The organism is Pseudoxanthomonas sp. Root630 (assembly GCF_001427585.1).
Lineage (GTDB): Bacteria > Pseudomonadota > Gammaproteobacteria > Xanthomonadales > Xanthomonadaceae > Pseudoxanthomonas_A.
This window is the reverse complement of the sequence record NZ_LMGY01000015.1, coordinates 1-57,671: the sequence shown is the minus strand read 5'-3', so window position 1 is coordinate 57,671 and position 57,671 is coordinate 1. Positions and strand designations below refer to the sequence as shown.

Annotated in this window: 37 protein-coding genes (1 of these 37 running past the window's edge); 17 read left to right on the top strand and 20 right to left on the bottom strand. The window is 66.4% G+C overall.

Annotation, left to right across the window (positions count from 1 at the left end):
- The 9 genes from ASD72_RS10500 to ASD72_RS10460 all read right to left on the bottom strand — a co-directional run.
- A protein-coding gene (locus ASD72_RS10500; protein ID WP_056879902.1) for a hypothetical protein crosses the window boundary here: on the bottom strand, nt 1–1,567 show its 5' portion. 260 nt of this gene lie to the left of the window's left edge; only the first 1,567 of its 1,827 coding nucleotides appear in the window; it begins with the start codon at nt 1,565–1,567; its stop codon lies beyond the left edge, outside the window.
- On the bottom strand, nt 1,564–3,732 hold the full coding sequence (locus tag ASD72_RS10495) for a hypothetical protein (RefSeq protein WP_056879901.1): 2,169 nt from the start codon (nt 3,730–3,732) through the stop codon (nt 1,564–1,566). Before ASD72_RS10495 ends, ASD72_RS10500 begins: the two co-directional genes overlap by 4 nt.
- On the bottom strand, nt 3,729–4,883 hold the full coding sequence (locus ASD72_RS10490; protein WP_056879900.1) for a BatA domain-containing protein: 1,155 nt from the start codon (nt 4,881–4,883) through the stop codon (nt 3,729–3,731). The genes ASD72_RS10495 and ASD72_RS10490 overlap by 4 nt, the downstream gene beginning before the upstream one ends.
- Entirely contained in the window at nt 4,880–5,770 is an 891-nt protein-coding gene (locus ASD72_RS10485; protein WP_056879899.1) for a DUF58 domain-containing protein, read from the bottom strand. The genes ASD72_RS10490 and ASD72_RS10485 overlap by 4 nt, the downstream gene beginning before the upstream one ends.
- A 10-nt stretch (nt 5,771–5,780) precedes the next feature.
- A complete protein-coding gene (locus ASD72_RS10480; RefSeq protein WP_056879898.1) occupies nt 5,781–6,776 on the bottom strand; it encodes a MoxR family ATPase in 996 nt (331 codons plus the stop codon).
- A 21-nt stretch (nt 6,777–6,797) separates the two neighbouring features.
- Nucleotides 6,798–7,508, bottom strand: a complete 711-nt coding sequence (locus ASD72_RS10475; RefSeq protein WP_056879897.1) for a DUF4159 domain-containing protein — start codon at nt 7,506–7,508, stop codon at nt 6,798–6,800.
- A gap of 46 nt (nt 7,509–7,554) precedes the next feature.
- Nucleotides 7,555–8,889, bottom strand: coding sequence for a TldD/PmbA family protein (locus tag ASD72_RS10470; protein WP_056879896.1), 1,335 nt, complete (start codon nt 8,887–8,889; stop codon nt 7,555–7,557).
- A 23-nt stretch (nt 8,890–8,912) separates the two neighbouring features.
- Entirely contained in the window at nt 8,913–10,547 is a 1,635-nt protein-coding gene (locus ASD72_RS10465) for a TldD/PmbA family protein (RefSeq protein ID WP_056879895.1), read from the bottom strand.
- Nucleotides 10,548–10,822: 275 nt separating this feature from the next.
- Nucleotides 10,823–12,451 carry a TldD/PmbA family protein gene (locus tag ASD72_RS10460; protein ID WP_056879894.1) on the bottom strand — a complete coding sequence of 543 codons (1,629 nt, stop codon included), beginning with the start codon at nt 12,449–12,451 and terminating at the stop codon, nt 10,823–10,825.
- Nucleotides 12,452–12,576: 125 nt separating this feature from the next.
- Between ASD72_RS10460 and ASD72_RS10455 the strand changes: the two genes are divergently transcribed.
- Both ASD72_RS10455 and ASD72_RS10450 read left to right on the top strand, forming a co-directional pair.
- A complete protein-coding gene (locus tag ASD72_RS10455) occupies nt 12,577–13,410 on the top strand; it encodes an NYN domain-containing protein (RefSeq protein WP_056880221.1) in 834 nt (277 codons plus the stop codon).
- Nucleotides 13,410–14,027, top strand: a complete 618-nt coding sequence (locus ASD72_RS10450; RefSeq protein ID WP_056879893.1) for a DUF938 domain-containing protein — start codon at nt 13,410–13,412, stop codon at nt 14,025–14,027. The genes ASD72_RS10455 and ASD72_RS10450 overlap by 1 nt, the downstream gene beginning before the upstream one ends.
- Before the next feature lie 19 nt (nt 14,028–14,046).
- On the opposite strand, the gene ASD72_RS10445 is transcribed toward ASD72_RS10450, so the two are convergent.
- From ASD72_RS10445 to ASD72_RS10435, 3 genes are all read right to left on the bottom strand, one after another.
- The gene (locus ASD72_RS10445; RefSeq protein WP_056879892.1) at nt 14,047–15,360 is read right to left on the bottom strand and encodes a type II toxin-antitoxin system HipA family toxin; all 1,314 of its coding nucleotides are present in this window, start codon (nt 15,358–15,360) and stop codon (nt 14,047–14,049) included.
- A 3-nt stretch (nt 15,361–15,363) separates the two neighbouring features.
- On the bottom strand, nt 15,364–15,624 hold the full coding sequence (locus tag ASD72_RS10440) for a helix-turn-helix domain-containing protein (RefSeq protein WP_056879891.1): 261 nt from the start codon (nt 15,622–15,624) through the stop codon (nt 15,364–15,366).
- Between the two features lie 146 nt (nt 15,625–15,770).
- Complete coding sequence (locus ASD72_RS10435; RefSeq protein WP_056879890.1) at nt 15,771–19,478, bottom strand: indolepyruvate ferredoxin oxidoreductase family protein; 3,708 nt, start codon at nt 19,476–19,478, stop codon at nt 15,771–15,773.
- A gap of 158 nt (nt 19,479–19,636) precedes the next feature.
- On the opposite strand from ASD72_RS10435, the gene ASD72_RS10430 reads away from it, so the two are divergent.
- The 7 genes from ASD72_RS10430 (at nt 19,637) to ASD72_RS10405 (ending at nt 24,303) form a co-directional block, all read left to right on the top strand.
- Nucleotides 19,637–20,269: a tetratricopeptide repeat protein gene (locus tag ASD72_RS10430; RefSeq protein ID WP_343123684.1), complete on the top strand. Its 633-nt coding sequence runs from the start codon at nt 19,637–19,639 to the stop codon at nt 20,267–20,269.
- Nucleotides 20,270–20,323: 54 nt separating this feature from the next.
- A complete protein-coding gene (ggt, locus tag ASD72_RS10425; RefSeq protein ID WP_056880220.1) occupies nt 20,324–22,054 on the top strand; it encodes a gamma-glutamyltransferase in 1,731 nt (576 codons plus the stop codon).
- 11 nt (nt 22,055–22,065) lie between these two features.
- Nucleotides 22,066–22,395: a hypothetical protein gene (locus ASD72_RS20960; RefSeq protein WP_155944604.1), complete on the top strand. Its 330-nt coding sequence runs from the start codon at nt 22,066–22,068 to the stop codon at nt 22,393–22,395.
- 103 nt (nt 22,396–22,498) lie between these two features.
- Nucleotides 22,499–22,882, top strand: a complete 384-nt coding sequence (locus ASD72_RS10420; RefSeq protein WP_056879888.1) for a hypothetical protein — start codon at nt 22,499–22,501, stop codon at nt 22,880–22,882.
- A gap of 134 nt (nt 22,883–23,016) precedes the next feature.
- Nucleotides 23,017–23,253 carry a DUF1653 domain-containing protein gene (locus ASD72_RS10415; protein WP_056879887.1) on the top strand — a complete coding sequence of 79 codons (237 nt, stop codon included), beginning with the start codon at nt 23,017–23,019 and terminating at the stop codon, nt 23,251–23,253.
- Nucleotides 23,250–23,750 carry a hypothetical protein gene (locus ASD72_RS21210; RefSeq protein ID WP_056879886.1) on the top strand — a complete coding sequence of 167 codons (501 nt, stop codon included), beginning with the start codon at nt 23,250–23,252 and terminating at the stop codon, nt 23,748–23,750. The genes ASD72_RS10415 and ASD72_RS21210 overlap by 4 nt, the downstream gene beginning before the upstream one ends.
- Nucleotides 23,751–23,757: 7 nt before the next feature.
- Entirely contained in the window at nt 23,758–24,303 is a 546-nt protein-coding gene (locus tag ASD72_RS10405; RefSeq protein WP_056879885.1) for a DUF1697 domain-containing protein, read from the top strand.
- 90 nt (nt 24,304–24,393) lie between these two features.
- On the opposite strand, the gene ASD72_RS10400 is transcribed toward ASD72_RS10405, so the two are convergent.
- The 4 genes from ASD72_RS10400 to zwf all read right to left on the bottom strand — a co-directional run bounded on the left by ASD72_RS10400 (nt 24,394) and on the right by zwf (nt 29,445).
- On the bottom strand, nt 24,394–26,115 hold the full coding sequence (locus ASD72_RS10400; RefSeq protein WP_056879884.1) for an ExeM/NucH family extracellular endonuclease: 1,722 nt from the start codon (nt 26,113–26,115) through the stop codon (nt 24,394–24,396).
- A gap of 364 nt (nt 26,116–26,479) precedes the next feature.
- Nucleotides 26,480–26,998 carry a c-type cytochrome gene (locus ASD72_RS10395; RefSeq protein ID WP_056879883.1) on the bottom strand — a complete coding sequence of 173 codons (519 nt, stop codon included), beginning with the start codon at nt 26,996–26,998 and terminating at the stop codon, nt 26,480–26,482.
- A gap of 166 nt (nt 26,999–27,164) precedes the next feature.
- The gene (pgl, locus tag ASD72_RS10390) at nt 27,165–27,878 is read right to left on the bottom strand and encodes a 6-phosphogluconolactonase (protein ID WP_056879882.1); all 714 of its coding nucleotides are present in this window, start codon (nt 27,876–27,878) and stop codon (nt 27,165–27,167) included.
- An 88-nt stretch (nt 27,879–27,966) separates the two neighbouring features.
- A complete protein-coding gene (gene zwf, locus ASD72_RS10385; RefSeq protein WP_056879881.1) occupies nt 27,967–29,445 on the bottom strand; it encodes a glucose-6-phosphate dehydrogenase in 1,479 nt (492 codons plus the stop codon).
- Between the two features lie 124 nt (nt 29,446–29,569).
- On the opposite strand from zwf, the gene ASD72_RS10380 reads away from it, so the two are divergent.
- The 4 genes from ASD72_RS10380 to ASD72_RS10360 all read left to right on the top strand — a co-directional run bounded on the left by ASD72_RS10380 (nt 29,570) and on the right by ASD72_RS10360 (nt 40,003).
- On the top strand, nt 29,570–30,319 hold the full coding sequence (locus ASD72_RS10380) for a GntR family transcriptional regulator (RefSeq protein WP_056879880.1): 750 nt from the start codon (nt 29,570–29,572) through the stop codon (nt 30,317–30,319).
- 2,180 nt (nt 30,320–32,499) lie between these two features.
- A partial coding sequence (locus tag ASD72_RS20955; RefSeq protein ID WP_235577995.1) for a hypothetical protein occupies nt 32,500–33,057 on the top strand: 558 nt, incomplete at its 5' end.
- Entirely contained in the window at nt 33,050–36,274 is a 3,225-nt protein-coding gene (locus tag ASD72_RS10365; RefSeq protein ID WP_056879877.1) for an OmpA family protein, read from the top strand. The genes ASD72_RS20955 and ASD72_RS10365, both read left to right, overlap by 8 nt.
- A gap of 12 nt (nt 36,275–36,286) precedes the next feature.
- On the top strand, nt 36,287–40,003 hold the full coding sequence (locus tag ASD72_RS10360; protein ID WP_200948871.1) for a hypothetical protein: 3,717 nt from the start codon (nt 36,287–36,289) through the stop codon (nt 40,001–40,003).
- On the opposite strand, the gene ASD72_RS21205 is transcribed toward ASD72_RS10360, so the two are convergent.
- Nucleotides 40,000–40,443, bottom strand: coding sequence for a hypothetical protein (locus tag ASD72_RS21205; protein WP_162250376.1), 444 nt, complete (start codon nt 40,441–40,443; stop codon nt 40,000–40,002). The two genes, ASD72_RS10360 and ASD72_RS21205, sit on opposite strands and share 4 nt — an antisense overlap.
- Between ASD72_RS21205 and ASD72_RS10350 the strand changes: the two genes are divergently transcribed.
- A complete protein-coding gene (locus ASD72_RS10350) occupies nt 40,414–43,767 on the top strand; it encodes a DUF11 domain-containing protein (RefSeq protein WP_162250375.1) in 3,354 nt (1,117 codons plus the stop codon). The two genes, ASD72_RS21205 and ASD72_RS10350, sit on opposite strands and share 30 nt — an antisense overlap.
- 272 nt (nt 43,768–44,039) lie before the next feature.
- The gene (locus tag ASD72_RS10345; protein ID WP_235577994.1) at nt 44,040–46,994 is read left to right on the top strand and encodes a DUF11 domain-containing protein; all 2,955 of its coding nucleotides are present in this window, start codon (nt 44,040–44,042) and stop codon (nt 46,992–46,994) included.
- A gap of 3 nt (nt 46,995–46,997) precedes the next feature.
- Here ASD72_RS10345 and ASD72_RS10340 read toward each other — a convergent pair whose 3' ends face one another.
- Nucleotides 46,998–49,691 (bottom strand): serine/threonine-protein kinase, encoded by a 2,694-nt coding sequence (locus ASD72_RS10340; protein WP_056879873.1) that lies wholly within the window; start codon nt 49,689–49,691, stop codon nt 46,998–47,000.
- Nucleotides 49,692–50,231: 540 nt separating this feature from the next.
- On the opposite strand from ASD72_RS10340, the gene ASD72_RS20950 reads away from it, so the two are divergent.
- A complete protein-coding gene (locus ASD72_RS20950; protein WP_155944601.1) occupies nt 50,232–55,241 on the top strand; it encodes a hypothetical protein in 5,010 nt (1,669 codons plus the stop codon).
- A 143-nt stretch (nt 55,242–55,384) separates the two neighbouring features.
- A complete protein-coding gene (locus ASD72_RS10325) occupies nt 55,385–56,116 on the top strand; it encodes a hypothetical protein (RefSeq protein WP_056879870.1) in 732 nt (243 codons plus the stop codon).
- Between the two features lie 263 nt (nt 56,117–56,379).
- Here ASD72_RS10325 and dcd read toward each other — a convergent pair whose 3' ends face one another.
- A complete protein-coding gene (dcd, locus tag ASD72_RS20625; RefSeq protein ID WP_081420280.1) occupies nt 56,380–56,967 on the bottom strand; it encodes a dCTP deaminase in 588 nt (195 codons plus the stop codon).
- Nucleotides 56,964–57,551 (bottom strand): hypothetical protein, encoded by a 588-nt coding sequence (locus tag ASD72_RS10320; RefSeq protein WP_056879869.1) that lies wholly within the window; start codon nt 57,549–57,551, stop codon nt 56,964–56,966. The genes dcd and ASD72_RS10320 overlap by 4 nt, the downstream gene beginning before the upstream one ends.
- Nucleotides 57,552–57,671 lie beyond the last annotated feature (120 nt).

The window sequence follows — 57,671 nt, the reverse complement described above, 5'->3', positions numbered from 1 at the left end:
GCGGCCAGAAGCCCGCGCAGCGCGCGCTGCCTGTCGCGGGATCGCGCAGTACCCGTGTCGTGGTGCTGTCGGGCGCGACGATCTGGGCCGCGCCGGCGATGCCGCACAGCGTCGCGCGTTCGCCCACGCGCGCGCCGTCGGGCGTCGCGGCGATGGCCTGCGTGCCCGCGCGTGCCAGCGTGGCGAACGCCTGCGACCACAGCGCGGCATGCAGGTCGGCGTGGCCCGCCAGCACCAGCGCGTAGGTATCGCCCGGCGTCCACAGCCCCACGCGGCCCCGGCCCACCGCATGCCACCACGCGACCGGCGCGCCGCCAGCGTCCCGCAGCAGCGGAATGTCGTCACCCGCCGGCATCCGCGCCATCCGGTGGGTGAGAACGGGCAGGCCGCCAGGCACCGCATCGGTATCCACCGGCAGGTCCGCCGTGCCCGCGCCGCGTCGTGCGCGCCAGGCGTCGTCGTCCGGCGCGGGGCGGGGCAGGCGGAACTCGACCTCGTCCGTGCCCACCGCCGGGATGCCCAACAACCGTTGCAGCGGCGGGGGAATCGGTCCGTCCGCGCGGACCAGTACGCCCAGCCCGTCGCGCACGGCCGCGCCGAGCGCCGCACGTTGTCCTTCGCCGAGTCCCGCGGCACTGCGCGCGTCGAGCACCAGCAGGTCGAAGCGGCGCAACGTGTCGGCGTTCATCGGCAACGGCGCGTCGCCGACCTGCATGCCGCCACCCAGGTTGACCTGCAGGTGGAGCGGGATGCCCACATCCATCGCCCAGCGGCGCAGGTACTTCCCTTCGGCATTGGGCGCACCGGCGAGCACCCACACGCGGGGCGGAGGCGTCGGCTGCGTCCAGACCGGCAACGACGCGGCATCGGCCACCCCGCCGCCGGCTTCCCGCACCTCCACCCGGAACAGCGCCGGGCCCGGCAGGCGGGCGACGCCGGTGAGGCGGAAACGGCCCAGCGTATCCACCGGCCCGGCATCGATGCGCTGGCCCGCGGGATCGAACAGCACCACCGTCGCGTTCGGCACGCCGTTCACGCGTCCGCTGGCGACGAAGGTGTCGCCCGGCGCCACGACGCCCACCGGCGCCAGTTCGACGACACCGCGCGGCAAGGCGGCGGGTGAGAACACGATGCGCCGGTCGCCGAGCGCATCGCGGTCGCGGGCTTCCAGTCCGTCGCCGACGACATGCAGCGTGCCCACGTCCGGATGCCGGCGCAGCGCAGTGTCCAGGTCCGGCACGCGCTCGCTGCCGTCGGAGGCCGCGGCCTCCGGCAGGGCGACGCGGGGCTGGCCCTGCAGTGCCGCGGGCAGGGCGACCTGTCCGGCGTTCGCGGTCATCACCACGAGCGTGCCGGGCATCGAAGCCTGGCGCGGGGGCAGCAGGGTGACGTACAGCAGCAGGGCGCAGACCGGCTGCAGCGCACACAGCAGCAGGAAGCGCGCGCGGGATCCGCGCGCTTCCGCGGAAGCACCGCGACGTCGCGCGATCAGGCGCGCCCACGCGAGCAGCACGCCGAGGGTAAGCAGGCCGGCCAGCAGCCAGGGCAGGAGTGCGGACAGGGTCATCGCGCGGGCTCCTGCTGCAGGGCATCGAGATAGCGGCGGCCGGCATCATCCGGCGCGGTCCGACGCGGGACCTGCGCCGGCGGTTGCGGCGAGGCCGACCACAGCAGCGCGCGCAGGCGCGCGCGGCATGCCGCGCAGGTCGGATCGCCACGCACTTCGTCGATGGCGGCGAACAGGTCCAGCGCATCCGGCACGCGCGCCTCGTTCGCACGCAGCCAGGCGTGCAGTGCGTCCAGGTCCGCGCCATCCGCCGGCGCGCGATCGTTGGCCAGGGCGCGCCATGCGCGTGCAGGGGCCACGTCGACCTCATCGGGCATCCGTTCGAGCGGGCCGAGCGCGCGCGCTGCGATGCCCTTGCGGTCGCCGCCCATCCGGCGCGTCTCGTCGATCGGCGGCAGCTCCGGTCCCACGCGCGCCAGGTAGATGCGCGTCGCCTGCTGTACCTGCTTGATGTACTCCAGCGCCTTGTACGCGAACGGCAGTGCGCGGTCCGGCTGGCCCTGGCGCAGGTGCAGTTCCGACTGCCACATCTGGTCCAGCGCCTTCTTCAACGTGGCGCGCGTGTCGGGGTCGAGCAGCGTCGCGGCTTCGGCGTGGTCGTGGGTGTGGCCGTAGGCTTCCAGCACGTCGGCTTCGCGGCCGAAGTCCTTGCCGGTGGCCGACGTGGCGTGGTCGTGGCCGTCCTGCGCGGCGGTCGGAGTTTCGGCGTGATCGTGTCCGTCGTCGTCCGCATGGTCGTCGTCGGCATCGCTGGTTGGCGGCGGTTGCGGCTCGCCCTCGGCTTCCTCGCCGAGGAACTGGCCGTAGCGCAGCCGCAGGATGCGCTGGTCCACGCCGATCGCGTCGGAGCGCGTGACGAACGTGTCCGCCGCCAGCCCGCGCTTCTGCTTCTGCAGCGCTTCCGCGTCGATGATGATCTGGCGCTGGCTGCGGAAGTAGGCCGGCATCACCTTCTTCACCAGTCCTTCCAGCCCCGTGCTTTCCTGGCCCAGGTCCGCCGGCCAGCGCAGGATCAGGCCGGGGCTCTGCGCGGTCTGCGGCGTCGGCGCGCGCGTGTCGCGCACGGTGAGCTGCGCGATCAGGTCGTCGCCGACGGCCATGCCGAGTGCCTTCAGGTCCAGCGAGGCGGCGAACCGGCGCGCCGTCGCGGGGCCGGTGCCGTGCAGCGTCATCGCCTGTTCCTTGAACGCGATGTTCTCGCCGCTGCCCTGGGCCAGCGTCAGCTTCAGCGTGGCGGCCGCGGCGACGCCGTAGTCGTCGCGCGCTTCGAAGGCGAGCGCCCAGCGCGTCTGTCCGACCGCCACCAGGCTGAGCCCACGGTCGGGCGCCAGCACCTTCACCTGCGGTGCGCGATCGGGAATGGCATCCAGCCGCCGGAGTTTCGACGGCGGTTGCGCCTCGGTGCCGGCGGCCACCACGCGGTACAGGGTGGACTTCGCCAGCACCTGCGTCGCCTGCCAGGTGTCGCCGTCGCGTTGCAGTGCGATCCGCTGGCCGTCGTGGAAAACGAGATCCGCCCGGGTCGGCTGCGGTTCGAAACGCAGTGTCCAGGCGAGTCGCGAGCCCACGGGGGCTTTCGCATCGAGCGTGGCTTCGTCGCGCGGCGGCTGGCCCGTGTAGGACGGTGGCGCGACGTGCAAGCGCTGGCCGACCAGGCGCGGGACGCCGGGAATGATCGGTGCCTCTTCGTCCGCAGGTGCGAGCGTGCCCGCCACCGGTGTGCGCGCAGGCCACAGCGCCGCCACGGCGATCACGATGCCGGCCACCAGCCACATCGCCACGATGCGCGGCCACGGCCAGGGCGTGCGCAGGTCGGGTGCGGGCTGGTTGCGCAACCGTTCGCGGACGCGCGCCTGCTGCAGGTGCTGCAACGGGGTCAGCGAGGCGGGCGGCGACAGCAGCAGATCGCTGCTGTCGTCGAGGTCCTTGCGGCGCGCGTCCAGCTGGCGCACCAGCCAGGCGGTGTCGAACGCGCGTGTCCGTCGCCAGGCCAGTGCGGCGAGCAGCGCGATCGCGGCCAGCGCGACGGTCACGGCGACTGCGGGCGATGCGAAGCGCCCCAGCACGCCGGTGAGCGCGATGGGGATCGGTGCACCCAATACCAGTTGGCCGAGCGCTGCGTGGCGGCGGACCTGGGCAAGGCGGTCGAACGCGGACAACGTCATGGCGCCACGCTCCGCGTGCGCCGCGTGGCCATCCAGCGTTCCACCAGCACCAGCAACGCGATCAGCAGCGCGAGCCAGGGCTGCAGATCGCGCGGTGCGACGGGATAGGTCGCGCCACCGCGGGCCGGCGCGTAGTCCGTCGCCAGCACGCGCATGGGCACAGCGGTGGGACCGTCGAACAAGGCGCGCAAACGGTGCGGGAAATCGGCATCGACCAGCGCCGGCATCGCTCCGGGCCGCAATGACCGGGTGAAGCGCATCACCCGGCCCTGGCCGTGCGTGGCGCTCTCGACCAGCGGCGCACCCTCGGCATCGCGCCACGGCACCGACGACATCGCGATCCCGTCCAGCGTGCTTTCACGGGCCAGCAGCGCGGTGCCGCCGGTCGATATCCATTCCGTGACCGAAGCAGGCGCCGGTCCGGGCACCAGCCACACCAGTGGCTGCGTCGGCGGAGGCAGCGGCGCATCGCTCGTCGCGATCTGCACGGTCGCGGTGCCGCTCGGCTGCCACGCGCGTGCGGCGGCACGCAGATAGCGCAGCGCGCTGTCGTCGCCCACCGGATGGCGGACCGTCAGTGAAGGGGGCGGCAGGATCTTCGCCGACGATGCCGGCATCGCGCCCTCGACGATCTTCCATGTCACCGCGCGCGACAGCGCAGGCCGTTCGGCATCGGCGCCCTGCAGCGTCGCGGGCACGATCACGGTCAGTGCGACGCCGGGCGGCAGTTCGGCGTCCAGCTGCCGCAACAGGCTGCCGATGGCGGGCGTGCCGATGGGCATCGGCTCATCCAGCGGCGGGAAGCCCGGCGCCAGCCAGTGCAGCTGCGTGCGCGCATCGGGGGTCGCGCGTGCGGCGTCGGCCTCCACGCCGGGCACGGCGACCGTCCACGGCCGCGTGTCGTCCAGGCCCGACAACACCGGCCGGGCCAGCCAGAGCGCAAGCAACGCAAGCAGCAGCAGGCGCAGCAGCAGCAGCGGCCATTCGTCGAAGCGGATGCGGTGGCGCGGTTTCGGGTTCTGCCGCAGCCAGCGCAGCGCGGCGAAGTCGGTCGGCGTCTGCTCGTGCCGGCGCGCGAGATGCAGCAGCAGCGGCAGCAGCAACGCCGCGAACGCGGCCAGGCCGGCCGGCAGCAGGAACGCCAGGCTCATGCGTACTCCGCCGCGTCGCGCGCGCCGAACAGCCGGCGCAGCGGCAGGTCCAGCGGCTGGTCGGTGTAATGGCGCGCATGGCGGATACCGGCGGCATCCAGGCGTGCATCGAGTACATCCTGGGCATCCGCGAAGCGGCGCAGGTAGTCCGCGCGCAGGGCCGCCGCATCGCCCAGCAGCTCCTCGCCGGTTTCCGGGTCACGGAAGCGGTGGCCACCGGCGTAGGGGAAGTCGCGCTCCTCGGCGGTCAGCAGCTGGATCGCCAGCACCTCGCGCCGCGCGGCGGCGAGTCGCTCCACCAGCGCCGGCATGGCGTCATCGAACCAGTCGCTGAGTACCAGCACCAGATCGCCGGCACCGATGCGTTCGAACACCGGGCCCAACCGTTCCTGCGCGGGGAATGCACCGTCCGCGCGCAGGCCGTGGAGCGCGAGCAGCAGCTGGTCGCGTTGGCGCGCGCCGTTTCCAGGCGCGACCAGGCGCACGCCATCGCCGTGCAGCACGAGCAGGCCGAAGCGGTCGCCCTGGCGCAGCGCCAATTCGGCCACGCAGGCCGCGAGGCTGCGCGCGGCGTCGAAACGCGTGCCGCGCGTGCCGTCGCGTTGCGCCATCGAGGCGGTCGCGTCGAGCACGATCCACACCGTCAGCGGACTCTCGCGCTCGGCTTCGCGCACGAAGAAGCGGTCCGAGCGCGCGTAAAGTTTCCAGTCGATCTGGCGCAGCTCGTCGCCGGGCTCGTAGGCGCGGTACTGCGCGAACTCCAGGCCGGCGCCGCGGCTGCGGCTGTGGTGCACGCCGATCCCCTGCGCGCCGATCGCACGGCGCGCGGTCAGCCGCAGGTCCTTCAACCGGCTGCGGACGTCGGCGGGGATCAGGTCGTGCGCCATGGGCGGTCGATCAGGCGGCGAGCGGCACGCCGCGCAGCAGCGCGGCGATCACGTCGTCCGCGCTGACCTGTTCGGCCTCGGCGGCGAACGACAGCAGCAGGCGGTGGCGCATCACCGGCTTCGCCAGTGCGACGATATCCTCGCGGGTCGCCGCCAGGCGCCCATGCAGCAGCGCGCGCGCTTTCGCGGCGAGCACCAGCGACTGGCCCGCGCGAGGACCGGCGCCCCAGCGCACGTACTTGCGGATTTCCTCGGGCACGCCGTCGCCGGGCCGGCTGGCACGGACCAGTTTGGTGATCCAGCGCAGCAGGTCCTCGCTGACATGCACGTCGCGCACATGCTTCTGCAGCGCGAGGACGGCCTCGCCTTCCATCACGCGCGGCACCGCGCCGCCGGCGCGGCCGGTGGTCTGCGCCAGGATGTCGTGTTCTTCCTGCTCGGTGGGGTAGTCCACGCGGATGTGCAGCAGGAAACGGTCCAGCTGCGCTTCCGGCAACGGGTAGGTGCCGGCCTGTTCGAGCGGATTCTGCGTGGCCAGCACGAAGAACGGCGAGGGCAGGGCATGCGTGGTGCCGGCGTAGCTGACGGTGCGTTCCTGCATCGCCTCCAGCAATGCGGCCTGGGTCTTCGGCGGCGTGCGGTTGAGTTCGTCGGCGAGCAGCAGGTTGGTGAAGATCGGCCCGGGCTGGAAGCGGAAGTGGCGATGTCCCGTGCCGTGGTCTTCCTCCAGCAGCTCGGTGCCGAGGATGTCGCTCGGCATCAGGTCGGGGGTGAACTGCACACGACGGAACTGCAGGTGCAATGCCTCGCCCAGCGAGCGCACCAGCAGCGTCTTGCCCAGGCCGGGCACACCTTCGAGCAGGCAGTGGCCGCCGGCGAGCAGGCCGATCAGCAGCTGCTCCACCACGTCCTGCTGGCCGACGATGGCCTGGCCGATGGCGGCGCGGAGTTCGCCCAGCGTGGCGAGCTGCTGCTGGAGGTCGGATTCGGTGATGGATGCGTTCATGGGGGTCCGGGAAGAAGTGCGTCAGGTGGTCAGCGCGTAGATCACGAGGTTGACCGCGAACTTGGTGTTGTCCTCGGCCAGGAAGCGCTTGTTGCGCCAGTCGTAGTCCCACTCGCAGCCGTAGTCCTTGTTGCTGTAGAGCACGCCGAGGCGGCCGTTGATCTCGATGCCCTGCAGGTACTCGTGTACCAGGTCGTCGCCCCAGCCGTTGAGCTCGAAGCTGGTGGCCGGCGGGCCGTCGAACTTGAAGAACGAAGAATAGATCGCGTGCGTGTTCGGCAGCTTCTTCATCGCCTTCGCGCCGAAGATCGACGCCATCTGCGCCTCGAACGACTTGGCGAACAGGCCGTCGATGTCGTGGTTGCAGTCGTCGACGAACACGAAGCCGCCGTTGCGCACGTAACGCTCGAAGTGGCGGCGCTCCACCGGGTTGAACTCGACCAGCTTGTGCCCGGCCAGGTAGCAGAACGGGGCGGCGAGCATGCGCGGGTCGGACAGCGCCAGCACGTGTTCCTTCGGGTCCACGCGCATCGTGGTGTAATCGATCAGCGAGGTGATCAGGTTGGACGGCATGCGCGCGTCCACGTCCCAGTCGCCGGAGTCGTACTTCAGCCGGGTGAAATGGAAATCGTAGTTACCGGCCGCGCGCGCGCTCCGCGTCGGCCCGGCCAGCATGGCGCCAGCCAGGCCGCCGGTGAGCAGGCGGAGGAACTGCGCGCGCGTGAGGTTCATGGGGGGTGCCCTCCCGGCCTGCGGGAGGGCGGATCCTCAAAGGCGCTTAGACGGCGTCCGACAGCGACGTGAAGGTGAAGTCGCGCAGCTTCATCGGCGGGATCATCATCACGAAGCTGGACTCGTCGCCGGCCACGCGCACCGGCTTGCCCAGCTCTTCGATGTTGTTGAGCATGATCACCGGCGATTCGTTGAAGCGGAAGTTCTTCACCGGGTGCTTGATCTGCCCGTTCTCGATGTAGAACGTGCCGTCGCGGGTCAGGCCCGTCAGCAGCACGGTCTGCGGATCGACCATGCGGATGTACCAGGTGCGCGTGACGAGGATGCCCTTCTGCGTGCCGGCGACCAGTTCGGCCGTGGACTTGGTGCCGCCGGCCACCAGCAGGTTGCCGGGCGAACCGATCGCGCGCTTGCCCTGCTTCTGTGCCCAGAAGCGCGAGTACTCCAGGTTGGCGATCTTGCCGTTCTCGACGATGGCCATCTTCTCGCGCGGCAGGCCTTCGCCGTCCCACGGCATCACTTCCGCACCGGGGTGCCACGGGTCGGCGCTGATGTTCACGCGCGGGTCGTAGACCTGCTCGCCCAGCTTGTTGCCGCCGCCCTTCTTGGACAGGAAGCTGCGGCCTTCGTCGGCCTGGCGTGCGTCGAAGAAATTCATCATGAAGGAGATCAGGCCTGCGGCCGCGGCCGGCTCCAGGATCACCGTGTACTTGCCCGGTTCCAGCGCCTTGGCTTCGGCCGATTCGCTGGCCTTGCGCATCGCGGTGCGGATGTCGCTGTCGGCCTTGAACGCACTCGCGTCCTTCAGGTTGCGGCCGACCCAGCCCGAACCGCGGCCGTCCTCGGTGCGCACCGTGCAGGTGTAGTTGAACCCGGTCGCGCGCTGGTAGCCGAAGTTGCCCTTGCTGTTGGCGAAGGCGACGAAGCTCTGGCCGTCTTCGAGGAAGCCGGCGGCGATCAGCTTCTCCGCTTTGCACGGACCGATCGAATCGGCGGCGACCTGGGCGCGGAATTCCGGCGTGATCGCGGCAGTGGATTCGCTGAAGGTGGGGCTGGCCTTGTAGGTCTGCTTCTCGACGGCCGGCATGAACTCGGGGTTCTCCGGCGCCAGGCGGGCGAGGTCTTCGGCGCGGCGGACCACGCGTTCCAGCGCGGCGTCGTCGAATTCGTTGATCGTCGCGATGCCCACGCGCTTGCCGAACGCCACCTGCACGCCCAGGTCGGTGTTGCTGACGATGCCGCTGGTGGAAACGTTGTTAAGCGCGAAACGGATGTTGCCGTCCACGGAACCGGTGAGGGACGCGGTGCATTCGTCGGCGGTGGACAGCGCGATGACCTTGTCCAGGATGGCCTTGGCCTGCGCTTCGGTGAGGATGCTCATGTTCTAGGGTCTCCTTGCGCCGATCAGCCGAGCGAGCGGGCGGTGTTGATGACGTTGATGCCGTTGAAGCGCGCGGTGGACGACCCGTGCGAGACCGCGGACACCTGGCCGGGCTGGCCCTTGCCGTCGAAGAACGAACCGCCCAGGCGGTAGTCGCTTTCGTCGCAGACGGCGGCGCAGGCGTTCCAGAACTCCGGCGTGCGGATCTGGTAGGCCACGTCCTCGATCTGCTGGGTGATCTTGCCGTTCTTGATCTCGTAGAAGAGCTGGCCGCCGAACTGCGCGTTGTAGCGCTGCTGGTCGATCGAGAACGAGCCGTCGCCGATGATGTAGATGCCGTTCTCGACGTTCTTCACCATGTCCGCCACGGACAGCTTGGCCTTGCCGGCGGCCAGCGATACGTTGGCCATGCGCTGGAACTGCACGCTGCTCCAGGAGTCGGCGTAGCAGCAGCCGTCGGATTCGGTCTTGCCCAGGATATGGGCCTGGTCGCGGATGGTCTGGTAATCGACCAGCTTGCCGGCGCTCACCAGGTCCCAGCGCTTGGTCTTCACGCCTTCGTCGTCGTAACCGACCGCGCCCAGGCTGCCGGGTTGGGTCTTGTCGGCGAACAGGTTGACCAGCTCGCTGCCGTACTGGAAGCGCTGCTCGCGCTTGTCCAGGGTGGCGAAGCTGGTACCGGCGTAGTTGGCTTCATAGCCGAGCACGCGGTCGAGCTCGAGCGGGTGGCCGACCGATTCGTGGATGGTCAGCCAGGTGTGCGAGGGGTCCAGCACCAGGTCGTACTTGCCCGGCTTCACCGACGGCGCCGTGAGCTTCGCGCGCGCCTGCTTGGCCGAGGCGATGGCGTCTTCCTTCATGTCGTAGGACAGGCCGTAGTTGATCACGCCGTTCGGCGTGGCGAACTTCTGGCTGGCATCGCCGTCCAGGTACTCGTAGCCCAGGCCCATCGGCGAGGACAGGCCGTCGCGGGTGCGGAACTTGCCGCTGGCCTTGTCGATGGCGGTGACCGTCATCGGCACCCAGATGCGGTGCACGTCCTGGTCGATGTAGGAGCCGTCGGTGCTGGCGAAGTACTTCTGCTCGTTGACCAGGAACATCATCGAGTTGACGAAGTCCGCACCGGCATTGATCGCCGCGGCGTTGACGCCCAGCAGCAGGTCGACCTTGTCCTTGATCGGCACGTCCATCGCGTTCTTCTTGATCGGCGTCTTCCACGACACCTCGCCGAAGCCCGGCGCCTTGGCCAGCTGCACCGGCGCGGTCTGGGTCTTGCTGTTGGCCTTGGCGATGGCGGCGGCCTGGCGCGCGGCGGCGGCCACGCCCTCGGCGGTCAGCGTGTTGGTGGCGGCGAAGCCCCAGGCGCCGTTGGCGATCACGCGGATGCCGGCGCCGGTGGACTCGGTGTTCACCACGTTCTGCACCTTGTCCTCGCGGGTGATCACGAACTGGCGCAGGTAGCGCCCGATGCGCACGTCGCAGTAGGTCGCGCCGGCCTGCTTGGCCGCGGCGAGGGCGGCATCGGCGAGGCGCTTCTTGAAGGCGACGTCGAGGGTGGACTGGAGTTGCTCGGCGGCGATCGCCTTGCCGAGGAAGGACGGCACCATCAGGCCGCCCAGGCTGAGGCCGGTCATGGCCAGGAAGTCACGACGTTGCAAGGCAATTCTCCACCGGTTGGGCCTGCCGGGCGGCAGGCGGGGCACTGCGACGGGAGCATTCCGGCCTGCGCCTTCACCACCGCGCAGGTCGTCCCGGATTCTTGCGCCCACGTGGAGACAGCGTCAAATGACTTTCGGCATACATGACAGACATCCTGCCTGTGGTCGCCACGATCTTTGATCCCGTCATCCCGGCGTACGCCGGGATCCATCGGCTTCCACGTTGCGAAGAGCAAGCGGGGTCCCAGCGTGCGCCGGGACGACGGGCGATGGTCTTATCCCAGGCTGCGCGCCGTGTTGATGATGTTGATGCCGTTGAAGCGCGTGGTGGCCGAGCCGTGCGACACCGCCGACACCTGGCTGGGCTGGCCCTTGCCGTCGAAGAACGAACCGCCGAGGCGGAAATCGCGCGCATCGCAGATCGCGGTGCAGGCGTTCCAGAACTCCGGCGTGCGGATCTGGTAGGCCGCGTCCTCGACCTGGCGCGTCACCTGTCCGTTCTTGATCTCGAAGTAGAGCTGTCCGCCGAACTGCGCGTTGTAACGCTGCTGGTCGATCGAGTACGAGCCGCGGCCGTGAATGTACAGGCCGTTCTCCACGTCCTTCACCATCTCGGCCACCGTCAGCGGTGTCTTGCCGGGCGCCAGCGACACGTTGGCCATGCGCTGGAACTGCACGCTGCTCCACGAATCGGCGTAGCTGCAGCCGTGCGATGCGTCCTCGCCGAGGATATGCACCTCGTCGCGGGTCGCCTGGTAGTTGACCAGCACGCCGTCCTTCACCAAGTCCCAGCGGCGCGTCTTCACCCCTTCGTCGTCGTAGCCCACCGCGCCGAGGCTGCGCGGCTCGGTCTTGTCGGCGGTGAAGTTGACGATCGGGCTGCCCCACTGGAAGCGCTGCTCGCGCTTGTCCAGCGTGGCGAAGCTGGTGCCGGCGTAGTTGGCTTCGTAGCCCAGCACGCGGTCCAGCTCCAGCGGATGGCCGACGTTCTCGTGGATGGTCAGGAACAGGTTGGACGGATCCAGCACCAGGTCGTACTTGCCGGGCTTCACCGACGGCGCGGTCAGCTTGGCCCGCGCCTGCTTCGCCGCGGCGACGATGTCCTCGCGCAGGTCGTACGACGCGCCATAGGCCACCATGCCGCCCGGCAGCGCGATCTTGTCGGCCGCGTTGGCATCCAGGTACTCGTAGCCCATGCCCATCGGGGCAGAGAGTCCATCACGCGTCTTGAACCTGCCGGTCGCCTGGTCCACCACCGTCACCGTGAAGGGCACCCAGATGCGGTGCACGTCCTGGTCGATCCAGGAACCATCGGTGCTGGCGAAGTATTTCTGCTCGTTGATCACGAACATGCGCGACGCGGCGAAGCTGGCGCCGGCGGCGAGCGCGGTGGCGTTCGCGTCCAGCAGCAGGTCCACTTTCTCCTTCACCGGCACCGCCATGGCGTTCTTCACGATCGGTGTGCGCCACGCCACCTCGCCGGCGCCCTTCAGTGGCGCCAGCTGCACGGGCTTGCCCTGGATGCGCGCGTTGGCGCGCGCGATCGCCACGGCCTGGCGTGCGGCCGCGGCGACGCCATCGGGTGTGGCGTCGTTCGTCGCCGCGAAGCCCCACGCGCCCTGCGCGATCACGCGCACGCCGACGCCGGAGGATTCGGTGTTCACCACGTTCTGCACCTTGTCCTCGCGGGTGATCAGCGACTGCCGCAGATAACGGCCGACGCGCACGTCGCAGTAGCTCGCGCCCGCGGCGGTGGCGGCCGACAGCGCGGCTTCGGCCAGGCGCTTCTTCTTCGCCACGTCGCCGGGTTCCAGCAGCGCTTCGGCCGCGATGACGCGCGTGCCGGGCAGGGCGAGGCCGGCGAAGGCGAGGCCGCCGAGGGTCAGGAAGTCGCGTCGCTGCATGCGCGTGTCCGGAGGAAGGGAGCACCGGACTGTCGTCGGCGTGCCGCGCAGCGTCAAGTGACGCCGGTCATGGCCGGGTGACGTGGTGCACAATGCGGCCCATCCCCCTGCAGGAGTCGGCGCGCATGAAGTCCCGCCCGGTCGCCAAGCCCGAGAACGACGACGAACAACCGCGCCTCGCGGTGCTGATCGATGCCGACAACGCCCAGCCGGCCGTCATCGAAGGCTTGCTCGCCGAAATCGCCAAGTACGGCGTGGCGAGCGTGAAGCGCATCTATGGCGACTTCACCAGCACCCGGATGACCCAGTGGAAGCAGGCGCTGCTGAAGCACTCGATCAATCCCGTGCAGCAGTTCGCCTACACCAGTGGCAAGAACGCCACCGACAGCTCGCTGATCATCGATGCGATGGACCTGATGTACACCCGGCGGTTCGACGGCGTCTGCCTGGTCTCCAGCGACAGCGACTTCACCCGCCTGGCCCAGCGCCTGCGCGAGGAAGGCCTGACGGTGTACGGCTTCGGCGAACGCAAGACGCCGGATGCGTTCGTGCAGGCCTGCGACAAGTTCATCTACGTCGAAGTCCTACGCAGCGAGGTGTCTGCCCCGCTGCCCCCGCCGCCGGCGAAGCCCGCGAAGAGGGCGGCCAAGCCCGCGGCGAAGAAGCCTGCCGCGCAGGCCGAGCCCACCGCGGCGCCGGTCGTGGAGCAGGCACGGCACGAATCGCTGCCGCTGCGGCTGATCCGGCAGGCGATCGAGGAAGCCAGCGACGACCAGGGGTGGGCGTTCCTCGGCAGCGTGGGCAGCTACCTCAACAAGGTGCGCCCGGATTTCGACACGCGCCTGTACGGCCACAAGAAGCTCAGCGACCTGCTGAAGGCGCATCCGCGCCATTTCGCCGTCGAGGAGCGCGCGAGCGAGAACGGCCTGAAGCGCGTCTACGTGCGTTCGGCGGGCTGATGCCGGCCGACAAGCCCTTCGCTCCGTCGTGCGAACGCAACCAGGGCCCGATCCTGGAGGTGCTGCTGCGGCATTTCGGCGATACCCGCCGCGTGCTCGAAATCGGCAGCGGCACGGGACAGCACGCGGTGCACTTCGCCGCGGCGATGCCGGGATTGTCCTGGCAGTCCAGTGACCGTGCGGACTACCTGTCCGGCATCGCGCTGTGGCTCGACGAGGCCGCACTGGCGAATACGCCATCGGCCATCGAACTCGACGTCGATGGTCGGTGGCCGGACGCGGTGTTCGATGCGGTCTTCACCGCCAACAGCCTGCACATCATGGGCTGGCCGCAGGTGGAGGCGTTCTTCGCCGGGGTCGGCGCGGTGCTGGAACCGGGCGGCCTGCTGGTGGTGTACGGCCCCTTCAACGTCGGCGGCGAGTTCACCAGCGAGAGCAACCGCGCGTTCGAACAGTGGTTGAAGGACCGCGATCCTGTCTCCGGCATCCGCGACGTCGAGGCCGTCGATGCGCTCGCGCGCGGCGTCGGACTGTCGCTGGTCGAAGACAACGCGATGCCGGCGAACAACCGCACCCTGGTGTGGCAGAAGACCATCGGGAAGGAACAGGCACCGTAATCGCGGCGAGGGATGACCTTCAGGGGTCGGGCGCCATATCGCGCAATCTTTCGCTCGCGTGGCGAAGGCCATCGAAGATGGTATGCGCCACTTCGCCAGGAAAATCCGCAGGCAGCCGTGCGGCGACGGACGCGATCGCGGGTTCCACCTTCGCAAGAAGGTCTTGGAGCCAGGGTTCGGCGCCATCGCGAACGCCGCACGCCCGAGCCGTCTCGTTCCAGTGGCGCCGGCGTACGTTCAGCAACTTCCGATGCCTGTTCTTGCCGACCACCGACATGGCAAGCGCGGCCTTGTGGGGATCCAGTTGTTGAGGACCATGGCCAAGAATGGGATACACGGACAACACATCGTAGAGGGGTGTCAGGCGGAATCGGCCTTGTGGCTCGATGTGCAGGCTGAAGTTCTTCGCGTGTCCGTCTGTTGCGGCAAGGAGCCAGAACAGGATCTGCGTCCTGAAGAAGGTCTCGCGGTCGCCGGGTTCGGCTGACTGACGCAACAGGTCCATGATCTGCACGATTCCCGGCCCGCCATCGCTTTCGTACTTGCGCGAAGAAGGCAGGCCGAACGCTTGGCAAAGGTCTTCCTGCGGCAAGCGGATCCACCAGGCGCCATCCTCGGACAATCGCCTGTCGAAGCGCTCGACCACCAAGGCGCGCTGATCTTCGAACCTACCGATGGACGTGTTTGCGACAGGCAGGCCGAACGCGCGCAACAGTTGCATGCAAAGCCACTCGTTTTCCACCGACGAGGCCATGTCGGCGCGCATGTTGCCCACCAGTCCGAGCGGCAGTTTGAATATGTGCGTGCTGGGCGTGCTCCCCAGGGGAACGCACCATTGGCCGTTGTGGAACAGGAGCGCGGTCTTTTCCTGTGCGCCCGCCAACGACAGTCGGAACTCATCGTCGTCGTGGTGTCCGGGCAGCGGAGGGGATGCCACGCCCCGGAGAAGGCGGGCGACACCGGCTTCATCCAGGGATCGGGCCTGGATGGTGCGTACTTCTTCCTGCGGGGTGTTCGCCGGCAACAGCTGGATGGCGCCTACGCAGTCCCGGCCGATCTGTTCCAGCAGCGCGAACGTGCTGTTGGAGGGGACGGCGAAGCGGTTGCGAAGGCGCGCACGGATGTTGGCGCTATCGGGCAGCAAATTGTCGAAGTAGTGCTCCACCACATCGCCACGGTGCGACGTGCCGTCCGGCAGCAGGGGCAGCGATAGGGACAATGGGCGCGCCAACGGCGAGGCTAGCCAACTGGAAACGTAAGTCAGGCGGGTGGGCTGCGCATCCTGCCAAGTGGCGGCCTCCACACCGTTCATCCATATCCGCAGCTCACCCATGGCCTACCACTCCACCGCATCCAGCGAGGGCGAAGAGGGCGCGCGTGGCGCCAGCGACACTTGCAGGCCCAGCACAGCCCAGACTTTCATCAGGCGCTCGAATGTCGCGGCCTCCGGTCTGGCCTCCAGAGCGGTGACGGCTTGTCGTGTGATGCCGAGCTGATCGGCCAAGTCGGCCTGGGTCAAACCCTGCTTCTTGCGCAGGGCGCGCAACAAAGGGGCCAACTGCTGAGGTGTCTGGATCGGATATTGGGCGGCGGTCATAGGTAGGCCCCTGTTGAGTAGCACAGGCAACCTAGCGTTTGCCCACCCAAAATGCAAGCCATACATTGCATTTCCGTTATGCAAGACATAGATTGCATTTTTGCGGGCCATGCAAAGAAAAACCCCGCCGGAGCGGGGTCTTCTTCTTACGCCGCCTGCACGATGTGCAGCGCCTTCGGATTGCGCCACAGGCCCAGCAGCTCGGCCTCGCGTGCCTTGGCGGCGTGCAGGTGTTTTTCCTTGACGTGCCCGTAGCCGCGGATGTGCTCGGGAATGCTGGCGATCTCCACCGCCAGGCCCAGCTTGCCGCCGTCCAGCGCGCCCAGCAGCTCGTCCACGGTCTTCTCGTAGTCGGCGATCAATTGGCGCTCGCCCTTGCGCTCGTCGGTGTAGCCGAACACGTCGAACGTGCCGCCGCGCAGGAAGCGCAGCTTCGCCAGCAGGCCGAAGGCCTTGAACACCCACGGGCCGTATTCCTTCTTCATCAGGCGGCCATGGGCGTCCTTCTTGGCGAACAGCGGCGGCGCCAGGTGGAAGTGCACTTCGTAGTCGCCGTCGAACTGCTGCTCCAGGCGGCGCTTGAACTCGCCGCTGGTGTACAGGCGCGCCACTTCGTACTCGTCCTTGTACGCCATCAGCTTGAAGAAGTAGCGGGCCACCGCCTCGGTCAGCGCGGTCGAACCCGGCGCACGGGTGTTCTCGGCGTTGCGCACCTTCGTCACCAGGCTGGCGTAGCGCGCGGCGTAGGCCGCGTCCTGGTACTCGGTGAGGAAGCCGGCGCGGCGGGCGATCAGTTCGTCCAGCGAGCGCGACAGGCGCAGGTCGTCCAGCGGCAGGAAGGCGACGTCGCCGCCTTCGGTGCCGTCTTCGGGCAGGCCGCGGAGTTCGCTTTCATTGCCCGGATTGCGCGGGGCCGCATTCGCGCCCCACTCGGTGCTTTCCCATTCGCCCGGAGGCAGCACCTGCAGGGCGCGCGGCGTGCGTTCGCTCTCGGTCTGCACGTTGCGGATCAGGCCGGCGGCTTCCTGCACGGCTTGCGGATTGACCACGGCCAGGCGGCCCCAGGCGAACGCGGTCTTGTTCATCTCGATCGCCGCGCCGTTGAGCTCGACGGCGCGCATGATCGCGTCGAACGAGATCGGCACCAGACCCTGCTGCCACGCATAGCCGAGGATGAAGAGGTTGGCGGCGATCGCATCGCCCATCAGCGCGGTGGCCACCTGGGTGGCGTCCACCAACATCGGTTCGCGGCCGCCGAGGGCGACGCGCACGCCGGCGATGATGTCGGTGGCGGGGAACTGCATGTCCGGATGCGTGGTGAACGTGCCCGGCATCGCCTCGTAGGTGTTCAACACCACCTGCGAGCGTTCGCCGCGCACCTTCGACAGCACCCAGTAGTCGTTGACCACCACCATGTCGCAGCCCAGTACCAGGTCGGCTTCGCCGGCGGCGATGCGCACGGCGTGGATGTCCTCCGGCGTGCGCGCGATGCGGATGTGCGTGGTCACCGCGCCGCCCTTCTGTGCCAGGCCGGTCTGGTCGAGCACGCTGGCGCCCTTGCCTTCCAGGTGGCCGGCCATGCCGAGCAGCGCGCCGATGGTCACCACGCCGGTGCCGCCGACGCCGGTGATCAGGATGTTCCAGGGCTGGTCGAGGTCCGACTTGAACGTCGGCGCCGGCAATGCGGCCAGCAGATCGGCGGCGTTCGCTTTCTTGCCCTTGCGCGGCGTGCCGCCGTGCACGGTGACGAAGCTGGGGCAGAAGCCGTCGACGCAGCGGAAGTCCTTGTTGCAGTTCGACTGGTCGATCTCACGCTTGCGGCCGAATTCGGTCTCCTTCGGCAGCACCGATACGCAGAAGCTCTTCACGCCGCAATCGCCGCAGCCTTCGCAGACCAGGGTGTTGACCATCGTGCGCTTGGCCGGGTCCGGCAGCTTGCCGCGCTTGCGCCGGCGGCGCTTCTCGGTGGCGCAGACCTGGTCGTAGATCAGGATGGAGACGCCCTTCACCTCGCGCAGGCGGCGCTGCACGTCGTCGAGCTCCTTGCGGTCGAAGAACTCCACGCCCGACGGGAAGATCTCGCGCTTGCTCCACTTGCCCACTTCATCGCTGACCACGACGATCGTGTCCACGCCCTCGGCGCGCATCATGTGCGCGATCTGCGGCACCGACAGCGTGCCATCCACCGGCTGGCCGCCGGTCATCGCCACCGCGTCGTTGTAGAGGATCTTGTAGGTGATGTTCACCCCGGTGGCCACCGACTGACGCACCGCCAGCGAGCCGGAGTGGAAGAACGTGCCGTCGCCCAGGTTCTGGAAGACGTGTTCGGTCTCGGTGAACGGCGCCTGCCCGGACCACGTCACGCCTTCGCCGCCCATGTGGGTGAAGGTGTCGGTGTCGCGGTCCATCCACGTCACCATGTAATGGCAGCCGATGCCGCCGAGCGCGCGCGAGCCTTCCGGCACCACCGTCGAGGTGTTGTGCGGGCAGCCCGAGCAGTAGTGCGGCACGCGCGGGAAGTTGGCGCGCGGCAGTGCCATTTCGGCTTCCTTGTCCTCCATCCAGCGCAGGCGCTGTTCGATGGATTCGGTCGTGAAGAAGCGCTGGATGCGCTTGCCGATCACGCCCGCGATGGTGGCCGGGGTCAGCTCGCCGGTGGACGGCAGGATCCACTCGCCGCCTTCGTCGTACTTGCCGACGATCGACGGGCGCGTGCCCGCGCTGGCCGGCCAGTTGTAGAAGTACTCCTTCATCTGCCGCTCGATGAAGGCGCGCTTCTCCTCCACCACGACGATGTCTTCCAGCCCCTTCGCGAATTCGGTGATGCCCACCGGCTCCAGCGGCCAGGTCATGCCCACCTTGTAGACGCGGATGCCGATGTCGGCGCAGGCCTGTTCGTCCAGGCCGAGGTATTCCAGCGCCTGCAGCACGTCCAGGTAGCTCTTGCCGGTGGTGACGATGCCCAGCCGTGCGCGCGGCGAGTCCAGCACGATGCGGTCCACCTTGTTGGCGCGCGCGAACGCCTGCGCCGCGGCGACCGCGTACTTGTGCAGGCGCATCTCCTGGTCCAGCGGCGGATTCGGCCAGCGGATGCTGAGGCCGCCGGCGGGCATGGCGAAATCCTCCGGCAGCACGATCTCGCGCGCGAACGGATCCACCTGCACCGACGCCGACGACTCCACCGTCTCGGCGATCGTCTTGAAGCCGATCCAGCGGCCCGTGTAGCGGCTCATGGCCCAGCCCACCAGGCCCAGGTCGAGGATGTCCTGCACGCCGGCCGGGTTCAGCACCGGCATCATCGCGCTGACGAACTCGTCTTCCGACCCGTGCGGCAGCGTCGAGCTGCGGCAGTTGTGGTCGTCGGCGGCCAGCGCGAGCACGCCACCGAACTTCGAGGTGCCCGCCGCGTTGCCGTGCTTGAACACGTCGCCGCAGCGGTCCACGCCGGGACCCTTGCCGTACCACATCGCGTACACGCCATCGACCTTGGCGCCCGGGAACAGGTTGGTCTGCTGCGTGCCCCACACCATGGTGGCGCCCAGGTCCTCGTTGAGGCCCGGGGTGAACTTCACGCCCGCCGTCTCCAGGTGCTTGCGCGCGCGCCACAGTTCCAGGTCGAAGCCGCCCAGCGGCGAGCCGCGGTAGCCGCTGATGAAGCCGGCCGTGTTCAGGCCCGCGGCCTGGTCGCGCAGGCGCTGCATCAGCGGCAGCCGGACCAGCGCCTGCACACCGCTCAGGTAGATGCGGCCATCGGTGCGCGTGTACTTGTGCTCCAGCGTGTAGTCGCTGTCGATCACCCCGATCTGCGGCGTATTGGCGGACGAGGGCGAGGTGAGTTCGGCGGTGCTGGTCATGGCGGGCCCGTGCAAGCGGCTGGCGTGGCCCGATAACCCCTCGGGCGTGAAGGCGCGCATTGTAACAGCGGGCTTTTATGTGACGCCGATCACTTCGCCGTTGTGCGTTGCAGCGGTTAGGATGGGGCGGGGGAATCCATTGCAGTCCGGGGGATGTCGTGAAATTCGCTAAGAACATGCTGCTGGCCACCGTGCTGGCCTCTGCGGTGTTGTCCGCGCATGCGCAGACCGTGCCGAAGCCGAAGGAGTTCTACTTCGACGAGGACAAGGCGGCCGTCCGCGAGATCGTGGTGGTGCAGGGGGAGGGCGAAGCCCTCGTGCAGGCTCTGGTCCGCGAGCGCGAACGCGGCCGCAAGCCGACCGAAGCCACCGCCCAGCTGGCGCACGTGGCCTTCAGCGAGGGGCGCGTGGACCTGGGCAAGCAGCTGTACCAGGTGCTGCTGGGCAGCAGCGACGCCAACGGCAACCTGGGCCGTGCATTCCGCTGGAACTACGGCTGGGACCTGTACCGCAACAAGGAGCACGCCGCCGCGCTGGAACAGTGGCTGCCGTTGCTCGGTACCGCAGGCGGCCCGTCGTGGGCGCCGCCGACGCTCGCGCTGGTGTTGTGGAAGCTCGACCGCAAGGCCGAGGCCGTGGCGTGGTACGGCGCCGCCGTGCGCACCGAACCGCTGCTGTGGACCGATGCCCGCAACTACGGCAGCCTGCTGCCGGGCTGGCAGCAGGAAGACCGCGACACGCTGGCCGAAGTACTCGGCGCCTGGCAGGCCAACCCGCCGCGCTGGCCGTAACGCGTACCATCGGCGGATGAAGGCGCGCACGGTGCGCGCCATCGCCTGCCGATGATGCGCACCTGCCTTGTGTCCTGCCTGGCGACGGCCCTGGCCGTCGCTGCCGCCTTGCCTGCCACCGCCGCCGACCGCATCGCCGGGCGCGCGTTCGCCACGCGTTCCGACGTGATCGCGCCGCACGCGATGGCGGCTACCTCGCATCCGCTGGCCACGCAGATCGCGCTGGACGTGATGAAGCAGGGTGGCACCGCGATGGACGCAGCCATCGCCGCCAACGCGGCACTCGGCCTGATGGAGCCCACCGGCAACGGCATCGGCGGCGACCTGTTCGCCATCGTCTGGGACCCGAAGACGAAGAAGCTGCACGGCTACAACGGCTCGGGCCGTTCGCCGAAGTCGCTGACGCTCGATTACTTCAAACAGCACGGCATCACCGACATCCCCGCGCACGGGCCGCTGCCGGTCAGCGTGCCGGGTGCGGTCGATGGCTGGTTCGCGCTGCATGGTCGCTTCGGCAAGCTGCCGATGCGCGACGTGTTGGCGCCGACCATCCGCTACGCGCGCGACGGCCATCCGGTCCACCAGACGATCGCCTACTACTGGGAGCGCTCGGTGCCGCGGTTGTCGAAGTTCCCCGGCTTCAGCGAGCAGTTCACGATCGGCGGCCGCGCGCCACGCACCGGCGAGCTGTGGAAGAACCCGCGCCTGGCCGACACGCTGCAGAAGATCGCCGACGGCGGCCGCGATGCGTTCTACAAGGGCGACATCGCGCGCACCATCGACACGTACTTCAAGGCCAATGGGGGTTTCCTGTCGTACGAGGACATGGCGGCCCACCACGGTGAGTGGGTCGAGCCGGTCAGCACCAATTACCGTGGTTACGACGTCTGGGAACTGCCGCCGAACGGGCAGGGCATCGCCGCGCTGCAGATGCTCAACGTGCTGGAGGGTTACGACTTCAGCAAGATCCCCTTCGGCAGTCCCGAGCACGTGCACCTGTTCGTCGAAGCGAAGAAGCTGGCCTTCGCCGATCGCGCGCGCTGGTACGCCGATCCCGCCTTCCAGCCCGCGCCGGTCGCGCGGCTGATCTCCAAGCCGTATGCACGCGAACGCGCCAAACTCATTTCGCCCGACAAGGTGCTGCGCGAAGTGCAGCCTGGCACGCCGAAGGAACTGGAAGAAGGCGACACCATCTACATGACTGTCGCCGACAAGGACGGGATGATGGTCTCGCTGATCCAGTCCAACTACCGCGGCATGGGCAGCGGCATGGCGCCGACCGGCCTGGGCTTCATCCTGCAGGACCGCGGCGAGATGTTCGTGCTGCGCGATTGCGACGGCGCTACGCCGCATCCCAACTGCTACGCGCCGGGCAAGCGGCCGTTCCAGACGATCATTCCGGCCTTCATCACGAAGGACGGGCAGCCGTGGGTCAGTTTCGGCGTGATGGGTGGCGCCATGCAGCCGCAGGGCCACGCGCAGATCGTGATGAATCTGGTCGACTTCGGCATGACCTTGCAGGAAGCCGGCGACGCCCCGCGCATCCAGCACGACGGCTCCACCGAACCGGTCGGCAGCGCCACCGCGATGACCGACGGCGGCGTGGTGCAGCTGGAATCGGGCTACCCCTATGAAACCATCCGCGCGCTGATGGACAAGGGCCACCACGTCGAATGGGCCCTCGGCCCCTACGGCGGCTACCAGGCCATCAAGCGCGACCCGGAGACCGGCGTGTACTGCGGCGCCAGCGAGAGCCGCAAGGATGGGCAGGCGGCGGGGTATTGAGGGGCCTCATCATGGGCATGACGCGCGATGCAACATTGGACGAGGTATGCGCGTTGATCGCATTGATGCCTGACGCCAAAGTGGTTGGGCAGGAATGGTCAGGAGACCATGCACGCATCGTGGTCCATGTCGCAGGCGATGCCCTGGAAGCCCTGACTCATGCAGCGTGGACTGCGAATGTGCAGGTGGAGCGGCACGCAAGCGAACTCGGCCATCACGTGATTACCGCTTCAGCCGTACCTCGGGACATGCTGGATCATGGTGAGTTGCAGATCGTGGGCATCCACCTTGTTTGGCACCTTCTGAGGGCGGGCGTACTGCCACAAAGTACCGGGCAGTGACTTCTGAACGTTTGGAAGGCGGAGAGTCCCTGAGAAGCAAGATGGGTTGAACACCGCTTAAGACCCAACCCATCCGCCGAACCCATCAAGCTCGAGGAGCACCATGGAGGCCGATCCTGTCATTCGCCAGCTCGTGGAAACCATGGCCCGGGAACATGGGCTCACGATCTCCTACGACACGCACTACGACGCAGGCAACTGGCAGCTCTCGTGGTGGGAGGGTGGTGTGCGGCACGCGATCGATGTCCAGGGATATCCGGATGGCTGGATCGAAGTGTCGCGTCTTAGCACGCGCTACCCCGCGCTACCAAAGCTGCTGGTATGGGCGCGTCGTACGGTACCCATGTTCCCGCGTTGGGAGCGCACGGAGCACAAGGCATTGGCGAGACTGCCTTGGCCGGGATCGGTTGAGGATGTGCGGAGCGCGATCGCGTCGGAACTTCTTGGACGTTCGCGTGCTGTGCAAGCCACCGAGACACAGCCGTAGCTCGTAGGGTGGGCCTCGGCCCACCACACGTATTCTTTATGGATCCGACGTCTCCGGCGCGTGTGTTGCCTGATCGTGGACAATGTCCGCAACGGTGGGCCAAGGCCCACCCTACTCATTCACTAGGCACACACATGGCCACACTCCCCGCCCTCCCCGAACTCACCCCAGGCCTTTATCGCCACTACAAAGGCAACGACTACGAAGTGGTCGCCGTGGCGCGGCACAGTGAAACGCTGGAGCCGGTGGTGGTGTACCGCGCGCTGTATGGCGAAGGCGGCTTGTGGGTGCGGCCGTATGCGATGTTCTGCGAGGAGGTGGTGGTGGACGGACGCGCGGTGCGTCGCTTCGCACACGTGGGGTCTGCATGAAGCGCTTTGTCATCGTGTGGGCGAGCCTCGCCCTGATGCCGGTAACCGCCAGCGCCGTCTGCGCCATCGAGCCCTTGGAGCCGGAATTGGAAGCGGCCGAAACGGTCTATGTCGGGACAGTGGTGAGATCCACGCTGGTGTCTTCCTTGGATCAGCTCCGAAGCACGACCACTCCCCATGAGCGCCGGGCGGAGATTCGCCATACCGTGGAATCTGAGATCGTCTTCAAGGGCGACCCGTCGACCGTGGGCGCTGTCCTTTCCCGGGGGAAGTACAACGATCCCAAGGCCGGCAGGCGGGTGACGTTCCCCGAACTCACCGCCCTGATGCCCGGCGATACGATCCTGGTGGTCGCCGACGCGAGCGGTCCGGCCCGCTATGGACTGTGTACGGCGAGCCGCCTCTGGGATCGGGATACCGAGGCGCAGGTGCGAGCCTTTTTCCGTGGGTCCCCCGATGCGCCGGAATCCCCCGCGCCGTCACCCGGACGGAAGTGAGGCCGGCATGACCACCTACATCGCTCTGCTCCGCGGCATCAACGTCGGCAAGGCCAAGCGCATCGCGATGGCGGACCTGCGCGCGCTGCTGGAAGGGCTGGGCCATGCCGATGTCGCCACGCTGCTCAATAGCGGCAACGTGGTGTTCCGCTCCAGCAAGAAGACGCCGGCGAAGATCGCGGCGGAGATTTCTGCCGCCATCGCCGCGCAGCTCAAGATCGACGTGCCTGTCATCGTGAAGTCGGCGAAGGACCTGGCCACGATCATCGAAGACAACGCGCTGGCCGATGCGGCCGCCGACCCGTCGCGCCTGCTGGTCGCCTTCGTGCAAGAGGCCGATGCACTGCCGGCGTTGTCCGCCATCGCACCGCACGTGGTGCCGCCGGAACAGTTCCTGCTCGGTCGTGAAGCCGCCTACCTGCATTGCGCGCGCGGCATCCTCGAAAGCAAGGCCGGCGAAGCGCTGGTGGGCAAGGCCGGCAAGGCCGCGACCACCCGCAACTGGGCCACCGTGCTGAAACTGCAGGCGTTGGTGGAGAAGATCGACGGGTGACGTGCCCTGTCCTGTGGGAGCGACGTCAGTCGCGATGATCTACCGCGGAGGTGTCATCGTGACTGACGTTGCTCTCACCGGCGAAGTCGCCTACAGATCGAAGCCGAGCAACAGCGGGTCGTGGTCGGAGCTGCGGAAGGGCACGGCGGGGTCGCCATCGGCGTAACCCTGCGCGTCCTGTTCGTCGGCGTTGATGTGCCACTCGGCGGCGCCGCGCAGTTGCTTCGCCAGTGACGGGCTGAGCAGGGCGTGGTCGAGGCGGCCGCTGAGGCCGCTGTAGACGTAGCTGTAGGGGTGTTCGATGCCGGCCTGCTTGAAAGCGTCCACCCAGCCAGCGTTGTCGCGCAGCCAGCGCACGGGCGCTTCCATCGCGTAGGCGTTGAAGTCGCCGAGCATGACGACGCGGTCGCTGCGGCTGCGGGTGGGATCGGTCTTCAACCACGCATCGAGGCGCTGTGCCGAATCCAGGCGCAATGCATTCCAGCAGCCTGCGCCGTCCTTCTGGTCCGCGTCCAGGCCGGTGGCTTCCGAGCAGCCCTTGGATTTCAGGTGGTTGGCGACCACGACGAAGGGCTTGCCGGTGCCGCGCACGAACGCCTGCGCCAGCGGGCTGCGGCTGCGCTCGCCGAACGGACCGGCTTCCAGCGTGGCGGGCCTGCCGGTGGGCGTCACCTTGTCGCTGCGGTAGATGATGCCGACGCGAATCGTGTCCGGGCCCGGGCCCTGCTTCGCATCGATGAAGCGCCACGTGCCGCCGCCGGCATTCAGTGCGGCGACGAGCTGGGCGAGGCTGGAGTCGGCGCCGTAGCCGTCGTTCTCCAGCTCCATCAGCGCGGCGATGTCGGGATCGAGCCCGCGGATGGTGCCGACCAGCTTCTGCACCTGCGCCTGGTACTGCGCCGCGGTCTTGGCGCCGCGTTCGGTGGGGAAGCCGCCGCCTTTGCCGTCGCCGTTGAACAGGTTTTCCAGGTTGAACGCGGCGATGCGCACGGTGCCGGCGACCTGCGGCGCGGCCGGGCGTTCCGGTGCGGCGATCGTCGGCGCGACGGTGAGCTGCAGGCGCCACCCGCCGTGGCGCGCATCGACGATGCCCTGCGCGCCGGTCAGCACGGTGCCGGTGCGCAGCGGCTGGCCTTTCTTCACGTACCAGACGGTGGCGGGATCGCGCTTGGCGCTGCCGTCGTCCAGCACCAGGGTGCGGCGTGCGTTGTTGGCGGCCAGGCGCTTGGCGTCGGCGCTGCCAGGCGCGGCGACTTCGCTGGGCTGCCACAGGCGGCCACCGAAACTCGTGGTGAGTTCGCCGAAACGGCCCAGCGCGTCGGTACCGCTGAGCGTGAGCGGGGCATCGATGCGGACGAGCATGCCTTCGTAGCGTTCCCAGTCGTCGGGCTGCGCGGTCAGCACGGTGGGCGCGATGCGACCGCTGCCACGCGACTGGATCACCGGTGCGTGCAGCGCTGTCAGCGTGTCGTCGCCGCCGGCCTTGCGCTCGCCGACGATGCCGCGCACGCGGACGCGGTCGCCTGCGGTGAGAAGCGGGGCGGGCGTGCCGTCTTCGAAGGCGACGAACAGCGCGTCGGACGTTGTCGTCTTGCCGTCGCCGGCGTCCTGCATGAAGAAACCGCCCAGGTCGGCGAAGGCTGCGGTGACGACGCCTTCGACCGTGACGGTCTGCCCGTCGAGCGCACTGCGCGCGCCGTCGCCCTGCACCTCGCCGATGGGCACGATGCGCTCCTTCGGCGTGGCCGCACAGGCGGGCAGGGCAAGGGAGGCGAGCAGGGCGAGCGTGAGCAGCGAGCGGGGAGACGTCATCGTGATCGAACCGGGCGAGCGAGGCGGCAAGGGTAAACGGAATGCGTGACGCGCAGGTTTTCGTCGTGAGGCAGGATGCAGTTCTTCCCTCTCCCTGTCTCCACGGGGAGAGGGTGCCGAAGGCGGGTGAAGGGCGACGGCGCCGCGGCGGCATCGAGACCGCGGTGTCTCGAACGTTGCGGGGCAGCTTTCGACCATGGGAATGGAGCTCCGTCTTGCCCCTCATCCACCCCCGTATCAAGTACGGGGCAGGCTCTCCGGGCACCTTCTCCCCGCAGGCGGGGAGAAGGGAATGTCCGCGAAGCTTTTTCGCACAAACAAAAACGCCGCCCGGAGGCGGCGTTTCTGCGGAAGGCGCGACGCCTTACTTGATGTTGGCCAGCATCCAGTCGACGGTGGCGTGCACCTGCTCGTCGGTCAGGGCTGCGTTGCCGCCCTTCGGGGGCATGATGCCGCCGTCCGGACCGGTGAAGCCTTCGATGGCGTGCTTGTACAGCGTGTCCTTGCCCTTGCTGACACGGGCGCCCATGCCGGCGGCGGTCAGGGTGGGGGCCTTGCCCACGCCGTTGGTGTGGCAGGCGCCGCAGAGGTTCTGGTAGATCACGCCGCCATCGGTCGTACCGCCGTAGGCGACCTGCGAGGATGCCGCCGCCTTGGCGGCCGCGGCGGCCGCGGCCTGGGCGGCGGCACCGGTTTCGCCGGCATAGACAGCACCGGCCGGGGCGATGCGGGCCTCGGTGATCTGCACGGTCTTGGGGTTCACTTCCGGCGGCAGGGCGCCATGCAGGAAGTGCGCGCCGACGATCAGGCCACCGGTGACCAGCACCAGGAAGCCGATCACCATCGAGAAATGCTTGAGGAATTCGAGGTCGTAGTTACGCACTTTCCACCTTTGGCAGCACGGCCGTGGGGCCGCGCATGGCTACGAAAACGGGGGCCGACGGTCCGCGCGATGCGCGTTCCAGGCGGGACCGGGCGCCGGAGCGCCGCGGGCAAGGGCACATTATAAGCAGTGAGGCCGTCTTTGCCTCAACACCGGTGCATCCGGCTCACTGCGCCAGATACACCTGCAGCGGGGCGTGCAGGGCCTGCAGCACCGTGCGCATCGGATAACCGGCGCCGGCGCCCTGGCCGGACAACGCCTGCTGCAGCACCTGTCGCTTCTCGCCACCCTCGATGTGCAGGTACAGGCGGCCGGCATCGCGCAGCACCGGCAAGGTCAGGGTGATGCGCGGTTCGCCGGCGCCGGGCGCGCGCATGGGCAATACCTGCGTGGCGGTGTCCGGGTCCATCGCCTCGGCCAGGCGGTCGCCGCCGGGGAAGAACGAGGCGGTGTGGCCGTCGCCCCCCATGCCGAGCACGGCGACATCGAGCGAAGCGGGGAGCGCAGCGGCGACCTCGGACAGGGCATCGTCCGGGGTGGCGGCCGGGCGGTAGAGCGGGACGAAGTGCGCGTCGGCTGCGGCATCCTGCAGCAGGTATTCCTTCACCAGGCGGGCGTTGGAGCGCTCGTGGTCCTCGTCGACCCAGCGTTCGTCGACCAGGGTGACGGTGACGTTCGCCCAGTCGAGCGCCTGCCGGGACAGGGCCTGCAGAAAGCGACGCGGGGTCGTTCCGCCAGACAGTGCGACGCTGGCCTGGCCGCGCAGGGCCAGGGCGGCGCGCAGGTCGTCGGCGACGGCCTGGGCCAGCGCCTGGGCGACGGCGTCGCCGTCCGGGAACGGGTGCAGCTGGATCTGCAGCGAGAGATCGGTGGGGGGCATGGTGCGACTCGGGAGTGGGGGCTTCCCGGGGGAAGGCAGGTCGGCGTGGGGGCGCCAGCGAAGCCCCGCCGGAGCGGGGCGGGCGACGTCAGACGGTGTCTTCGTGCCAGGTGCGGCCGTCGCGTTCGACCAGGGCCACGGCGGCGCTGGGGCCCCACGAACCGGCGGTGTAGGGCTTGGGCGTCTCGCGCAGGTTTTCCCAGGCGGAGAGGATCGGGTCGATCCAGGCCCATGCGGCTTCGACTTCGTCGCGGCGCATGAACAGGGTCTGGTTGCCGCGGACCACGTCCATCAGCAGGCGCTCGTAGGCTTCCGGCTGGTGCACGCCGAAGGCCTCGGCGAAGCTCATGTCCAGTGGCACGTGCTGCAGGCGCAGGCCGCCCGGGCCCGGGTCCTTGATCATGATCCACAGCTTCACGCCTTCGTCCGGCTGCAGGCGCAGCACCAGCTTGTTGCCCATCACCGGGCCGGCGCTGTCGTCGAAGATGGAATGCGGGATCTGCTTGAAGGCGATGACGATCTCCGAGACGCGCTCAGCCAGGCGCTTGCCGGTGCGCAGGTAGAACGGCACGCCGGCCCAGCGCCAGTTGTCCACTTCGGCCTTCAGGGCCACGAAGGTTTCGGTGCGGGAATCGGGCTTGCCGAGTTCTTCCAGGTAGCCTGGCACGGCGGCGCCGCTGCTGGCGCCGGCGCGGTACTGGCCGCGCACGCTCAGATGGCCCACGTCTTCGCCGCGGATCGGCTTGAGCGAGCGCAGGACCTTCAACTTCTCGTCGCGCACGGCGTCGGCCTGCAGCGCGGCCGGCGGCTCCATCGCCACCATGCACAGCAGCTGCAGCAGGTGGTTCTGGACCATGTCGCGCAGCGCGCCGGAGGTGTCGTAATAGCCGGCGCGCTTCTCCAGGCCGACGGTCTCGGCCACGGTGATCTGCACGTGGTCGATGCGGCTGGCGTTCCATAGCGGTTCGAACAGGATGTTGGCGAAGCGCAGCGCCAGCAGGTTCTGGACGGTCTCTTTGCCCAGGTAGTGGTCGATGCGGAAGATCTGGCTTTCCGCGAAGGCGCTGCCGACGGCGTCGTTGATCACTGCCGCGCTGGCCGAGTCGTGGCCGATCGGCTTCTCGATCACCACGCGGGCGTTGGCGGTGTTCAGGCCGTGCGCACGCAGGCGGTCGCAGATGTTCACGAACAGCGTGGGGCTGGTGGACAGGTAGAAGACGCGGATGCGGTCGCCGGTGGTCTGGAGGCGGGCGGCGAACTCGTCCCAACCCTCGTCCTTGGTGGCATCCAGGGCCATGTAGCCGAGTTTGTCGAGGAAGGCGGGCAGCTTGGCCTTCAGTACCTCGTCGCTGCCGGCGATGCGGGCCAGCGCTTCGCCGACCTTTGCCCGGTATTCGGCGTCGCCCTGCTTGTCGCGGGCCACGCCAAGGATGCGGCTCTCTTCCGGGATCTGGCCATCGGCATAGCGCCGCAGCAGGCCTGGCAGCAGCTTGCGCAACGCCAGGTCGCCGGTGCCGCCGAAGATGACGAGATCGAAGGTGTCGACGGGCAGGGTCTTCGCGGTCACGGGAGCGTCTCGGTGCAACAGGAAAGTGCGGTCACAATACCACCGGGGTACCACATGATGCCAACAGGTCCGCAACGTGAAGGGATTGTTGCGGTATTGGTACGTCACTGGTATCTTGATTGCCATGCAAACGAACCTGCTCGAGGAATACCAGCGGCTGCAGACCGGTGAGTCCACCCGGGCAGTGGCCTACCTGCGCCTGCGTCGCGCGCTGCAGAACCTGATGGATGCCGGCGTGCTGCGGCCCGGACAGGCGCTTCCCAGCGAGCGCGACCTGGCCCAGTTGCTGGACCTGTCGCGGGTGACCATTCGCAAGGCGCTGGCGGGTCTGATCGAAAGTGGTCTGCTCGTGCAGCGGCAGGGCGCGGGCACCTTCGTGGCCGAGCGGATCCTGCGGCAGTTTTCCCGCCTCACCAGCTTCACCGACGACCTGCGCGAGCGCGGGCTGAACCCGCAGGTGAAGTTCCTGGAGCGCACTGTGGGCGAGGTGACCCCGGAAGAATCCATGGCGCTGAACCTGTCGCCCGGCAGTGGCGTGGTGCGCATGTACCGGCTGCGACACGTGGACGGGTCGCCGATCGCCATCGAACGCACCCTGGTGCCCTACGCGCTGCTGCCGGATCCGGACAGCGTGACCACCTCGCTCTATGAGGCATTGGACGCCTACGGCCACCGGCCCAAGCGAGCCCTGCAGCGTCTGCGGGCGGTGGCCCTGGATGAAGAGGCGGCGCGTCACCTCGAGTTGCCCGTCGGCGCCCCTGGCCTGCTGGTCGAGCGTCGGGCCTTCCTGGAAGACGGCCGGGTCGTCGAATCCACCCGGTCCTACTATCGCGGCGACGCCTACGACTTCGTCGCCGAGCTGCAGAGCGACTGATCCCGCGCCTGCCGTCCGCGGCGCCGTTCTCCGACTCCCCTGAGACCCCGTTTCCCGCCGTGCGGCTGCCCGGTGGGTGCCGCCGTTGCTGCGTCCTTCCGTCGGTCGGCCGTCAAATGCTTGACGTCATCCCTCTTGATAGTGTGATGATGTACATGAATGTAGTTGATGGCGTCAGCATATTGACGTTAACATTGCGTGAAATGGAGTTGGGCGTCACAAATTCCTGCGTGACGTTTGTCCGCTTTGTCCACAGGGATGCGAACTGTGACTCTGACCGGTTGATCCACCCGCGCTGCGGTGCGGACAACGGGGCAGCAACTTCAAGACAGCCTTGGGGGAGGCAGTCTCCCGGGCTGGTTATTTCTGATCCAGTCGCAAGGGACCACCGTGCAAGGCCTGACCCAATTCTTCAAAGCGGCTTTTCGCCGCCACACGGTGACCGCACCTGGGCTGTTGCTGGTCGCATTGGCCGCCTTTGCGCCTGCCCACGCGCAAACCTCGGTACAGAACACCGCGACGGTCGCCCTGCCTCCGGGCGCGACGGTAGTCGACAGCAATCCTGCCAACAACACGTCCACCGCGACGGTCGGCGTACTCGCGCTTCCCCGCCTGACACTGGTCAAGCAGGTCGTCAACGATAACGGCGGCACCGCGGTAGTCACCGCCTGGACGCTGGTCGCGACGGGACCCTCCACCACGCTGTCCGGCACCACCGGCACTGCAGCCGTCACCAGCGTGGCGATTCCGGCGGGGACCTACGCCCTCTCCGAAACAGGCGGACCCGCGGGTTACGCCGCGGGCACATGGAGTTGCGTCAAGAACGGCGGCGCCCCTGTGTCTGCGAACAGCGTCAGCCTGGTGGGCAATGACGTAGCGACCTGCACCATCACCAACAACGACCAAGCCGCGACGCTGACGCTGGTCAAGACGGTCATCAACGACAACGGCGGCACCGCCACGATCAGCAACTTCCCGCTGACGGCCACCGGTCCGACCACGATCACCGGCGTGAGCGGTACGGCCGCGGTGACCAATGCCTCGGTCAACGCTGGCGTGTACACGCTGTCGGAAGTGACGGCGGCCGGTTATGCCGCAGGCAGCTGGAGCTGCACGGCCGGGACCAATGCCTCGGTCAACGCTGGCGTGTACACGCTGTCGGAAGTGACGGCGGCCGGTTATGCCGCAGGCAGCTGGAGCTGCACGGCCGGGACGCTGTCGGGCAACCAGCTGACGCTGGCCAACGGCCAGAGCGCGAGCTGCTCGATCACCAACGACGACCAGGCCGCGACGCTGACGCTGGTCAAGACGGTCATCAACGACAACGGCGGCACCGCCACGATCAGCAGCTTCCCGCTGACGGCGACCGGTCCGACCACGATCACCGGTGTGAGCGGTACGGCCGCGGTGACCAATGCCTCGGTCAACGCTGGCGTGTACACGCTGTCGGAAGTGACGGCGGCCGGTTATGCCGCAGGCAGCTGGAGCTGCACGGCCGGGACANGCGGTGACCAATGCCTCGGTCAACGCTGGCGTGTACACGCTGTCGGAAGTGACGGCGGCCGGTTATGCCGCAGGCAGCTGGAGCTGCACGGCCGGGACACTATCGGGTAACCAGCTCACGCTGGCCAACGGCCAGAGCGCGAGCTGCTCGATCACCAACAACGACCAGGCCGCGACGCTGACGCTGGTCAAGACGGTCATCAATGACAACGGCGGCACCGCCACGATCAGCAGCTTCCCGCTGACGGCCACCGGTCCGACCACGATCACCGGTGTGAGCGGCACGGCCGCGGTGACCAATGCCTCGGTCAACGCTGGCGTGTACACGCTGTCGGAAGTGACGGCGGCCGGATATGCCGCAGGCAGCTGGAGCTGCACGGCCGGGACCTTGTCCGGCAACCAGCTGACGCTGGCCAATGGCCAGAGCGCGAGCTGCTCGATCACCAACAACGACCAGGCCGCGACGCTGACGCTGGTCAAGACGGTCGTCAACGACAACGGCGGCACCGCCACGATCAGCAACTTCCCGCTGACGGCGACCGGTCCGACCACGATCACCGGTGTGAGCGGTACGGCTGCGGTGACCAATGCCTCGGTCAACGCTGGCGTGTACACGCTGTCGGAAGTGACGGCGGCCGGTTATGCCGCAGGCAGCTGGAGCTGCACGGCCGGGACGNGCGGTGACCAATGCCTCGGTCAACGCTGGCGTGTACACGCTGTCGGAAGTGACGGCGGCCGGTTATGCCGCAGGCAGCTGGAGCTGCACGGCCGGGACGCTGTCGGGTAACCAGCTCACGCTGGCCAACGGCCAGAGCGCGAGCTGCTCGATCACCAACGACGACCAGGCCGCGACGCTGACGCTGGTCAAGATTGTCTCCGGCGGTCCTGCGGTCGCAGCGAATTGGACTTTGAGTGCCGCGGGTCCAACGCCTCTATCGGGGGCGGGTGGCGTCGCTTCGACTTCGGTAAACGCTGGCGTTTATACGCTGTCAGAGAGTGGCGGTTCTACCGGCAACACTTATAACGCGGGTAGCTGGAGTTGCACTGGCGGCACGCTGTCCGGTAGCCAATTGACGCTGGTCAACGGTCAGAACGCGACCTGTTCCATCACGAACACTTTCGTTGCGCCTGCGGTGAGCTACAGCAAGTCCACGAGCGCGACCGGTGCGGTGGCGGTGGGTGACACGATCACCTACACGCTGACCACGGTGGTGGCGAACTCGGGCGGTGGGTGACACGATCACCTACACGCTGACCACGGTGGTGGCGAACTCGCAGACCACGGACGTGGTGACGCTGACCGACACGCTGGGCACGGGCCTGACGTTCGGTGCGGTGACCAATGCCGGTGCTTACACCTGCAACGCGACCAATCCGCTGGTGTGCACGCTGCCTGCGGGCACGCTGCCGGGCACGTACACGGTGACCTACACGACCACGGTCAATGACCAGGCGGTGGGCACGGTGACCAACGCGGTGGTGGGCACGGGTACGGACACCCCGGGCTGCACGGGCACCTGCACCACGACGACGCCGGTGACGCCGCCTGCGGTGAGCTACAGCAAGTCCTGCACCACGACGACGCCGGTGACGCCGCCTGCGGTGAGCTACAGCAAGTCGGTCGTACTGCCTGTCGGCCAGACCGAGGTGTCGACCGGCGACACGTTGACGTACACGCTGACGGCAACGATCACCAGTTCGCGTACGACGGCGCTGCTGACCCTGACCGACACCCTCGGCACCGGCCTGACGCTGGCCACGGTCTCGGCTGGCAGCTTCACCTGCGGGACGACCAACCCGCTGGTGTGCACGCTGCCCGCCGGAACCGCGCCGGGTACCTACTCGCTGAGCTACACGGCGATCGTCAACGATCAGGCCACGGGTATGGTGACCAACGCGGTCGTAGGTACCGGCGACGACACGCCGACCTGCGCAGGTACCTGCACCACCGAAACGCCGGTGACCGAGCCGCTGCCGCCCCTGGTGACGTATGCCAAGAGCGCCGCGTTGCCGGCCGGCCGGACCGAAGTGGTCGTGGGCGACACCATCACCTATACGCTGACGGCCAACATCGTCAACGCGGTGACCGCGGGCGACCTGGTCCTCACCGATACCCTGGGTGCCGGCCTGACGTTCGGTGCGGTGACCGATGCCGGTGCGTTCGCGGCCAGCACCGGTGGTGCACCGGTGCTGACGTTCACGCTGCCTGCGGGCACTACGCCGGGCACCTATGCCGTCAGCTACACGGCGGTCGTGAATCCGCAGGCGCGCGGAACGGTGACCAACGCGGTGGTGGGCGCGGGCGATGACGTACCGACGTGTGCAGGAACCTGCGACACGTCCACACCGGTGGCAGAACCGCAAGTGCGGGTCTCGAAGTCGTCCGATCCGGCGAGCGGCACTCACGTGCAGATCGGGCAGACCGTGCGTTACACGCTCTCGGTCGATATCAGCGGTTCCGCGTTGACGGGCGAACTGGTCCTGGTGGATACGCCGGATCGTGGCCTGACCCTCGGTGCCATGCCGGCGGGATGCGCGTTCGACGGAGCGGTGATGACCTGCCGCTTGCCGGCGGGTACTTCGACCGGTGTGCACGCACTGAGCTACGACGCAGTCGTGAACGCCAATGCCGGCACGATCATCGGCAACCAGGTGGTCGCCACCGGTGGCGGTGGCGAGACGCCGGGCTGCTCGACGTGCAGCACCGAGCATGAGCTGGACGCGCCTGAGATGCGGCTGAGCAAGTCGGCTGGCTCGCGCGAGGTCCGCATCGGCGACCTGGTCCGCTACACACTGACGGTGGAGAACGTCGGCGCAGTGGACATGGTGGGCGGCAGCATCGTCGACACGCCGGCGGCCGGCTTCAGCTACGTCGAAGGCTCCCTGGTCGCCAACGACGCCGACGGAATGGCGACGGTATCGGGCGGCAGTCCGCTCCGCTTCAGCGGTGTGGATGTGGCTGCGGGACAGACGGCGACGCTGGTGTACGTGATGCGCGTGGGCGCGGGCGTGCGTCCGGGTACCCATGTCAACCAGGCGCAGGTTCGTTCGGCCACGGATGAGCCGGTGTCCAACATCGCGACCGCGGAAGTCATGCTGACGGCCGATCCGCTGATGGACGACAGCCTGCTGTTCGGTACGGTCTTCAACGACCGCGATGGTGACGGTTGGCAGGACAGCGCGTCGCTGAGCGGCGTGAAGGTCCAGGGCGGCTTCGCTACGACGGCCTACATCGCGAATTCCACGACGGTGGACCGTGGTGCGGGTCCGCAGCCCGAGCCCGACGCGAGTTCGCCGTTGCTGCATGGCATCGCCGTGGGCGCGATCAGCGGACGCCAGTCCGTGGCCGATCCGGTCGAAGACCACCAGGTGGTGATCCGCCAGCGTCTGCGCGAGCCGGCCTTCACCGACGACTTCGTGCTGACCAGCGCCGAGGGCGTCACCGTCCGCATGGATGCGGCGGGGAACACCACCGTGCAGACCCATGGCGATGCCGCCAAGGGCCTGACCGCGGCGACCCCGACGGTGGAGCGCCGGGTGGTCCAGGACGACCAGGGCTACGTCGTCGACTACGTCATCCGCAATGCGGGGATCGATGAGCGCGGCATCCCGGGCGTGCGTATCGCGTCGGTGGAAGGCCTGCTGATCGAGACCGACCAGTTCGGTCGGTACCACCTGGCCGGCGTGCCGGGCGGCGCATGGGAGCGCGGTCGCAACTTCATCCTGAAGGTCGATCCGTCCACCTTGCCCGCCGGTGCCGAGTTCACCACCGACAACCCGCTGCTGCGCCGGATCACCCCCGGCGTGCCGGTCCGCTTCGACTTCGGCGTGAAGTTGCCGGAGCAGGTGATCGAAGGCGGCTCGAAGCAGGTGGAACTGGAGATGGGCGAAGTGTTCTTCGCCCCGGGCAGCGCGGAAGTGCGGACCAAGTACCTGCCGGTGATCGAGGCCATGGCGGCCAAGGTGCGCGAATACCAGGGTGGCGAAGTCGTCATCCAGGCCAATGGCGACAGCGAAGGCCTGGCCTTCGACCGCGCCAACGCGGTCAAGGCGGCCCTGCTGGGCAAGCTCGACCCGGTCTCGGCAAAGGGTCTTGTCGTCAGTGCGCGTGGCACGGTCGACGACCCCGGCTCGCTGGTCGTGGGTGTGGATGAAGGCGGCGCGTTGCTGGGCACGGTGTTGTTCGACACCGACAAGTCCGCGATCCGGCCGGAGTTCGAGCCGCTGCTGGACAAGGTCGCCGCGGCGCTGGAGAAGATGGGCGGGGGAAGCATCGCGATCGTCGGCCATACCGACGTGCGTGCGTCCCACGCCTACAACGTCGCGCTTGGCATGCGTCGTGCCAAGGCGGTTTACGAAGCGCTCGCCAAACGTCTGAGTCCGGAGGTACGCACCAAGGTTCGCGTTGAAGCCAGCAACGATCCGACAGCCCCTGTCGGCGTACGGAAGTAAGGGGGGCGGATCATGAAGAAGCGTATGAAGATGAAATTGCTGGACTACACGCTGATCAGCCTGCTGGCAGGCACGGCACCGATGGCGGCCGCACAGACGGCAGCCCCCTCACAGGCCCAGCAGGACCGTGCCGAGGGAACCGCCACGCCGGTGGACTGCGACGGCGAGCGTTGCACCGGCGAGGAAGGCCTGCTGTTCCGCTTGCGCACACGCAGCTACGACAAGCCGGTGACGCGCGGTACGAGCCAGGTCTCGTCCTCCAACGTGCTGCAACCCGACCGCCGCGTGACCGTGGCGACGGAGCAGCCCGGCAAGGCGACGGCGATGGGCAAGTTCTCCATCGACCTGCCGGGCGGCGGCGTGATCTGGGCGACTGAAGATCCCACGCTGGGCCAGCCGGAACTGTCGGTTTCGGCGCCTTCGATCGTGCCGTTCGACGGTCAGCGCATCACCAAGCCTGTTTCGTTCTATGTGCGGGGCAACTATCCCGCCTTCATCCGTCGGCTGGAGGTCACGCTGTACCGCAGCAGCGATGCGGACCTGATCGAACCCATCGCCACGGTCCCGCTGGACGTGGCGGGCGTGACCCACACCGCATGGGACGGTGCGCTGCCCACGCGCTACCCGTTCCGCAAGGGCGATGAACTGGTGTACGTGCTGCGGGCCTACGATGAGGAAGGTCGATTCGACGAAACTCACCCGCGCACCTTGCAGCTCGTGTCGCCGGAAGAAGCCGAGCGCGGCACCGATCTCCTGCGCAGCAGTGTCGAGCGCACGTTGGGCAGCGCGCTGACGTCGGCCCAGGCGGAAAGCCAGAGCCTGCTCGATAGCGCATTCTCCGAGAACGGCCTGCGCCAGCAGAACATCCCGATGTACGGGTCGCGTATCCGCATCCAGGGTCGCAACCTGCCGCCCGCGGTCGCGTTGAAGATCAATGGCGAAGACTACCCGGTCGACCAGGAACGCAAGTTCGTCGCCGAGTACCTGGTCCCGGTGGGCCACCACCGGTTCGACATCGGCCTGGGTGGACGCGGGGACGCCGCTGCGACCAATGCCGCGCACACCCTGGACATCGACGTCACCGGCCGCTACTTCTTCGGCGTCGGCCTGGCCGACGTGACGATCGCGCAGAACAAGGTCAGCGGCTCCGGTGCGCCGTTCGCCAACGACGTGAACTACCAGGATGATGTCATCAGCGACGGTCGCCTGGCCTTCTACGGCAAGGCGAAGCTGCGCGGCAAGTACCTGGTGACCGCGCAGGCGGATACCACCCAGCGCGACCTCGACCGGTTGTTCAACGGCTTCACCCAGGCGGATCCGCAGGATGTGTTCCGCCGGCTGGATCCCGATCTCTACTACCCGGTGTATGGCGACGACTCCACGACGTACCGCGACGTGGACACCATGGGCCGCTTCTACCTGCGTGTGGACTGGGACAAGAACCAGGCGCTGTGGGGCAACTACGCGACGGGCATCACCGGGACCGAGTACGCCCAGTACCAACGTTCGCTGTACGGCGCGGCGCTGAACTGGCGCTCGCTCGCCACCAATCGTTGGGGCGATCCGGGCACCGAGTTGCGGTTGTTCGGCTCGCAAGCGGAAACGGCGCCGGGCCACAACGAATTCATCGGCACGGGCGGCAGCCTCTACTACCTGCGCCACACCGACCTGCTGCCGGGCTCCGACATCGTCACCCTGGAAGTCCGCGACCTGACCACCGGTCGTGTCGAGAACAGGATCGTCCTGCAGCGCGGCGCGGACTACGAGATCGACGAACTCCAGGGTCGCATCCTGCTGACCCGTCCGCTCGCCCAGATCACCCGCGAGAACATCCCCACGCTGACGCGCGATGCGCCGCTCGATGGGTTCGAGCAGCGCCTGCTGGTGGACTACGAATGGGTGCCGTCCGGTTTCGACGCCGATGACGTCAGCGGCGGTTTCCGCGGCAAGCACTGGTTCGGCAACCATGTCGGCGTCGGTGCGACGTACGTGCAGGAAAACCGGGCGGGCGAGGACTACACGCTGGCGGCCGGGGACGTGACGCTGCAGGCGGGCAAGGGCACCTACGTCAAGGCCGAGTACGCACAGACGGAATCCTTCGGCTCGCCGGTGTTCTTCTCGGACAATGGTGGCCTGAGTTTCATCCAGCAGAACGACACCACCCTCTATCGCGAGGGCGAAGCGAAGTCGCTGGAAGCGCGTGCCAACTTCAAGGAACTGGGCTGGACCACGCAGGACTGGAGCGCGGGCGCCTGGTGGCGCAACACCAGCGCGGGCTATTCGATCTCGCGCTACGACACCGGTCGTCCGGTGACGGAGTACGGTGCCGAGCTGCTGGGCCAGTTCACGCCCAATCTGGGCGTGTATGCGCGCTACAGCCGTGCCGAGAGCGGCGCCGAGTCGCTGACCCAGGCGCAGGCCACGCTGGAATGGCGGATCGACGACACCAGCACGCTGAGCGGCGAAGTCCGTCGCGTGGACACCGAGGGCTCGTCCAGCGATGCTGCCGGCACGCTGGGTGCGTTGAAGTACCTGCACCGCTTCGGCAGCGCGCTGGAAGTCTACGGACTCGCCCAGCTCACGCTGGACGACGATGGCGGACAGTACGCAGACAACGATGCCTTCACGCTGGGCGGCAAGTACCTGTACGGCGACAACTCGTCCGTGGGTGCCGAGCTGACCACCGGTGATCGCGGCGAAGCGGCGACCGTCAACGCCGAACATCGCCTGACCGCCGAGCACTCGGTGTACGGTGCCTACACCTACTCGACCGATACCACCGAGTACGACTCGCTGTTCACCCGCAACGCCCAGAACGGGTGGACGCTGGGCCAGCGCTGGCGCCTGTCCAACCAGGTCAATCTCTACAACGAGAGCCAGTTCCTCAAGGAACCCAACCAGTCGGGCCTGGCGCACACCTTCGGCATGGACTTCTATCCGGCGCAGGGCTGGAACATGGGGTTCACCCTGTCCGATGGCGAGCTGACCAACACCACGGGTGGCAACGTCGATCGCAGGGCCATCAGCGTATCGGGCGGCCGCACCTCCCCGGATACCGACTGGCAGAGCAAACTGGAATGGCGCGAGGATCGTGGCGCCGAGCAGCGCGAGCAGTGGGTCAGCACGAACCGTCTGACGCACAAGATCGACGAGAGCTGGCGCATCGCCGCCCGACTGAACTACGCCGACACCGACGACGAGCTCAACCCGCTGGCCAGCGCGAAGTTCATCGAGGGCAACGTCGGCTTCGCGTACCGTCCCTGGAACAACCAGCGCTGGGGCCTGTTCGGCCGCTACACCTACCTCTACGACCTGGCGACGCTGGGCCAGGTGGGCGGTGCCGACTACGATCAGAAATCCCAGATCCTGTCGTTCGAGGGCGTCTACAAGCTCGACCAGCACTGGGAATTCGCGGGCAAGCTCGCGCGTCGCGAAGGCGAGGTCCGGATGGGGCGCGGCACGGGCGCGTGGCTCGACTCGGCGACGACGTTCGGCGCGGCGCAGGTGCGTTACGACCTGCGCACGCAATGGCATGCACTGGCCGAGTACCGCTGGCTCGATGTGCAGGACGGCGGCACCAAGCAGGGCTTCCTGCTGGGGCTGGATCGCGATCTGAACAAGAACTTCCGCATCGGCGTGGGCTACAACTTCACCGACTTCAGCGACGATCTGACGGATTTCGACTACGACCACAAGGGCTGGTTCCTGAACCTGGTGGGGACGTACTAGTAGCGGAGCGCAAAGGAAGGACGCACTTCGCCATCGAAGTGCGAGAACTGCACGACACCAAGCACGGTGGCTGCCTGCACGGCCAGTGGCACCCGCAGTCCTCCTTCGACCGTGCCGGTGAGCAACCTGCTGCGGGGGGCAGCACGAAACCGAAGCTGCCGGTCGGCGTGCAGGTGATCGTCATCCTGCAATGCGCGATCACGGTGTGCGGGCAGTCGCTCCCGCGCGAATTCCTCTTGCGCCTCCGCGATCGGGCGCAGGCCGCTGGCGTGGAAATGTCCTGAAGACATATACAGCTGCGATGTCGAATTGACGAATGTGATGGCCCGGTCCGCCGGGCGCCACGCATCAATGACGATATGGGGATAGGAATGAATGGGGTCGTGAAGAGGGGCGATGCGAGCATCGCCATGATGTTGTTGCGTGGCGTCGGCAGGCACTCGGATCTGGAAGGTGTGCCGGATTCGCGTTACGAGGAATCCACCCCGCAGAAAGTAACCGCCCCTACAGACTTTTTTTGCGTGCGTGTTATTCGGGCCAGCGCGTTAGAATCTGTGACATGGTCGCGGAAGTGGGGAGATTCTCCTGTGCGCCTGGGCCGACTCTTCGTATCGCATGCCGCCCGCAACGTTGGGGGTGAAGGTCATTGCGCGGGCGACGCGCATCCCGTCGGGAAGCATCAGATGAAGTCTGTTCCGGCGTTGTGCCGGGCAGCGGGGTTGGCCCTCTTGCTGGCGCTGGTGCCGCAGCTCGCGTGGAGCCAGGCGCAGAATCAGTGTTCCGTTGCGAATACCTTGCCCATCATCAGTTCGCCCGCCGACACGGGGTGGACAATGAATGATTCCGCCGGTTTGACCCACACGCCAACGCTTACAGGGAATGGCACGACGACGCGGTATGGAACACAGACCAATGGCGCGATCCGGGTCTCGGGCGAACTGCAATGGAACAATTCGGCTGGCAACACGCCCCGTTCCGGCCAGGCGACGATGGACATCATCATCAATGGCGTGACCTACGCCACGTTGATCACGTCGCCAAGATCCGCCGGAGAAGACAGTACCGCAGGTCAGCTCCAGCCCAACGCGGGGGCGTTGATCTCGGTGGCGGGAAGTGCCGAGACCTCGACGGCGCAGGCTTTTGTCGGTACAGGCCCTACTCTGAATACCTATCGGGCCTTCACCATCCAGCTACCCTTGTCGGTGGTGCAGGTCACCAGCATCCAGTACGTATTCCGATCGAACATTGACGGTGCCGGTGCCGACGACGACATCAGCTACAGGAACATCCAGATCAATCAGTGCAAGGCGGCATTGCGACTGCAGAAGCAGATTGCGATCGGCCGGGAGAGCGGCACGGATCAGTTCGCCCTGAACGTATCCCGGGGCGGCACCTCCCTGGCCAGCACCACCACGACCGGGACGGGAACCACCGTCAACAATGGCCTGATCACGATCGCCCCCTTCGTCCTGGGTGCCGTCCATACGTTGTCCGAAGCCGCCGCCGGCACGACGGACATCAACGAATACAGCACGACCTACAGTTGCTCGAATGCGTCGAGCGGCACGGGCACCCTGCTGCCTACAGGCACCACCACCAGCTTCGACATTACGCCCGCCTCCGGCGACGACATCACCTGCACGCTCGTCAACACGCGGCGGCCTGCCACGCTGACCGTGACGAAGATCAGCCTCGGCGGGATCAGCGCCTTCACGTTCACCGGCAACAACGGGTGGACCAGCCAGACGCTGACGACGACGGCGACCGGTGTCGGTGTCACGGGTGCGACGCAGAACCTGACCAACGTCCTGACCAGCACCACCATCACCGAGGCACCCCCGGCCGGCTTCCTGATGAGCGGGGTGGTGTGCACCGGCATGGGGCCGGGCGGTACCGTGACCACGGGGGCCAATTCGTTCACCTTGAATGCGGCGGCGACGGATGCGGGTAGCCAGATCGCCTGCACCGTCACCAATACCGCGACCCAGACCAACTTCGGCACCTGCGATGGCCGCATGTTCCTGGACCAGACCAACGCGGGTGCAACATTGTCCACGCTGTACAACGTGGGCTATGCCAGCACGCCATTCAGCTATACGTCGCTGGGGTCGGGCGCAGCCCGCAACGGCATCGGCTACAACCCCCTGGACAACTTCATCTACGGCATCGAGTGGAGTGGATTCGACGGCAACGAGCTTATCCGCATCGGTGCCGATGGCAGCAGCGCCAACCTGGGCGCCATCAGCGGCCTGCCCGTCGCCAATTACAACAATGGCGCCATTTCCCCGGCGGGGCAGTACTACACCAAGGCAGGTGGCAGTGGAACCACGTTGTACCGGATCGACCTCACCACGCGAGTGGCCACGACCATCACGATGAGCGCACCCATCACGGTGTCTGACCTGGCCTGGCACAACAATCTTCTGTATGGGATAGACAGCAGTGGCAGTGGTGGTGTCTTGGTCAGCATCAACCCAACCACGGGCGCGGTGACTTCCATAGGCTCTACTTCGCCCCTCCTTAGCGCCGTCTCGATGTGGGGCTTCACCAATGGCCTGTTTGCAAGCGCCGGTGCCGCGATCTATGCGATTGATCCGGCGACCGGTGCGGCCACGCTGATGAGCAGCGCGCCGACCTCCACGAACGCGGACGGTACCAATTGCCCGTCCGCACCGATCCAGTTCAACGCCGACCTGTCGGTGACCAAGACCAACACGCCCGCGCAAGGGGCGAATGATCTGCCCACCGACTCGTACACGCCGGGCGAAGTGCGCACGTACGCCATCGTGGTCACCAACGGCAGTACCTCGTTCGGTGCGCAGAACGTGACGGTGAGCGATCCGATTCCCGCGGGTATCAACGCGGCGACCGTCAGCTGGACCTGCGCGACTACCTCGGGTGGTTCACGGTGTGGCGCTGCCAGCGGCACCGGCGCATTGAACGACACGGGGCTGGACTTGCCGCCCAGTGCGGTGGCCACATACCTGGTGACGATGACGGTGCCGACAGGCTTCACCGGCAACCTGACCAATACGGTCACCATCACGCCGCCCAACACCATCAACGACGCCAACACCGCCAACAACACCGCAACGGACACGGACGTGCCCGCATTGCGGCTGACGTTGCGCAAGATCAGCGTCGGCGGCGTGGACAGCTTCGGCTTCACGGGCACGAACGGCGTTGCCGCGCAGACGCTGACGACGGTCACCGCGGGCACGCCGGTGACCGGTGCCGTGCAGGTGCTGACCGCAGCCTCCACCGCGACCACCATCACCGAAAGCACCACGCCGGCGACGTACCGGGCGACGGATATCACGTGCACGGGCCTGGGTGCGGGCGGAACGGCCACGCCGGATCTGGTCAACCGGACGGTGGCGCTGGATGCCGCGGCGACGGCGGCCGGCGCCAACATCGAGTGCACCTTCACCAATACCTTGCAGCAGGCGGACATCCAGGTGGTGAAGACCGCCTCACCGACCACCGTGGTCGCGGGTGATGTGGTGACCTATCAGATCGTGGTCAGCAACAACGGTCCACAGGCCGCTACAGACGTGCTGCTCGCCGACACGGCCGGCGTGGGCCAGAACTGCACCGTGCCCAGCAGCACCGCCACGTGCGCGGCCACGGGCGGGGCGAGCTGCCCATCGCCCACGGTGCCGGTGAGTACGCTGCTGGGCAGCGGCATCACGCTTCCGTCCCTGCCGGTGGGCGGACAGGTGACCGTGTCCCTGCAATGCACGGTGACCGCCAGCGGGTTGTAGCCGGGCCCGCGTGCCGGGACGATCCCGCTTCCTCTCTACGCTCTCTTCGCAGTCGTGCGTCCTGAAGTTCCCGTTCTTGGCGAACTTGATATGCGCGAAAAAATGTGAGGACGGCGGGCGTGGAACGGAGAACCAGAAGAAATACGGAGCACGGGCATCGCCCGTCGCGCAGGCGCGCCTTGGGCTGGAAAGCCCGGTGCGCCATCGCCGGCTTGCTGCTTGCATCGGCCACCCACCTCCAGGCCCAGACCTGCCCCTCGACGCCGCCTCCCATGGACGTGCTGCTGTTCGTGGACAATTCCGGCTCGATCCTCGCCGACGAGTTCGACGCTGCGCAGCAGGCTATCGCCAGCATCGCCACCTCCATCCTGAGCCGCCCCGGCTACCGTTTGGCCGTGGTCAACTGGGCATGTACGGATCAAGATACGACGCGAGCCGGCTGCCGCATCGACCTGGCCACGGCTCCCGGGGCCAACGGAGGCTGGTACACCACGGCCTCCAGTTTTGCTTACGCCGGCAACAACAGTGCCGGCAACCGCGTGTGCCGGTCCTTCGGATACCCATACAGCAACTGCGGCGACACCTATTTCGCCACAATCGTCGGCGGCGACTATGCGCAGCACGGGCTGAAGATGCTCGATAGCGCGCTGTACGCCGGCGGGGGCACGGGTGGCACCGACGGCTATAACGCACCGACCGTCGCGCCGGGCCCGCCTACGCAACGGCTGATGATCATCCACCTGACCGACGCCATTGTTGATGTATCTACCCGGATCGCCGAGGTGCCGGCGAGTGACGCTGCACTGGGTCGCTACTATTACAGCAACTACATGAAGAACCAGCGCAATGCGCTGATCGTCGGCGTGGGCGTCGATGGCACCAGTACTAACCCCACGGCAAGGCAGCAGCTGGGTGCGTTCTCAAGCAAAGGCGGCAGCAGTACCGACTACGACGCCCTGCACGCCAGTGAGCCCTCCACGCAAGCCTACGACACCGGCACGCCACGCCTGGCCACGTTCGCCGCCACCTTCAACGCCTCGCAGATCATTGCCGCCGCCAACGCCGCCATCAATGCCACGGTGCCCGCCTGCGTGGTGCTGCGCAAGCAGACCGTGGATGGGTATGGCAGCTTCGATTTCACCGGCGGCACCAACGGCCTGCCGTCCAGCCTGACGCGGACCACCACCCTGGCGAACAACCCATCGGTGGGAGCGGCCTATGGCCTGACGTACTTCAACACCGACACCAGAATCACCGAATCCATTCCGTCCGGCTGGCGGATGACCGGGGCGGCCTGCGTCAATGCGTCCAGCGCCACGGTCCCGGGGGTGACCTACAACCCGGCTACCGGCCTGGTAACGGTCCCCGCCGCCCAGATCACCTCCGGTGCGCAACTGACCTGCACGGTGACCAATACGCTCGTTGCGACGATTCGCCTGCAGAAGGCGTTGCCGAACGGACGCGCGGTGGCGACGGACCAGTTCACGCTGGGCATGAGCGGGACCGGCGCACCCGCGGCGGTGACCACCACCGGCAGCGGTAGCACCGCCACCGGCGTGCTGACCCATGCCAGCGCCACGCCCGGTACGGCTTATACGCTGTCGGAGACGGCTGCGGCGGGCGCGAATCTCGCCAGCTACGCCACCACCTACGCCTGCACCAACGCGCGGCCAGGCGGCCAGACGCCCAGCGGCAACGGCACGAGCTTCGCCATCACACCGGTGGCGGGCGACGACCTGACCTGTACCTTCGCCAATGCGTTCGCGCCGCCGCCCAACTTCGGCGTTTGCGACGCCAAGATGTACCTGGACCAGGTGAATACCGCCGTCAGCCCATACATCTCCAGCCTGTATGACGTGGGCTACGCCACATCGCCGTTCACCTACTCCGTCCTGGGGTCCGGTTTCGCCCGCAATGGCATCGGCTACAACATGGCGGACAACTACATCTACGGCATCACGTGGAACACCGCCGTGGGCAACCAACTGGTGCGGGTGGGCGCCGACGGCAGCAGCACCATCCTGGGCGCGGTGACCGGCCTTCCGGTCCTCAATTACAACAACGGCGTCATTTCGCCCGCCGGCGACTACTACGTCCGCGATGGCGGCACGGGTGGTCCTCCTACCGGCAACATCCTGTACCGGATCAACCTGGCCACGCGCGTCGCCACCCCGATCACGCTGAGCCGGTCGATCTACGTGTCCGACCTGGCGTGGCACAACGGGTTCCTGTACGGCGTGCACTTCAACGGGGGCGGCCCCGGCACCCTGGTCCGCATCGACCCGGGCACAGGCACGGTGACCGAGATCGGTCCCACGCCGGACCTGGCCAGCGCCATCGCGTTGTGGGGGTTCAGCAACGGCCTGTACGGCAGCTACGTCGGCCCGATCTATGCCATCGATCCGGCGACGGGTGCGACGACGTTCATGAGCAACGCGCCAACAGCACTGGGTGGAGATGGTGCCAACTGTCCGGGAGCGGCGATCACGTTCAACGCGGACCTCGGCGTCACCAAGACCAACACACCGGCATCGGGCCCCAGCGACCTGCCGGGCGATACGTACGGGCCTGGCGAAACGCGCACCTACACCCTCGTGGTGAGGAACAACGGCACGTTCGGCGCACACGACGTGACCGTCAGCGATCCGTTGCCCGCCGGCATCGCCACTGCGAGTTGGACGTGCAGCGGCACGGGCGGCGGCTCCTGTACCGCCAGCGGCGGCGGAGCGATCAACGACACCGATGTCGGACTGCCGCCCGGCGCCACCGTGACCTACCTGCTGACGCTGACGGTGCCGGTGGGCTACACGGGCGATCTGAGCAACACGGCGACGGTGACACCGGGACCGGCGACGAACGACGCCAATCCGACCAACAACACGGCCATGGACGTGGACGTGGTCGCGATCGCAGACGTAGCGGTGACCAAGACGGCATCGCCCACCACGGTGGTAAGTGGCGGCGTAGTGGACTACACGCTCGTGGTCACCAACAACGGCCCGACGGGCGCGACCAACGTGCGGCTGTCGGATACACCAGCGGCGGGCCAGGATTGCACGCTACCCAGCGGCACGGCCACATGCGTGGCCGCAGGCGGAGCGAGTTGCCCATCGCCTACGGTGCCGGTGGCCACGCTGCTGGGCAGCGGTATCACGCTTCCGTCCCTGCCGGTGGGTGGGCAGGTGACCGTGGTCCTGCGGTGCACCGTGACCGCCAGCGGTCAGTAAGTATCAAGGGGAAGGCGCGTCGGAACGACCGGCGCTGTCCGTCGCCGTGGCTTCGTTTGCTGTGGGTCGGGCCATCAAGGAGTCCCGGATCTGGCGCGTGATGGCATGGTCGGGCCCCAGGTGGCGACGCGCTTCCACCAGGGCGTCCTGCAGCAGCCGTTCCGCGGATGCCGCGTCGGAGGGGATATCGCCCGCCTGCGCACGTGCCCGCACGCGAAGCGCCTGCGCGAGCGCAAGACGTGCGGAAGGGGCTGGCCAGTGCCGTTGTCGCGCGGTCTGTACCACCTCCTGCAACAGCCCGATCGCTTCGTCGACCTGCGCCGATGCGCGCGTCGAGTCCATCCCCGCGGTCAGCGGCGATGCCAGCATCACGCCGGCCAGCATCTCCTTGGCGGCGAGCGTCGCTTCGTGGCGGGGACCTAGCGTGTCTTCGTACAGGGCCGTGGCTTCCCGCCCGAGTTCGATGCTGCGCGCGACATCCGTTCCTGCTTGCGCGCGTGCCTCGAGGAGGCGCTGCCGGGCGTATTCCGGGTGACGGGTGCCGAAGCTGGCCACGATGGAGTCGTGGGCCTGCTGCAGGACCGTCGCATCCACGGAGGCGGGTGAGGCCAACAGCGCGATTTCGAGATTCAGGCGCACGCTGCGCGCGGTGTCCGGATGCGCGGCGCCAAGCCGGTGCCGGCGTGAATCCAGCAGGGCATTGGCGATGCGCAGCGCTTCCTGCGGATGTCCTTCGCGCGCGAGCAACGTGGACAGCGCTTCCCGCGCAGGGTCGGCGGAGGCGGGCATGTCCGCACTCGCTTGCGCGATCGCACTGCGCAAGTCGCGCTCGGCATCGGCCAGGTTCAGTAGTTGGGCGTGCCATTGGCCGCGCAGGGTCAGCAGATCGATGCGTGTGGCGCGCGCGAGCGGCGCGGGCAGGTCGCCCGTCGCCGTATCCGCGAACGCGAGGGCTTCGAATGCGGCAGCGTGGTCCGACAGGCCCCAGTGCGCGCGCGCCAATTCGGTCAACAGACCGAGCGAGGTCATGTCGGTCTTGTGCCGCGAAGCGGTGATCTGTTGCAGGCCCGCCAGGGCTGCATCGCGGGCATCGGCGTGCCGGGCCTGCAGGTTCAGCAGGGTGGCGAGCGTGGCCTGGGTGTCGGGGCGCAGTGCGGGCTCGTCGGCCAGCAGGCGGTTGGCTTCGTCCGCGAGCGCGAGCGCGTGCGGATAGTCGCCGAGGACGGCGTAGCTCCGTGCGAGCGAAACCAGCGCGCGCGCCTTGAGGGCCGGACTGGACTCGAGCGGAAGCCGGCGCAGGTGGGCCTCGGTCTGTTCCAGCAGCAGGCGCGACGACGAACGCGTCTCCGCCAGTCCGGACAGTGTGGCGGAACCCAGCGTCTCTTCGAACAAGGTGGAAACCGCCTGCATGTCGCGGTCCTCCTGCCGGTCGCGCAGCTGGTACCAGGCGAACATGCCCGCGCCCGCGAGAACGACCAGCAGTGTGCCGGCAGCGAGGATGCTTGCGACTGCGTGGCGCCGGACGAAGCGGTGCGCCACGTACAGGCGTCCGCCGCCGCGCGCGCCCACCGGTTTGCGTTCGAGCCAGTGCTGGAGGTCGGCGATCAGCGCAGCGACGCTCACATAGCGGTCGGCGGGGTCTGCCGCGACGCACTTGAGCGCGATGGCATCCAGGTCGCCCCGCAGTCGCGCGTGCAGCTGCGCGTTGTCCCGGCACCGGCGATCCGACGCCACGCCCGCCCACGCAACGTGGGCGAGGGAGGAGGGCGGCTGCGCCCTGGCGATGGGCAGGCGGGTGAAGCTGGTGTGCAGCGGCAGCACCGGGCGCGGCCAGTTCGACACGAGCAACTGGTAGAGCATCACGCCCAGCGCATGGATCTCGCTGGCGACCGTCGAGGTCTCGCCGGCCAGGACTTCCGGCGCCGCGTAGCCGTTGGATACCGCGATGCGCGGTGAGGCGACGCCGTCGGCGCCGTCGATGACGGCGGACAACCCGAAGTCGACGAGATACACGCGACCGTCGCGTGCCACCAGCACGTTGCCGGGCTTGATGTCCTGGTGCAGGACGCCCCGGTGGTGCGCGTAGTGCAGGGCATCGCACGCCTGCAGCAGCAGGCGGATGCGTTCGGTAAGGGTCAGCGCCTGCTGGTCGGCCCAGAGGTCGATCGACGTGCCCTGCACGAGTTGCATCGCGAACCAGGGATGCCCATCCGCCTCGACGCCGCCGTCCAGCAACGGCGCGATGTGCGGATGGTCGAGCTGCGCGAGGTGGTTGCGTTCGCGCATGAAGGCATCGATGAGCGAGGGCGAAGACATCTCCCTGCGGATGCACTTGAGCGCCACGCGCTTTTCGTAGTGGCCATCGGCGCGGCTCGCTTCGTAAACGGTGCCCATGCCACCCGTACCGAGCAGGGACTCGATGCGCCACGGGCCCAGCCGATTGCCGATACGCGGACAGGCGACATCGCCTTCGTGCGTGGCGGCTTCCTCGTTCGCACCGGGGATGCCGAGCAGATCGTCGAACCCCATGCCCTCGAGCGGATGGGTCGCTGCATCGGCGGCCAGCAGGCGGAGGAGCACGTCGTGGAGAGCGGGATCTTCGGAAGACAGCCGCGCGAGCGCCGAGGCGCGGCGCGGCGGAGGGAGTTCGACGTAATCGTCGAACAGGGCGAGCGCTCGGGCCTCTAGGTCGGACATCGGCGAGGATCAGGCGGGAACGGGATGCCGTGCGTGTCCCGGCGCGAGGGGACTCCCCCGGGCGCTGCGGATGCAGACAAGGGGAAGGATCGGAGCTTGGAAGCGCGAGCGGACATGCGTCCCATGGCGCGAGCGTAGCGCGCTTCGCGAAGGAGAAGCATGCCCGCAGGAAGATGGCGCGCCCGGAGGGATTCGAACCCCCGACCTGGCTTCGGAAGCCACTATCCAAAGTCTACTCAGAAGAATTTAAAAAAGAAATGAGATGCATCATGATATCTTAAATTATTGATTTAATGAAGAAATAAACATCACGTTTGTCGGATGCGATGATGCAAAAGGGTATGCTGCATCCATTGACGTTGGGGGCTTCGCTGGTATTTTGTGTCACACATAGGTTGTCGTGGGTGAGTAATGGCACGCATGGATGCTCAGGCTGGCGCTTCAGCTAGTCTCAAGGAGCTGGTCAGTTGGCCTTGCACAATGAGGCTGCCTATTGCGTTGCCGGCTTGGCAGGGTCCGTTGTGCCAAGGGCTCAGAAACGTGCTGGCCAACGCTCCCGCGGAGGCACACCTTTTCCCTCGTGTCTTGGCTCATTCGGCGCGATACGGGAACGAGCTCGTCGAGCGAGCCTCCAACAACTCCCTTGGCCGCGATCTCAGTACTGAGGAGTTTCCGCTAGCCACCTTCCTTCTGTCCCTGCGCGAACGCCCTAAGCATCGCATCGCCTGGACGCTGTCTTGGCTCGCGCTGGAAGCCCACTTGTCCGGTGGGCGCGAAAAAATGGTTCTCGAGCTCACTGGGGCGATTCGTGGACTCAGGGGCCATTCGAAGCTGAACGAGACCGTGGGCGACTGCGCCGGTCCATCCTTGCTCTTGGCGAAGATGCTGCGGCTTCGATCTCAAGACTCTGACCTTGGTATTACCGGGCATAAGACTTTTGATCCGCTCTGGAAGAGTGAGCTGGAGGCGTACTGTCACTCACTGTTCGCCCGTGATGAGCGAGGGGCGTCAGATCCGGACGAACTGGTAGATAGCCCGTTGCACCTGCCAAGTCCGCTCACCGAAGCTCCAGGCGATCAGCCCGGTGAGGACCCCGATGAAGGGCCCTACTGCATCGGGTCGTCCGTGGACGTGGAGCAGGTGATCCGGAGTGGCAAGTTGAGGTTCGCCATGGACTGGTCGGCCCATATGAGCCGGCAGGGCGCCCCCGACCTGCTTAGGCCGCAAGAGAACGTCCTTCCAGCGGATCTCCGGGAGCGAGCTTGGGAGTTGGCGCTCTCCACAACACAGTTCGCGCTACGAGCCAAGGATGTGTTGGAGGCGGAGCTCGGCATGCTTGAGGTGCTTGCAATCGAGGTTGGACTGAGTAGTCGTGAGGCACTTCGGATTGGCTTCGGGCCGGCTGCAGCAAGTGGTGTTCCTGTCATTGATCTAGCCATTCAAGCCTTCCGTCGCCCAGAGGTGTTGCCCCCAAACTACTTCCTGCCTCAAGAAGGCGATTCAAGATGGCTCCCGACGGGGGGTGACATCATCTTCCCGCTGTCAGGCCAATGCGTGGATCTGCTTGAGCAGCTACTCCGACTTAGGGAAGAGAAATACCCTGATAGCTCACAGTCCCTGTTGCTGGGGGCTGACGCGAGGAGCCTTCCAAATAGGGTGCGGGACTGCGCCAAGTCGGCTTATCGCCTGTCCTTGGCGATCCATCTGGCCGGCTCGCTGGGCATAGATGCAGCCCAGCGAGCTTTCGGCGATACCTTTGGACTGTCTACTGCCGCAACCTTCTATGGTGCGCACCCTGCGGCTGAGCTCGCCAGAGCCGTCGAGAGCGCAAACAACTTTTCAGGCCCGGGACTGCAGACATGGGTAGGTTCCGCGGATCACTGGCTGGGCTCGAGGGTGAGGCCGATCAAGCCTCCTTATGCTGAGGCCTGGTCCAGGCTGGCAGGAGACCCCCACAGGGGCAAAGGCCGCCCCTCTGAAGATCGACTGCTTCAGGACTGGCAGCGGCGACGCGACCGGCTGCTTGTCCACTTTCTACTAGCGACCGGTCACCGACCTAACAACAGTGTGTTGGAGCTCACGCTCCACGACTTCATTCCAAGGCATGCACTGGCCATAGCGCACGATAAACAGGCCGACCCAGCGCATGCGACACGTTTGGTATGCACGGGGTGGCGATTCGTCGGCGAACTTGAAGGGTATGTCGACGAGCTGAGACGAATAGCGAAGAGAAGCAACAACAGATCAGCAAGGCTCGTCGCTGATTCAGTGCTTGCAGGCGCTTCACCCCTCTTTGAGCTACCAGCGGACGCTGGTCAGCAACGCCCTTGCAAAATTCGAGAGACACTGACGTCGTTGAGCCAGCTATGGGGTGATCGCCCCAACGTTCATCGACATGGGCTATGCCAATTCCTGACCCAGGAGCGAGTGGATCCCGAGTTGAGATACTTCCAAATGGGCTGGCTATCCCATGCCCATCATGCGACGTCCGATTCTGCCCCTCATCCTGCCTATAAGCTCGGGCACGAGTTGGCCCCACTTTTGGACAAGTGGCTCGACCAAAGTGGTTGGGAGGGTGGGACGCTACCTAAAGATCCCGCTGAGATTGTTCCCCTGTTACCACTCTGTGACTGGAGCGAGAAGCATGTGGAACACGATCAGGCAATTGCCCGCGCGTACTCTGTTATCAACGTGGCGCTGTCTGAATCGATGGACAGACTGAAGCCTAAAGTCTTGGAAGTCTTGAAGGCGGGCATTGAGCTAGTCCTTCCGGAATACCAGATCACCTTGGCCAACTACGGTCTGGCTCTCACGCCCGCTCGCCTTGGCGAGCGTAACCAGCCGAACATTCTCAGGCGTCATGTAGAAGCCATTCTGGCGCCATTCGCAAAAAGTCCCTACGGACCCGATGATCGGTATGTGGCGGCTCGACTGCTGCGGGAAGGACTCTTGCGGGTCGCCAGACTGCACAACTGCCGCGTCCATCTTCCTCAAGTGCCTTTTGTGTCCAGGCATCAGGTCCGCAGTCCGTTCCTCCGGGGCTTGGGTATAGCGGTGGCGCAGATGGATGCAGTGCAGGCTGCCCTGATCAAGAAGCTCGCGACTGCCGGCCAAGATGGACCTGAGGCGATAGAGCTGGCGGCGATGACGGCGCTGTCTCTCTTGATGCACTCGACACGCAGTGCTTGGGATGAGGTCTTGGACGTACTCAGATCACTCGACAGCATGGAGCATGCGAACAACCAAGAGTGGAACGTCCGAGTGCCGTTCCAGAAGGGTCATGCAATGCTCTATGGAGACTCGGCCATCTTGGCAGTGCGTCTTGTTCAGAAAACAGGCTGGAAGCAGGCGGTCGAGTTGCTGGCCCAGCGTCAAGGTTCTCGCCTAGCCTCGTTCATCGCAGAGCTGGTACCTTCCCTAAGCTCCGCCGGCGTCGCCAACCGAGAGCTTCTGCAGCGATTCATCGCGACGGCGAACACATCAAAGCTAGTTCTCGCCAATGGACCGGAACGCCTAGTAATCAGTGGCGCGGCAATTCCGACAGCGGTCTCCTGCGGACGTGCCATTGGTGTCATTGATGAGCTCACCACGCCGGATCCTTCCCCAAATGAGGATGAGAGCCTGGACCAGACGCTGGCATCACCTCCCATGCGTGCGAACCCCGCTCATCGAGCACTTCGCCACATCGCGGAAGTAATGCGCGCCTTCGATCACGATTTCTCTGAGCCGATACTTGGCCAACCGGCGGAACCGCCGAACAAACGCCGGCTACAACTACGTAGGCTCGTAGAAGACGCTCTTGCAAGGGCTGGGACTGAACCGACGAAGGGTCGGCTTCTCTTGGAGTACGTCTGGCACCTGCTTAGGCTAGGCGGGCCGCGTAGTGCCGGAGGGCAAGCGCTGTCGACTATCCGGAAGACGTACCATCGAATAGAGCCGGTTCTGAGAGAGCTGGAACCCGACGAACTGCTCACAACGCTATCTGAAGACGAGGTCACAGCGCTATGTAGCGCGGCCTTCAAGAGGTCGAAGCGCTCAAGCCACCAGCAGGTAGTGGAAGAACTGCGTCGATTCTTCCGGTTCGCAGCATTGCGCTACGAAGTGAAAGAGCCGACATGGCATCTCCTTTATCGAGTACATGGCCGGCAGGCACCTGCAGGCGACCCTGCGATGCTCAGTAACTCAGAGACGTCTCGTGTGCTGGATGAACTCTATGCCAACGTCCTTGCGCTCGAGAAGATTGATGCTGACCCAACGGAAAGACGGTACACGGAGTGCTGTCTGGCCGCCGCTCTTCTTGCAGAATCCTCCGGTGCTCGTCCGCGATCTATTCACGGACTGACCTTGGATGATGTCGCCCTCGGTTCATGCCAAGACTACATCCTGTTGAGAAGTAGAGGTCGTTTTGCATCCATCAAGACACCAACTGCTGCGGGCTACATTCCACTGGAGGGTGGGCATTGGAGCAAGTACGGATCATGGTTCGCAGGGTGGTATGCCAAGGCCTGTGTTGGGACCCCTGTCGAAAGCAGGTCGAGCACTCCGATGTTCCAGATCCCGGGACAACCCGTTGGCACCCGTTATGAGTTGCGGACCATCTTCGATCGCATCGGGTCCTTAATCAAATGGAGCACCCAGCGTCAGAAGGGCAGAACCTACTGGCTGCGCAAACGGAAAGTCAGGTTGCGACACATCGCGGCCATGGCTTTGCCTCACCCCCGGGCGAGGGACATGGCGGCGGCGATGCGCTTGAACGGGCACGCGCTGATGGTCACGCCATTGGTAAGTTATCTCAGCGAGCCAGGGGCATACCTTTCACTGGATGGTTCACTCCAGGCGGTGGGTTCAAGACAGGGCTCAGCAGGAATAAGCGGCCTTTCCCTCAAGACGATCGACGGCGCAAGGCGAGCCGGCATGCATGGATCGCGCGCCTTTGTAGCAAGAATGCTGCGACTGTCGCCATCACAGTCATCAGGCATGTATCTGCCAGAACCGCCGCATCCGGTGAAGCATACAGGTGACCTGTCCTGGTCGAGTGTCGCCCACATCCTGCGAGCACTGGCGGAGAGTGCAGATACGTCTTGGATTGCTGAGCGCCTTGGCACGACGAGACGGCAGGTCGAATCGGTAGTAGAAGCGCTCTCGGCATTCAATGCTCGAACACTGGGCGCACTCGGGGTGGGGGGCAGCATCGAAGTCCGCCGGGACGTGGGGCTCGCTCGAGGAATTGATGAGTACCTTGTGAGAGAGGATCCCCGACTGGCGTCGATCGCTGCCGACTGGGTCAGCGTCTCTCGGAGAGCCTTAATGTCTGAAGGGTGCCAGCTGCATGACCAGGCGGCCATAGACGACCTGCGCGCACTGTGTGGCGAGCTCTGGCCCAGTGTCCGATTGAGTGAAGAGCAAGAGTCTTACGGTGTTCGAACCTTCACGTTCAAGGCTGGCAAGGGAAATGCCTATGGTGCTTGGCCGGCCTTGCGTTGGGCTTTGGCGACGGCGTGGATTGCCGATGAGCGCCTGAAGCGGAGGGCGCGCGGCGGGCAGATGTAAGGCAGGGCGGCTGCGACGAATACGCGCTATGAGGGGGTAAATCATAGGCGCATAGCCGTACTCGTTACATGGGGCGTGCAATCTAATACTTGCTGGCCGGTCTTCGGCCGGCGACCGCCGGCCCCGGCCATGAGGTCGACGCAATGACGAGTGAAACTATTCCCTTGGACGAGCGGGAGCTGGTCGCAACGCTGTCTGCGTGCTCTGAGAAACTCCTGCCAGCTCCAGATGCGTCAATCGTCGAGGCCCCCGAGGTCCTTTTCGCGTTTACTGAACTAGTACTCGCGTTGAGAGCTTCGCTCGAAGACGACGTTCTCATCGGTAATGTGCGCATCGCAAAGGGCGCATATCTTGTAGATATCTACTCTGCTGAGAAGCTAGGGTCAATGCAGTCAAGCCTCGAGCCGTTGCTGGAGCAGCTTGGCACGGGCGTCGTTAGCCTTGAACTCAACGCTGAAAGGTCCCGACCTCTATCAGCGGCGGATTGCGGGGTAGCCAAGGGCATGCTGGCGATCCTTGAAGCATCGAAGGATCTTGCAGCTGCAGGGGCCATTGTTGAAGTTGACCACGCCAGCGGTGCGGCTCAAACGCTTCCAGCGCCCACTCCTAGAGCTATCTCAGCCCTCCCAGTACTCAAGGACCGCCAATCGAGGAAGGTGGATGGGGAGGTAACAGGCCTTGGTCGAGGCGATGCGCGGGGATGCGAGGTTCAGATCGATGGCGGACGCTACTTCATCGTTCGGAACCTAATGCTTGAGGATGCATGGTCATGGGTAAAGGCCAGGACGAAGCTGACGGGAAAAGCCGATTGGGACAATGGCCAGTGGGTGGTAGGCACATACCAGATGCATGAACAGCAAGCGTTGATCTATTGAGTGGCACTATGGGTCATGGAGCACAGTGGCTGATCTATGCACCAATCAGCTAGCTCGCCTCATAGAACTTCAATCCGCTTCTGGCCGTTAGCTGACCGGGGAGGATAGGTGTTCGCTTTCGACCCGAAGCGGACGCCTATCTAGTGGAATAGGATTGCACCGACGTCATTCAGCGTACTTGGCCGGCTCCGACTTCCATTCGTCAAATTCCGCTGGCCCGGCGATTTGCCCGCTTAGTTTGGCCACTTGTGGAGCGCGGCTGTCTAGGGTTTTGTCCAGAAAGCCATGTCCTTGTCGGCCGAGATCTTTCCGTGACCAGGATCAACTTGGCCAGCGAATGCGCCGTTGTAAGGTTCAGCGCCCTCACATTCAGAGAGAATAATTTGGGCGACTAGGAGCCCAGGGTATAGAACCAAGGGAACTTCGCCAAGATTCAGCAGCTCAAGGGTGATAGTCCCACCGAAGCCAGGTTGAATCGCAGTCGCGGTCGCAATCACAAGCCCTACACGCCCCCATTTTGATCGCGACGTCACCCAGCCAGCCAGCGTAGGAGGCAGCTTGACGTACTCAAGTGTGCTCCCTAGAACTAGCTCGTTGGGATGCAGGAAGAACTTCGAGCCAAAATTGGCATAGTGGCGAGAGTTGTAGCGAACGAGTCGAGGGTCATCGGTTGCTGGATCTATTGCCTGTAGGTTACCCCGGCGTGTGACCACGAAGTCGTTTCCCAAACGAATGTCAATCGATGCCTCACCGACTTGGTTCTTGTTAAGGAGCGGAGTTACGACGAGCCGGGTCGACGGATCTTCACTGTTAATGGCTGCTATTAATCGTTGCCGCCCGAGAACGCTCATGGCGCTGTCCTCGGGAACTTCTCCAAGTAACAGCGTTGCAGTTCAATGTACTCAATTCCGCGCAGTGTCTTCTCATTGAGCCGGAAGAGCGTATAGCTTTCGTCGCCGGGACCAGACTGAGCGCCGTCTAGCGAAATGAGCCACGCGGCGAGCACGGCGGACCGAGCGTCGACTTGTACCGGTGCAAGTGCGCTTCCAATTTCATTAGGAGGGAGCCCGTCAAGAAGGCGTTCCACGAGCTTCGAACACTCGTTTCGCTGTGCACTTGTCGGATAGAGAGCGGCACCCATTGCGTTTCTCGCAAAGGCTTGTGCGCTTGGCAACGTGACGTTAACCCAGTCATAGGCGATTGAGACAAACGGATCATGGGTGATCGCCTGCACGTCGCTCCTAATGCCGATCAAGCGATCGATGTGATCAACCAAAGAAACGCCCGCAGCGAAAGCCTTGCCTGTCTTTGGGTCATCGACAAACTCAACTAGCGCATCAAGATGGCCCTCTGCGCGGCACAACTCAAGCGAGATCCTTAACCTCATCCGCCCAGGTGGGTAACCGTTGTTTGCGAGGGAGGGGACCCGGTCCATGCTCGCGTCAAAATGGATCTCTGGTACGCCCCCGCTTTCGTAGACGGTTAGGGGCTTTGTTTTGAGTTAACCGCCTCAAACATCATTGGCGCAAGGCCTCCCAGATGTCCATGGCGGCGC

What these genes read in the sequence shown, in the direction of transcription:
- ASD72_RS10485 (WP_056879899.1), bottom strand. Translation starts at nt 5,770, where the DNA reads ATGGCGCACGACCTGATCCCCGCCGACGTCCGCAGCCGGTTGAAGGAC.
- ASD72_RS20960 (WP_155944604.1), top strand. Translation starts at nt 22,066, where the DNA reads ATGGGCATGACGCGCGATGCAACATTGGACGAGGTATGCGCGTTGATC.
- ASD72_RS10470 (WP_056879896.1), bottom strand. Translation starts at nt 8,889, where the DNA reads ATGAGCATCCTCACCGAAGCGCAGGCCAAGGCCATCCTGGACAAGGTC.
- ASD72_RS10475 (WP_056879897.1), bottom strand. Translation starts at nt 7,508, where the DNA reads ATGAACCTCACGCGCGCGCAGTTCCTCCGCCTGCTCACCGGCGGCCTG.
- ASD72_RS10455 (WP_056880221.1), top strand. Translation starts at nt 12,577, where the DNA reads ATGAAGTCCCGCCCGGTCGCCAAGCCCGAGAACGACGACGAACAACCG.
- ASD72_RS10440 (WP_056879891.1), bottom strand. Translation starts at nt 15,624, where the DNA reads ATGACCGCCGCCCAATATCCGATCCAGACACCTCAGCAGTTGGCCCCT.
- ggt (WP_056880220.1), top strand. Translation starts at nt 20,324, where the DNA reads ATGCGCACCTGCCTTGTGTCCTGCCTGGCGACGGCCCTGGCCGTCGCT.
- ASD72_RS21210 (WP_056879886.1), top strand. Translation starts at nt 23,250, where the DNA reads ATGAAGCGCTTTGTCATCGTGTGGGCGAGCCTCGCCCTGATGCCGGTA.
- ASD72_RS10325 (WP_056879870.1), top strand. Translation starts at nt 55,385, where the DNA reads ATGACGAGTGAAACTATTCCCTTGGACGAGCGGGAGCTGGTCGCAACG.
- ASD72_RS10420 (WP_056879888.1), top strand. Translation starts at nt 22,499, where the DNA reads ATGGAGGCCGATCCTGTCATTCGCCAGCTCGTGGAAACCATGGCCCGG.
- ASD72_RS10405 (WP_056879885.1), top strand. Translation starts at nt 23,758, where the DNA reads ATGACCACCTACATCGCTCTGCTCCGCGGCATCAACGTCGGCAAGGCC.
- ASD72_RS10345 (WP_235577994.1), top strand. Translation starts at nt 44,040, where the DNA reads ATGGACGTGCTGCTGTTCGTGGACAATTCCGGCTCGATCCTCGCCGAC.
- ASD72_RS10445 (WP_056879892.1), bottom strand. Translation starts at nt 15,360, where the DNA reads ATGGGTGAGCTGCGGATATGGATGAACGGTGTGGAGGCCGCCACTTGG.
- ASD72_RS10340 (WP_056879873.1), bottom strand. Translation starts at nt 49,691, where the DNA reads ATGTCCGACCTAGAGGCCCGAGCGCTCGCCCTGTTCGACGATTACGTC.
- dcd (WP_081420280.1), bottom strand. Translation starts at nt 56,967, where the DNA reads ATGAGCGTTCTCGGGCGGCAACGATTAATAGCAGCCATTAACAGTGAA.
- ASD72_RS10495 (WP_056879901.1), bottom strand. Translation starts at nt 3,732, where the DNA reads ATGACGTTGTCCGCGTTCGACCGCCTTGCCCAGGTCCGCCGCCACGCA.
- ASD72_RS10480 (WP_056879898.1), bottom strand. Translation starts at nt 6,776, where the DNA reads ATGAACGCATCCATCACCGAATCCGACCTCCAGCAGCAGCTCGCCACG.
- ASD72_RS10400 (WP_056879884.1), bottom strand. Translation starts at nt 26,115, where the DNA reads ATGACGTCTCCCCGCTCGCTGCTCACGCTCGCCCTGCTCGCCTCCCTT.
- ASD72_RS10320 (WP_056879869.1), bottom strand. Translation starts at nt 57,551, where the DNA reads ATGGACCGGGTCCCCTCCCTCGCAAACAACGGTTACCCACCTGGGCGG.
- ASD72_RS10380 (WP_056879880.1), top strand. Translation starts at nt 29,570, where the DNA reads ATGCAAACGAACCTGCTCGAGGAATACCAGCGGCTGCAGACCGGTGAG.
- ASD72_RS10415 (WP_056879887.1), top strand. Translation starts at nt 23,017, where the DNA reads ATGGCCACACTCCCCGCCCTCCCCGAACTCACCCCAGGCCTTTATCGC.
- ASD72_RS10460 (WP_056879894.1), bottom strand. Translation starts at nt 12,451, where the DNA reads ATGCAGCGACGCGACTTCCTGACCCTCGGCGGCCTCGCCTTCGCCGGC.
- ASD72_RS10435 (WP_056879890.1), bottom strand. Translation starts at nt 19,478, where the DNA reads ATGACCAGCACCGCCGAACTCACCTCGCCCTCGTCCGCCAATACGCCG.
- ASD72_RS10450 (WP_056879893.1), top strand. Translation starts at nt 13,410, where the DNA reads ATGCCGGCCGACAAGCCCTTCGCTCCGTCGTGCGAACGCAACCAGGGC.
- ASD72_RS10360 (WP_200948871.1), top strand. Translation starts at nt 36,287, where the DNA reads ATGAAGAAGCGTATGAAGATGAAATTGCTGGACTACACGCTGATCAGC.
- ASD72_RS10350 (WP_162250375.1), top strand. Translation starts at nt 40,414, where the DNA reads ATGATGTTGTTGCGTGGCGTCGGCAGGCACTCGGATCTGGAAGGTGTG.
- pgl (WP_056879882.1), bottom strand. Translation starts at nt 27,878, where the DNA reads ATGCCCCCCACCGATCTCTCGCTGCAGATCCAGCTGCACCCGTTCCCG.
- ASD72_RS10490 (WP_056879900.1), bottom strand. Translation starts at nt 4,883, where the DNA reads ATGAGCCTGGCGTTCCTGCTGCCGGCCGGCCTGGCCGCGTTCGCGGCG.